Here is a 57,671-nt window from a genome sequence, read left to right as displayed (position 1 = left end):
TCGAATCCGATCGATACCAGGCGGACCGGCAAATTCGGTCTTCAAACACTTCCGCGGGACGGGCAGATCAATGACTGCGTGTTGAGCGTGAAGCCCCGGATCGACATCCCCGATCCTCACCCATCGGCCGGCAACCCGTTCCCTCGCGGGTTGCCGGTCCGCCTTCGCTGACGAAATGATGCGCCTTCCCAAACCGACCAACATCATTCGTCTGGTTTCCCGCTGCCTGTTGCTGCTCGGCCTGTCTGCATCGCTGCCGGTGGCTGCGCAACGGGTTTCCTATGCGTGGCACAACGTACGCATCGGTGGTGGTGGCTACGTCAGCGGACTGGTGTTTCATCCGGCGGAGAAGGGGCTTTATTACGCGCGCACCGACGTGGGCGGCGCCTACCGCTGGGATGCGGTCGCCTCGCACTGGGTGCCGCTGACCGACTGGATCGGGGCGAAAGATCACAACCTGATGGGTATCGACAGCCTGGCGCTTGATCCTGCCGACCCCGACTGGCTGTATCTCGCGGCGGGTACCTACACCGTGCCGCAGGCGGGCAACGCCGCGATCCTGCGTTCGCACGATCGCGGCCACAGTTTCGAGCGGGTGGATCTGCCGTTTCCGCTCGGCGGCAACGAGCTGGGTCGCGGCAATGGCGAGCGGCTGGCGGTGGATCCGAACGATGGCGCGATCCTGTTTCTCGGTTCGCGCACGGCGGGTCTGTGGCGCAGTGCTGATCACGCGGCGCACTGGTCGCGCGTGGACAGCTTTCCGGCGGTAGCGACGTCGCTGGCCGCCACGGCGACGAACAGCTGGCGGCGACAGCCGATCGGTATCGTGTTCGTGGTGTTCGATCCGACCAGCGCCGCGAAGGGCCGTCCGACGCAGGTCGTGTATGCCGGCGTTTCCACGCGCGAGACCAGCCTGTTTCGATCGACCGACGGAGGCGCCCACTGGAGCGCTGTGCCCGGTCAGCCGATCGGCCTGCGCCCGAACCACATGACGCGCGGCGCCGATGGCAACTATTACCTGACCTACGGTGATGAGCCCGGTCCGGATCAGATGCATGATGGCGCCGTATGGAAGTTCAGCCCGACCGATCGGCGCTGGACCGACATCACGCCGATCCCGCGCCACGGCAAGCCGAGCGGCTTCGGCTGGGGCGACATCGCGGTGGACGCGCACGACCCGAACATCCTGCTCGCCACCACCTTCTGCCACTACACCCCGTACGACGAGATCTACCGCAGCATCGATGGCGGCCGGCATTGGGCGGCGGTGTTCCCGCGCTCATCGTTCGATTACTCGAATGCGGCGTGGACGCGCGACCATCACCCTCACTGGATGAGCGATATCGCGATCGACCCGTTCGATCCGGACCACGTGCTGTTCGTCACCGGCTACGGCGTGTGGGCCTCGCGCAACATGCGCGCGTTCGATCACGGCGGCACGGTGAACTGGTGGTTCCAGGACACCGGCCTGGAGGAGACCGTGCCGCTGGGTTTGGCCAGTCCCGCCGAGGGTGCGCACCTGCTCAGCGCGGTGGGCGATCTGGACGGCTTCCGTCATGACGATCTCGATGTCGCGCCGATGCAGTTCGCCGCACCGCCGCGTTACGCCAATGGCTACAGCATCGAGGTAGCCGGGCGCGCGCCGCAGGTGGTCGTGCGCACGGGGCGCATCCGCGATGCATCCGGGGCGGTACGCGCCGCGTATTCGCTGGACGGCGCGAAGAGCTGGCATGCGTTCGCCAGCGAGCCCGGCGGTGAAGGCGAGGGCAGCATCGCGGTCGCCGCCGACGGTCGCGGCGCGCTGTGGTTTCCTCTCGACGCCGGCAATGGCTATGTCACGCACGACTGGGGCCGGCACTGGAGCGCGGCCCATGGCTTGCCGAAAGCGGCGCGCGTGTTCGCCGACCGGGTCGATCCGCAGCGCTTCTATGCCCAGGACCTGCGTGATGGGGCGTTGTTCCTTAGCCGCGACGGCGGGCTCCATTTCGAGGCGCTCGGCGGCAAGCTCGGGGCGATCGCGCAGGCGTTCCACCAGCCCCCACAGCGGCCCACCGACGCGACAGCGTATGCGGTGCCGGGCCGCACTGGCGAGCTGTACCTGATCAGTGCGCGTGCCGGCGTCGTGCGCGGGCGTGCCGACGGCAGCGTGTTGTGGCAGAGCACGACGATCGAGGCGGCTGATTCGCTGGGCTTCGGCAGGGCCGCAGCTGGGCGCGACGAGCCGACCCTGTTTCTGGCCGGCAAAGTGGCTGGCCAGCGCGGTCTGTTCCGCTCGATCGACAGCGGTGCGCACTGGCTGCGCATCAACGACGATGCGCACCAATACGGCGAGCTCGGTCATGTCACCGGCGATCCGCGCCAGTTCGGCCGGGTGTATTTCGCCAGCGGCGGACGCGGGATTTTCTACGGCGACCCGGCGGTGTCCGGGCCGCGCACTGCGGCTGCCTCCCCGAAGACGGAGACACCATGAGTCGCACTCGCACAACTTCATTTGCCGTTCGCTTTCTCATCGCCTTGCTGCTGGCCGCGCCACTGGCCGCGCAGGCACACGTCGAGCTGCCGCTGATCTTCGGCAACGGCGCCGTGCTGCAGCGCGACAAGCCGATCCGCGTATGGGGCTGGAGCGGGCCGCACGCCCGCGTGCAGGTGCAGTTCGATCACAGCAAGGCCGACGTCACCGCCGATGCCAAGGGTCGCTGGCACGCCGTGTTCCCGGCGCATGCCGCCGGTGGCCCGTTCCAACTGAGCGTGCGCAGCGGCAAGGACGAGATCGTGTCGCACGACCTGCTGGTGGGCGATGTGTATCTCGCCTCGGGCCAGTCGAACATGGAGTTCGAGCTGTACAAGGCACGCAACGCCGCCGCGGAAATCGCCCACGCCACCGACGGCGCGATCCGCCAGATCAAGATTCCCGACAGCTGGAGCATCCAGCCGTCCGATCACCTGTCGGCCAGCCACTGGGTCGCCGCCTCGCCCGACACCGCGGCGCAGTTCTCGGCGGTGGCCTATTTCTTCGCCCGCGAGATCCGCGCCGACCAGCACGTTCCGATTGGCATTATCAACGACAACTGGGGCGGCAGCCGGATCGAACCGTGGATGGATGCGCAAACGGCGGGGGTGAAGCCGGATGCGATAAAAGCACGGGTCGAGCGTGATGACGCCGCCGAGGCCAAGGCGATCGCGGCGACCCGTCAGCACCTCGTGCAGCGCTGGCCGGGCGTGATCGGCGCGAACCCCGCTGATGCGGAGCAGGCCCGCTACGCGGCGACGAATCTGGATCAACGCGGCTGGCAGCCGATCAACGTGCCGGGCTACTGGGAGTCGCAGGGCTACTACGGCATGGACGGCGTCGCCTGGTACCGAACCACCTTCGAGCTGAACGCGGCTGACGCGGCGGCTGGCGTCACCCTGGGGCTGGGTATGATCGACGACTCCGATCATGCCTGGCTCGACGACCGCCTGATCGGCACCACCGACAATGGCTGGGACAAACCGCGGCTGTATCGCGTGGCGCCGGGCGCGCTGAAGGCGGGGCGCCACACCCTGGCGATCCGGGTCGATGATCTGGGCGCCGGCGGCGGCATTCACGGCGACGCCGCGTTGCTCTACATCCAGCCCGATCATGCTGCGCGCCGTGCGTTTCCCGGCCCGTGGCGGTTTCGTCCGGAAGCGGTCACCCTAGTCCCGGCGAACAACAACAATCAAATTGCGACCCTGCTCTACAACCAGATGATCCATCCGCTGCTGCCGTTGGCGATCCGCGGGGTGATCTGGTACCAGGGCGAGGCCAATGCCACCGAGCAGGATGCGTTCAAATATCGCGACCAGTTCGCCGCGTTGATCAGGCAATGGCGGCGCGACTTCCGCCAGCCCGCGCTGCCGTTCCTGTGGGTGCAGCTGGCCAACTTCAAGTCGGGCGTCGACACCACCACCAGCAGTCCATGGGCGATGTTGCGCGAGTCGCAATCCACTGCGCTGGCGCTGCCGCACACCGCGCAAGCGGTGACGATCGACGTGGGTAATCCGGACAATATCCACCCCACCGACAAGCAGACCGTGGGCCATCGGCTGGCGCTGGCCGCGCGCCACGTGGTCTACGGCGAGTCGCTGCTGTACAGCGGTCCGGTGTATCGCGCGATGACGATCGAAGGCCACGCGATCCGGCTGCACTTCGCCAGTCCCGGCAGCGCGTTGAAGACGCGCGGCGATGTGCTGGCCGGCTTCACCATCGCCACTTCGGACAGACATTTCCACGCGGCAACGGCACGCATCGACGGCGACGATGTGGTGGTGCGCTCTGCCGACGTGAGCAGGCCGGTCGCGGTGCGCTACGGCTGGAGCGAGAACCCCGCCGCGGCCAACCTCGTCAACGCCGCCGGCCTGCCGGCCTCGCCGTTTCGTACCGATCACTGGTGACCCGCCCATGACTGCACTGCTCCCACGACGACTCCTGTCAGCCTTGTTCGCGGCCGCACTGGCCGGCAGCGGCCTCGTCCATGCTGCCACGCCGCTGCCGCAGATCGTCAGCGCGCACGGCCGCCATGAACTGCTGGTCGACGGTCAGCCTTACCTGATCCTCGGTGCGCAGGTGAACAATTCCAGCAACTGGCCGGCGATGCTGCCGCAGGTGTGGCCGGCGATCGAGGCCATCCACGCCAATACCGTGCAGGTGCCGATCGCGTGGGATCAGATCGAGCCGGTCGAAGGCAAGTTCGACTTCAGCTTCCTCGATACCCTGGTGACGCAAGCGCGCGAACACGACGTGCGGCTGGTGCTGCTGTGGTTTGCCACCTGGAAAAACAACAACCCGAGCTACGCACCGGCGTGGGTGAAACTGGACAACGCGCGCTATCCGCGGGTGCGGAAGAAAGACGGCACGACGCTCGATTCGCTGTCGCCATTCGGTGCGCACACGCTGGCTGCCGACCGCAGCGCCTTCGTGGCGCTGATGACGCACCTGCGCAAGGTCGACGGCGACCGCCATACCGTGATCATGGTGCAGGTGGAGAACGAGTCGGGCACCTACGACACCGACCGCGATTACTCCGCGGCGGGCGACCGGTTGCTGCAATCGCCGGTGCCGGTGGCGGTGCTGCGCAAGGTTGGCAAGTCGGCCGGCACCTGGACACAGGTGTTCGGCCAGCATGCCGCGGAATACTCGTATGCGTGGGCGATTGCGCATTACATCGAGCAGGTCGCTGCCGCCGGCAAGGCAGTCTACGACCTGCCGATGTACGCGAACGCGGCCTTGCGCGATCCACTCAACCCCGGTCCACCCGGCACCTATTCGAGTGGCGGACCCACCGACAACGTGCTCGACATCTGGCGCGCGGCGGCACCCGCGCTGGACCTGCTGGCGCCGGACATCTACATGCGCGAATACGCCAAATACACCACTGTGCTGGATCGTTACCGACGCGCCGACAATCCGCTGTTGGTGGGCGAGACCGGCAACGACACGGCCTATGCGCGCTACGTGTTCGCCGCGTTGGGACATCAGGCGATCGGCTTTTCCCCGTTCGGCATGGATTACACCAAGTACTCGAACTGGCCGCTCGGTGCGAAGGCGATAAACGCCGACACCATCAAGCCTTTTGCCGCCAACTACGCATTGCTCGAGCCGATGCAGAGCCTGATCGCCAAGCTCAGTTTCCAAGGCAAGGTGTGGGGTGTCTCGGAGCCGGAAAAAACTCACGAGCAGACATTGGACCTGGGCGACTGGCGGGTGAAGGTGGGCTATGGCCAACCGCAGTTCGGCATGGATCCGCCCATGGGCAACGAGAAGCCAAGCGGCGGTGTGTTGATCGCGCAGCTGGGCAAGAACCAGTATCTGGTGACGGGCTACCACGCACGCGTCAGCTTCCTGCCACCCAAGGGGCATGCCGGTGAGCACTTCCTGATGGACAAGGTCGAGCAGGGCTATTACGAAAACGGTCAATGGCACTTCGTGCGGGAATGGAACGGCGACCAGACCGATTCGGGCCTGAATTTCACCGGCCAGCCGCAAGTGTTGCACGTCAAGCTGGCCACCTACTGAAGGATTTGATTCGATGCGCTTGAAAACCCTGAGCCTGACCCTGCTGGCCTGCCTCGGCGCGAGCTCCGCCGTGCAGGCTGCCACGTCCGTCTCCACGGGCCCGGTCGCGGATTCGCCGGCCATCGAGCATCGCGTCGACGCGATGCTGGCCAAACTGAGCCTTGCCCGGAAAGTCGAGCTGATCGGTGGCGAGGACAACATGTACATCCGCGCCGAACCGGGTATCGGACTGCCGCGCCTGCGGATGTCGGATGGCCCGTTCGGCGTGCGTTCGGTGGGGACCTCGACCGCCTACATGGCCGGTGTCGGCCTGGCCGCCTCGTGGGATCCGGCGCTGGCGCGGCGGGTGGGTGAGGCGATGGGCCGCGATGCGCGCGCGCGTGGCGTGAACTTCTTCCTCGGCCCCGGCGCAAATATCCATCGCGCACCGCAGAACGGCCGCAACATGGAGTACTACAGCGAGGATCCGTTCCTCGCCGGCAGCATGGCGGTCGGCTTCATCGACGGCATCCAGAGCCAGGGTGTGGTCGCCACGATCAAGCATTTCGTGGCGAACAATTCCGAATACGACCGGCGCCACCTCGACACCATCATCGACGAGCGGACCTTGCACGAAATCTATCTGCCGGCGTTCGAAATGGCGGTGAAGGATGCGCACGTCGGTGCGGTGATGAGCAGTTACAACCTGGTCAACGGCGATTATCTCAGCGAGAACCATGCGATCAGCCATGACATCCTGAAGAAGGACTGGGGCTTCAACGGCATCTTCATGTCCGACTGGGGCGCCACCCATGACGGCATCAAGGCGTTCAACGCCGGGCTCGATCTGGAGATGCCCGCCGCCGAGGCGATGACGCCGCAGCGGCTGCTGCCGCTGTTGAAGGACGGCAAGCTGTCGCAGGATGTCTTGAACGACAAGGTGCGCCGCATTTTGCGCACCGCCGTGCGTTTCGGATTTCTGGATCGACCGCAGCAGGACTTGTCGATCCCGTTGTTCAACCTCGACAACGATGCGGTGGCGCTGCAGTCTGCGCGCGAGGGCCTGGTGCTTCTGAAGAACGCGTATCACGTGCTGCCGCTGGATGCCTCGACGATCAAGACGATCGCGGTGATCGGTCCGAATGCCTTTCCGGCGATCAGCAGTGCCGGCGGTAGTTCGCATGTCGATACGTTCGAGGCGCAAAGCGTGCTCAGCGGCATCACCCATCAGCTCGGTGACAAGGTGCATGTGCTGTACAGCCGCGGCCTGCCCTCGCCGGACGAGGTATTCAAGCAGTCAAGCTTCGTCAGCCCGGATGGCGGCAAGGGACTGCTGCGGCAGACATTTGCCAATGCCGATTTCCAGGGCAAGCCCAGCGCGACCTCCATCGACGAGCACGTCGACCAGTGGAAGCCGGAGCTGTGGACCACGCCGGCCACCGAGCGTCAGAGCATCCGCTGGAGCGGCAGCTTCGTGCCCGGCCACAGCGGCAAGTACCTGTTCCTCACCGCCGCCGCCAGTCAGGATACCTACCGGCTGCTGGTGAATGGCAAGCCGGTGATCAGCCAGCCACAGCGCGAAGGCCAGGCGCCGTTGTACGTCACGCTCGATCTGGTCGCGGGCAAGCCGGTGAGCATCCGTCTCGATTACCAGCCCGACGTCAGCTACAGCCGCATGGGTCTGGGCGTGATCGCGCTGGACGAGCTGATCTCGCCCGATGCGAGAAAAATGGCGGCAATGGCGGACGCGGCGGTGGTCGCGGTCGGCTTTGATCCCACCTCCGAGAGCGAGGCGTTCGATCGCACGTTCCAGTTGCCGTGGGGCCAGGAAGCGCTGATCGAGGCGGTGGCCTCAGTGAACAAGAAGACCATCGTCACCGTGAACTCCGGCGACGCCTATGCGACCGATGGCTGGCTGGACAAGGTACCGGCGCTGCTGCAGAGCTGGTATCCGGGTCAGGAAGGCGGTCGTGCGATCGCCGAGGTCCTGTTCGGTGCGCATACGCCGGAAGGCAAGTTGCCGATCAGTTTCGATCGTGAGTGGAAAGATAATCCCACCCATGATTTCTACGATGCGCCGCCGCATCCCGCCGGCACGAATCCCACCGTGAAATACGGCGAGGGCGTGTTCCTTGGTTATCGCTGGTATACGACGTATCCCGACAAGCCGCAGCCATTGTTCGCGTTCGGCTATGGGCTTTCGTACACGAGCTTCGCCTTCAGCAAGCTCAGCGTGTCGCCGACCTCGACGAAGGTGGGCGATACGGTCACCGTTTCGTTCGACGTGACCAACACCGGCGCGCGTGACGGCGCCGAAGTGGCCCAGGTCTACGTGGGTGATCCTTCGGCGAAGCTGGCCCGGCCCGCGCGCGAGCTGAAGGCGTTCCGCAAGGTGAGGCTGAAGCCGGGTCAGAGCATGCACATCAGCCTGACCCTGGACCGCCGCTCGTTCGCCTACTACGACGTCGCCAAACATGGCTGGCAGGTCGATCCGGGTCGCTTCACCGTTTACGTGGGTGACGCCTCCAACCACACACCGCTGTCAGCCAGCCTGACGCTGGGAGACTGAATCATGCAACGCACTCACATGAAGATGCTGGCCGCTGGGCTGACCGTCGCGCTGATCTCGGGTTGCAGCAGCCATGCCGATCCGGCAAAGGCCGCCGCGCCGGCCAGTGCCACGGCCACGAAGGCCGCCTTCCGGCAGATTGCGGATGGGGTGATTGTCGATGTCGGCGGTACGGCGAAGCAGGTACGCCTGCAGGTGGTCAGCGACACGATCATCCACGTCACCGCGATACCGGCCGGGTCGTTCGATCTGCCCAAAAGCCTGATGGCGGTGAAGACCGGTGGCGACAAGCATTTCAGCGTCAGCACCGAGGCCGGCCACGTGCTACTGAAGACCGCCGAGCTGACCGCCGATGTTGCGATCGATAGCGGGGCGGTGAAATTCCTAGGCAAGGACGGCAAGCTGATACTCGCCGAGCAGCCGAAGGGACGCAGCTTCACCCCGGTGACTGTGCAGAAGCAGTTGTTCTACGCGGTGCGCCAGCAGTTTGCCTCGCCCGATGACGAGGCGTTCTACGGCCTCGGCCAGCACCAGAAAGGCACGATGAACTACAAGGGCAAGGACGTCGAGCTGGCCCAGCACAACATGGACATCGGCATTCCGTTCGTGGTGTCCAGCCGCAATTACGGCCTGCTGTGGGACAACAACTCGATCACCCGCTTTGGCGATCCGCGTCCGTACCAGATGATCGACAAGCAGCTGAAGCTGTTCGACGCCGACGGCAAGCCGGGCGGCTTCACCGCGAACTATTACGTCGACGGCAAGCTCAAGCTCAGCCGCGACGAGTCCGAGGTCAATTACCAATACATCAAGGATCTCAAGCACTGGCCGGCCGAGCTCACCGATGCCAAGGGCATCACCGGTGGCCCGGGTCAGACGGTGGAATGGAAGGGTTCGGTGGCGTCCGATGTCGCCGGCCTGCACAAGTTCCGCCTCTACGCGAGCGGCTATTTCAAGCTGTATGTCGACGGCAAGCTGGTGCTGGATGATTGGCGCCAGAACTGGAATCCCTGGTATCGCAATTTCTTCGTGCAGATGAAGCCCGGCGAGAAGCACGCGATCCGCATCGAGTGGACGCCGCAGTCGGGCTATATCGCACTCGATCACCAGGACCCGCTGCCCGCCGCCGAGCAGAACGAACTGTCGCTGTCCTCCGAACTGGGTCACGCGGTCGACTATTACTTCATCGACGGCAACAACCTGGACGATGTCATCGCCGGCTATCGCGACGTCACCGGCAAGGCGGTGATGCTGCCGCGCTGGGCCTACGGCTTCTGGCAGAGCCGCGACCACTATGAAACGCAGGCGCAGCTGCTTGGCGTGCTCAAGCGCTACCGTGATCTCAAGCTGCCGCTGGACAACATCGTGCAGGACTGGCGCTACTGGAAAGACGACGCCTGGGGTTCGCACCGGTTCGACAAGTCGCGCTACCCCGATCCAAAGGCAATGGTCGACCAAGTGCATGCCGAGCACGCGAACCTGATGATTTCGGTGTGGCCGAAGTTCTACCCGACCACGAAAAATTACCAGGAGCTCGACGCGAAGGGAGCGATGTACCGGCTCAATGTACAGCTAGGCACCAAGGACTGGGTTGGTCCGGGTTACCTCAACTCCTTCTACGATCCCTATTCGGAAGCCGGGCGCCAGATCTACTGGCGACAGATTCGCGAAAACCTGGCTGACCTCGGCATCGATGCGTGGTGGATGGACGCCACCGAGCCGGACATCACCTCCAACACCAGCGTCGCCGAGCGCAAGCTGCTGATGGGACCGACGGCGATGGGACCAGGCGCGGCGTTCTTCAACTCCTATTCGCTGATGACGACCAGCGCGGTCTATCAGGGCAGCCGTGCCAGCTATCCGGACAAGCGCGTGTTCATCCTCACCCGCTCCATGTTCGCCGGCGAGCAGCGCAATGCCGCGGCGGGCTGGAGCGGCGACGTGGTGGCGCGCTGGAGCAACCTGCGCGACCAGATCTCCGCCGGCATCAACTTCTCGCTGTCGGGCATCCCGAACTGGACCACCGACATCGGCGGTTATGCGCTGGAGACGCGCTATGAGAAACCTGACGCGAAAGACCTGAAGGAATGGCGCGAGCTTAACCTGCGCTGGTTCCAGTTCGGCAGCTTCATGCCTTTGTTCCGCTCGCACGGCCAGGGTGTCAACCGCGAGATCTACAACCTCGCCCCGGTCGGTTCGGACGTCTACAACGCACTGGCCTGGTACGACAAGCTGCGCTATCGCCTGCTGCCGTACATCTACACGCTGGCGGCGAACACGTACTTCAAGGACGGCACCATCATGCGCGGCCTGGTGATGGATTTTCCGGACGATGCGAAGGTGCGCGACATCGACGACGAGTACATGTTCGGCCCGGCCTTCCTGGTCGCGCCGGTGACCGTGTACGGCGCGCGCAGCCGTGAGGTCTATCTGCCGGCTGGCAGCGCCTGGTACGACTTCTACACCGGCAAGCGCTACGACGGTGGCAACACGATCCAGGCCGATGCACCGCTGGCGCGGATGCCGCTGTTCGTGCGCGCCGGCGCGATCGTGCCGGTCGGCCCGGCGATCCAGTACAGCAACGAGAAACCGGATGCGCCGATCACGCTCTATGTCTACACCGGCGCGAACGGCCGCTTCTCGCTATACCACGACCAGGGCACCACCTACGACTACGAACACGGCGCGTACGCGCGCATCCCGCTCAGCTACGACGAGGCCAGCGGCACGCTGACCATCGGCCAGCGTGAAGGCAGTTATCCGGGCATGCCGGCGCAGCGCCGGTTCGACATCCGCTGGATCGCCGGACCCACGCCGACCGCCACGGATTTCGATGCCGCGCCCGCGCAAAGCGTCGACTACACCGGTGCGGCGGTCCCCGTACGCAAGGACAAGCAGGTTCAATGAACGACAGTGCAGCACGAGCGGAATTGATCGGCCTGGACTGGGGCACCACCAGCCTGCGCGCCTATCTGCTGGACGAACAGGGCGGCATCCTGGAAACACGCGCACGGGGCTGGGGCATTCGCCGCTTGCCGCCGGGTGGCTTCGATGCCGCACTGGACGACGTGCTGGTCGGCTGGCCCGCGCTCCCGCTGCTGGCCTCGGGCATGGTCGGCAGCCGCGACGGCTGGCGCGAAGTGCCATACGTCGACCTGCCGGCCGGTCTCGATGCGGTGGCGCGCGCGCTGAGTCATGTCGACAGCGCCGGCGGCCGGCGTGTGCATTTGATTCCAGGATTGCGCCATATCGCTACCGCAGACGTGATGCGTGGCGAGGAGACCGAGATTTTCGGCGCGCTCGCGCTGCAGCCGGTGCTGGCGGCGCGCTCGGCGCTGCTACTGCCGGGTACCCACAGCAAGTGGGTCAGCGTGCGCAACGGCCGCGTGGTGGACTTCACCACCAGCATGACCGGCGAGCTGTACGCGGCCGTGCGTCATCACACGATTCTCGGCGCCGGCCTCGGCGCGGACGATCCGCCGGTCGACCACGAGGCGTTCCTGCGCGGCGTGGTGGCCGCGCGCGACAGCGGCGCGGCCGGCGCGCTGAGCCGGCTGTTCTCCGCGCGCGCGCTTGTGCTGGCCGGGCGGCTCGCGCAGCTGGCCGTGCCGGACTACCTGTCCGGCCTGCTGATCGGCGAGGAGTTGCGCGCCGCGCTGGCGGCCGGCAGGATCGATCCCGCCACGCCGCTGCAACTGATCGGCAACGCGCCGCTGTGCCGTCGTTACGCCGCCGCCGCCAGCTGTTTCGAACTGGGCATGGCACTGCCGCCGCCGGGGGCCGCCGCGCTGGGCCTGTGGCAGATCGCACGCAGCGCCGGACTTACCACGGCCGCGCTGCCGCAACCACGCGTGAATGGAGCCAATCCGTGATCGATACATGGCTGAAACCGTTGCCGCTCATCGCGATCCTGCGCGGGCTGATTCCGGGCGAGGCGGTCGCCATCGGTACGGCGATCGCCGACGCCGGCTTCCGCATGCTGGAGGTGCCGCTCAATTCGCCCGACCCGCTGGCCAGCATCCGCCTGTTACAGGAGCACCTGGGCGAGCGCTGCCTGATCGGTGCCGGCACCGTGATGACGCCGTCGCAGGTCGGCGAGGTCGCCGCCGCCGGTGGCCGCCTGATCGTGATGCCGCACGCCGACACGACGGTGATCGCCAGCGCCAAACGTGCCGGGCTGATCTGCGCGCCGGGCGTGGCCACGCCGACCGAGGCGTTCGCCGCGCTGGCGGCCGGCGCCGATGCGCTGAAGATGTTCCCCGCCGAGCAGCTCGGCCCGGCGGTGATCAAGGCCTGGCGCGCCGTGCTGCCGCCCGGGCTGGCGCTGCTGCCGGTGGGCGGCATCACGCCGGACAACATGGGGTCGTATGTGGCGGCCGGGGCCAGTGGCTTCGGCATCGGTTCGGCGCTGTACGCGCCCGGTCGCGAGGTCGCCGAGGTTGCCGATCGCGCGCGCGCTTTCGCGCAGGCGTGGGTGGCGTTGCCGGCGGGAGGCACAGCATGAAGATCACCGCACTGACCACGTTCCTGCTGCCGCCGCGCTGGCTGTTCCTGCGCATCGACACCGATGCCGGCATCAGTGGCTGGGGCGAGCCGGTGGTCGAGGGCCGCGCGCGCACTGTGGCCGCTGCGGTCGACGAACTGTCCGACTACCTGCTCGGCAAGGATCCGCGCCACATCGAAGACCACTGGAACGTGATGTATCGCGGCGGCTTCTATCGTGGCGGTCCGATCCTGATGAGCGCGATTGCCGGCATCGATCAGGCGCTGTGGGACATTAAGGGCAAGGACCTCAACGTGCCAGTGCACGCGCTGCTGGGCGGGCCGGTGCGCGAGCGCATCCGGGTGTACTCGTGGATCGGTGGCGACCGTCCGGCGGATACCGCGCAGGCCGCCCGCGAGGCGGTGGCGCGCGGCTTCACCGCGATCAAGATGAATGCCAGCGAGGAACTGCAATACGTCGACAGCCACGCGAAAGTCGAGCGCATGCTGGAGAACGTGCAGGCGGTGCGCGATGCAGTCGGGCCGCACGTCGGGTTGGGTCTGGATTTCCACGGCCGCGTGCACAAGCCGATGGCCAAGGTGCTGATGCGCGAGCTGGCGCCGTACAAGCTGATGTTCATCGAGGAGCCGGTGCTGTCCGAGCACCTCGAATGCCTGCCCGAGCTGGCCGCGATCTCGCCCGCACCGATCGCATTGGGCGAGCGGCTGTATTCGCGCTACGACTTCAAGCGCGTGTTGCAGATCGGCGGCGTCGACATCATCCAGCCCGATCCCTCGCACGCCGGCGGCATCACCGAGACGCGCAAGATCGCCGCGATGGCCGAGGCGTACGACGTGGCGCTGGCGCTGCATTGCCCGCTCGGCCCGATCGCGCTGGCCGCGAACCTGCAAGTGGACGCGGTCTGCCACAACGCGTTCATCCAGGAGCAGAGCCTGGGCATCCACTACAACGCCGCCAACGACCTGCTCGATTACGTCAGCGATCGCAGCGTGTTCGCCTACGAGCAGGGTTTCGTGCGCATCCCCGACGGCCCCGGCCTGGGCATCACGGTCAACCAGGATTACGTCGACGAGCGCGCCGCCGTCGGTCACCGCTGGCGCAATCCGCTGTGGCGCCATGACGATGGCAGCGTGGCGGAGTGGTGAGCGCGATGTCGATGCAGCAACCGACCTATGCCAGCTACCCCAGTCTGGTCGATCGCACGGTGCTGGTCACCGGCGGTGCCAGCGGCATCGGTGCCAGCTTCGTCGAACATTTCGCGCGACAGGGCGCGCGGGTGGCGTTTCTTGATGTCGATGTCGCGGCCGCGCAGGCGCTGCTCGAGGGCCTCGCGGGCGTGGCCCATCGCCCGATGTTCGTCGCCTGTGACCTGACTGATCTTGAGGCGCTGGGTCAAGCGATTGCGCGGGCGCGGGCAGAGATCGGACCGATCGCGGTGCTGGTCAGCAACGCCGCCAATGATGTGCGGCATGACTTTGTGCAGACCGCGCCGGCCGATTTCGACGCCAACGTGGCGGTCAACCTGCGCCATCACTATTTCGCGATCCAGGCGGTGCTCGACGACATGCAGGCACTCGGTGGCGGTTCGGTGATCTGCCTGGGTTCCATCAGCTGGATGATCAAGAATGGTGGCTACCCGCTGTACACCATGGCCAAGGCCGCGATCCACGGACTGGTCGCCGGGCTGGCGCGCGAGCTGGGTCGGCAGCACATTCGCATCAATTGCCTGGTGCCCGGCTGGGTGATCACCGAGAAGCAGCAGCGATTGTGGCTGGATGCCGAAGGCGAGGCCGCGATCGAACGCTCGCAATGCCTGCCCGGCCACGTGATGGCCGAGGATCTGGCGCGCGCCGCGCTGTTCCTGGGGGCCGATGACAGCCGCATGATCACCGCCAGGGACTTCATCGTCGACGGGGGTTGGGTTTGAGTGGCGCGATGCTGCAGGCGCGGGCCGTGCTCGCGGCGGGCAATCAGCTGGGCGAGGGCGTGTTGTGGTGTGCGCGGGCGCAGGCGTTGTACTGGACCGATATCCCGGCAGCCACGCTGTGGCGCTACACACCGCATGACGGCAGCACCCGTCAGTGGGCGTTGCCCGAACGGCTGGCCTCGTTCGCGCTGTGCGAAGCCGACGGCTGGCTGCTGCTGGGGCTGGCCTCGCAACTGGCGTTCTTCCATATGGAGAGCGGCGAACTGCAACCGATCGTCGCGGTGGAGGCCGGGCTGCCGACCCGACTCAATGACGGCGTCTGCGATCGCCAGGGCCGCTTCGTGTTCGGCACCCTGCACGAACCACTGCAGGGGGAGTCGCAGCGGCCGGTCGGCGGCTTCTACCGGCTGAATGCAGACCTCGCGCTGGAGCGGCTGCCGCTGCCGACGGTGGCGATCAGCAACAGTCTCGCCTTCAGTCCCGACGGCGCGACCTTGTACTACTGCGACTCGCCCACGCGACGGATCCAGTGCTGCGATTACCACGCCGACGGCAGCGTGGGTGCGGCGCGAACCTTCGTGGATCTGGCCGGTATCGAGGGCGAACCCGACGGTTCGACCGTCGATGCCGAGGGCGGCCTGTGGAACGCGCAGTGGGGCATGTCCCGCGTGGTCCGCTATCGCCCCGATGGCAGCGAAGACACCGTCGTCCACGTACCCACCCGGCAGCCTACCCGCGCGGCGTTCGGCGGCCCGGCGCTGGACACGCTCTACATCACCAGTGCCCGCGAAGGCCTGTCCGCCGACCGTCTGCGCGAAGAGCCGCTGGCCGGCGCGCTGTTCGCCGTCACCGCCGGCGTGCGCGGTATCAGTGAGGCACGTTTTGCCGGTGTCCCCGGGCGCGTGCTGCCAACCGCGACGGTGCCGACGAGGTGACCACCTTCGCGCTTCCATCCCATGCAATGACTGCCCGCCTGTGCGGATGGCCGTCCTGCCGAGCCGATTCCGAATCCGGAGAGATCCCATGAACGCCCTTGCCGAAAAGCCGATCGCCGTGCAGCACAAGTCGACAGCCCTGTTTACCTGCGCCGTGGCCGCGCTGGCCGGATTGATGTTCGGCCTGGACATCGGCGTGATTTCCGGCGCCACCCAGTTCATCCAGAAGGAGTTCCAGATCGCCGATCACATGATCGAGTGGATCGTCAGTTCGATGATGCTGGGCGCCGCCATCGGTGCCCTCGGTGCGGGCTGGATGTCCGCCGCGCTGGGCCGCAAGCGCTCGCTGATCCTGGCCGGTGTGCTGTTCGTGATCGGCTCGTTGCTGAGTGCAGCGGCATGGTCGCCGGAAACCCTGATTGCGGCACGACTGATCCTCGGCCTGGCGATCGGCGTGGCCACTTTCACCGCGCCGCTGTACCTGGCCGAGGTGGCACCGGAGCAGACGCGTGGCGCGATGATCTCGCTGTACCAGCTGATGATCACCACCGGCATCCTGGTGGCTTTCCTGTCCGATACCGCGTTCAGCTACAGCGGCAACTGGCGCTGGATGCTGGGCATCATCGCGATTCCAGGCTTCCTGTTCCTGCTGGGTCTGTTCCTGCTGCCGGACAGCCCGCGCTGGCTGATGATGCGCGGGCGCAAGCAGGAGGCGACGGCGGTTCTGCACGGCCTGCGTGGGGATGCCGTGCAGGTGGCTCGCGAGGTGGCCGACATCGAGGAGCAGCTGAAAATGCCGCAGCACGGCTGGCACCTGTTCCTGGAAAACCCCAACTTTCGCCGTTCGGTGGGACTGGGTGTGCTGCTGCAGGTGATGCAGCAGTTCACCGGCATGAACGTGGTGATGTACTACGCACCGCGCATTTTCCAGGACATGGGCTACGCCACGGCGGCACAGATGTGGTTCACGGCCGCGGTCGGCCTGACCAATGTCCTGGCCACCTTCATCGCGATTGGCCTGGTCGATCGCTGGGGCCGCAAGCCGATCCTGTACACCGGCTTCACCATCATGGCGCTGGGTCTGGGTCTGGTGGGCACCATGATGCACCTGGGCATCGCCACGCATGGCGAGCAGATCTTCACGGTGGCGATGCTGCTGTTGTTCATCGTGGGCTTCGCGATGTCCGCCGGGCCGCTGATCTGGACGCTGTGTTCCGAGGTGCAGCCCTTGAAGGGGCGTGATTTCGGTATCGGCTGTTCGACCTTCACCAACTGGATCGCCAACATGATCGTCGGCGCCACCTTCCTGACCCTGCTCAACGGCATCGGCAACGCCGCCACGTTCTGGCTGTATGGCGGATTCAACCTGGTGTTCCTGCTGATTACCTTCGCACTGATCCCGGAAACCCGCAACGTCACTCTGGAACAGATCGAGCGCAACCTGATGGCGGGCAAGCCGCTGCGCGAGATCGGGCGCTAGGGGACCGCCATGCCTGGCACCCGAGAGCGCACTGCTGTTCCTGCTGTCCGGCCTCGCCGGCATCGCGCAAGCGGCGCCAGCCGCCGACGCCAATCTGCAACATGGAGCAAACCCGATGTCCAAACGCATGCGAGCTGTGCTGCTGATGCTCATGCTGGCCACGGCCAGCATGGCGGCGGCCAAAGAAGTCAGCCCCACCCCGCCCATGGGCTGGAACAGCTGGGACTCGTTCGGGCTCACGATCGATGAGCCCGATTTCAAGGCGAACGCCCGCATTCTCGCCGGATTGCACGGTTACGGCTGGTCTTACGTCGTCATCGACGAGGGCTGGTACATGCGCAATCCATTCGCCGACAAGTTGCAGACCCGCGACTACGCCATGGATGCGCACGGCCTGCTGGTTCCCGCACCCAACCGCTTTCCCTCCGCTGCCCATGGGCAAGGCTTCAAGGCGCTGGCCGATTGGGTACATGCGCAAGGATTGAAGTTCGGCATCCATATCGTGCGCGGCATTCCCAAACAGGCGGTGGCGGCGAACCTGCCGGTCGCCGGCTCCGCCTTCCATGCAAAAGAGGTCGCCGACACCGCGGACACCTGCCCCTGGGACGACAGCAACTACGGCGTGCGCGACACGCCTGCCGGTCAGGCCTACTACGACTCCATGCTCGCCATGTATGCGCGCTGGGGCGTGGACTTCCTCAAGGTCGATTGCATTGCCGATCACCCTTACAAGATCAGCGAGATCCGCCAGATTGCCAAGGCGATCCGTAAGACCGGCCGCCCGATCGTGCTCAGCCTGTCGCCCGGCCCGACGCATTTGTCGCATGCCGCGGAGATTCGCCGGTACGGTCAGATGTGGCGCATTACCAACGATGTCTGGGATGGCTGGAAGTTCGTGCATGACCACCCCACCGATACTTTCCCGTCGGGTATCAGCGACCTCTTCGATCGCCTGCCGCCATGGGCGGACCAGGCTCGCGACGGCCACTGGCCGGATGCCGACATGCTGCCGATCGGCACGCTCGCGCCGCACCCCGGCTTCGGCCCGGCGCGCCCTTCGCGCCTGTCCATGGACGAGCAGCGCACGCTGCTGACCTTGCAAGCGATCGCACGCTCGCCGCTTGTCCTCGGCGCCAACCTGACCAGATTGGACAACGCCACGCGCGCGCTGATCACCAACAAGGACGTGATCGCAGTCGACCAGAGCAGCCGGGACAATCATCCAGTCACCCGCCTGCCGCAAGGATTCGATCACGTGCGAGTCTGGGTGGCGTCCGGTCGGCGCGATGGCGAGCGCTACCTGGCGATCTTCAATCTGGACGACAAGCCCGTTTCGCTGGATGCGCCATGGGGCGCGCTCGGCCTGGCTTCCGGCAGCTACGACGCTCGCGACCTTTGGAGCGGCCAGCCGCGGAAGGCGTCCGCACGCCTGTCCCTCGACTTGCCGGCGCACGGATGCGCGCTCCTGTCCATTAGGCTGGCACGGTGAGGCATCGCCAGGCGTCGGTTCGTGCACGTGGCATGTGCCGACCATTCGTTGCGCGCTTGATCCGTTCGACACCGAACGTTTGGGGCCGAAGCTCCCGGCAGCGCGGTGAAGTCGTGCCCCGCCATCACGTCATAGGTGTTCGGGAACGGCAGGTGCACCGGCTCTGGTGCGTTTCCTGCGGGCACAACCTGAGGGCTATGACCGCTCTAACGACGGAACGCGCTGCGCCCGGTGTCTCATGCGTCGCTGGCGATTGCTGATTCGGCTTGCCAGTAAACGGCATAGCGTTCGCCACGAATCTGGTTCAGTGGTGCCATCGGCACTTCGCCGTGGCTAGTCCGGGCGATAAATGTCAATGGCGTGTTTGCGGGCACGACCCAGTCCAGCTTTCCCGGCGCGTTCGTCGCGATTTGCGGTGCCGATTGGGGTTTGGGTTCCGGTTTCGGTGCGGCCCTCATGTCGGCATATTGCATTTCGTGGGTGATGCCTTTGCTGCCGAGCCGCGCAGCCAGCACTAGTGGCCCGTAACGCACTGCGTGCAGAGTCTCATCCCCGGGTAGGGGCTCACTGTGCAGGGCCATCGGGAGCTCCAGCTCGATGCGGTCACCGTCGTGCCATTCACGACGCAATGTCAGGTAGCTGCCAGGTGAGGCAAACACATCAAGGGTCTTGCCATTCAGGCGTAACGCGGCATCTGGCCCAATCCATGCGGGAATGCGCAGATTCAGCGCCATCGTGACCGGCTCGACGAGCCTGAGCAGAAAGCGTGTCTGTTGCTCGCGGGGAAAGGTGGTTTCCTGTAGCAGCGTCAGTTGCTGTTCGGGCCAGCGCAGTTCGGAAGGAATAAACAGGTTGACGTACAGATCCTGTTCCTCGTGAAAATAGATGTTCTCGTTGAAGCGCGCGAATTCCTCCGCACCGGTGCCGGTGCAACACCAGAACGACTTGAACGGCGAGTTGTAAAACTTGTTGGCACCGGCCTGCAGTGGATAGTAATAGAGCTTCATGCCGTCGCCGTCCTGGGTGCCCAGGCGTGCGTTGTAGAGCGTCCGTTCGTAATAGTCGAAGGCCCGCGGATCGCCGTTCCATGTATACACATGACGGGTTAGCTTGAGCAGGTTGTAGGCCACGCAGCACTCGGCGGCATACAGTCCGAGTTGCCCCTTGAGGTCACCCGGGCCGGTCTTCCAGAATTCATCGTTGCTGGAACCGCCGGTGGCATAGGTACGGTTCTCGCTGACCGTTTCCCAGAAGAACTCGGCGATTCGCCGATAGCGTGGCTCGCCGGTCAGCTCGTAACGGCGCGCGGCACCGATGATCTTGGGGATCTGCGTGTTGCTGTGCAGGCCCTTCAGCTCGTCGCGATGGGCGGCCAGCGGATCGTAAAGCGAGGCTTGGTCAAAGCGATGGGCGGCATCGAGATAACGGCCATTGCCGGTAATGGCATACAGCTCGTACATCGAGTCGTTGATACCGCCAAACTCGGTTTCCAGGATGTGCGTCATTTGTGCGTCGGAGAAGCCGTTGAGCCAGTGCACTACCCAGTCGCCGATACCCGTAGCCACCTTCAGAGCTTGCTGATTGCCGGTATGGCGATACATGTCCAGCAGGCCGGCCTGGATCTTGTGGATAGTGTAAAACGGTGCCCACACCTTCTGGCCGTTACTGAGACGGTCAAAGAAACTTTCAGGAAATGCACTGAGGTAGCCGTTCGGTTGCTGACATGCTGCCAGCTCAGTCACCAGTGCATCGGCGCGCCCTTTCAACAGCGCGTCACCATCGCTGGCATAGGCCAAGGCTGCGGCTGATAGATAGTGGCCGCCGCTGAAGTGACCGCGCAGTTCGCAATCGGGACTCTCCCAGCCGCCCAGCGGTTCGGCATGAGACAGACGCCCGGCTTGCAAGCGGAAACTGTGAGCCAGCCGATCTACCGGCAGACTGTGCAGGTAGCGGCGATTGACGGCTGCTGCGGTGGCAAAATCGCTATCGAGCAGACGCACCTGGCTCAGCGCAAAACCCTGCATGCGTTGCACTTGTTTGCCACGTGACGTCATGGTGGTACTCGTTGCAGTCGCCGTTGCTGCATCGGCAACGTCAGGACTGAATGCCCGCGCAGCCGGCATGGCCACAACAGAGGCCAGCGTGGTGGCTACACCTTTGATAAAACGCCTGCGTTGGTCGATATCTGCCGCCATGTTGTTCCCGTGGCACTGGCCTGTGCTTTACCTTAAATGACGATGCACGTTTCCATATTGCAGTTATGCAAGGGTGTCGTCTTGTGTCATTTTCCTGTCTTTCGATGCGGAATGCTGCATAGTCATGAAGTTTTGGAATGGATGTCTATACACACGTATAGTGTGTTACCAAACATGGCAACCTCAGTATCGCGATCATGTTGAGCGGCGGTCTCGGCACACCTATTCAGTGTGAGTCGCGCGGCACATCGCTTCCGCTGTTACCGACAAGGATATCGAGGTCGGCACCGAGGTGAGCTTGCTGCACGTGATCCACATACAGTTTGTACCAGCCCCGCTTGGGAACGTCGGGTGCTTTCCAGAGCTTGCGCCGGCGCGAGAGTTCTTCCTCGGTCACGTCCAGGTGGATTCGCCGTGCAGGCACGTCGAGCTCGATCGTGTCTCCATTCTGCACCAGGGCCAGAGGGCCGCCTGCCGCGGCCTCGGGCGAGGTGTGCAGGATCACGGTTCCGTAGGCGGTGCCGCTCATGCGCCCGTCGGAGATGCGCACCATGTCGGTGATGCCCCGCTTGAGCAGCTTGGGCGGCAATGGCATGTTGCCCACTTCGGCCATGCCGGGATAGCCTCGTGGGCCGCAGTTCTTCAGCACCATCACGCAGTGCTCATCGATATCCAGTGAGTCATCATCGATGAGCGCATGCAGCTCCTCGATGTTCTCGAAGACGACGGCCCGCCCGCGATGCTGGAGCAGATGCGGTGAGGCAGCCGAAGGCTTGATCACCGCGCCGTTCGGCGCCAGGTTGCCGCGCAATACGGCGATGCCGGCCTCGGTTTTGAAAGGTTCGCTGGCGGTCTTGATGACGTCGCGATTCCAGCAGGGTGCCGACTCGATGTTTTCGCCCAGCGTCTTGCCGTTCGCCGTCATCGCGTCGAGGTGCAGGTGCGGGGCAATTTCGCGCAGCACCGCAGGCAGGCCGCCGGCGTAGTAGTAATCCTCCATCAGGTGCTCGCCGGAGGGTTGCAAATTGACGAGGCAGGGAAGTTTCGAACCCAGGTCATCCCAATCCTGCAGGTTCAGCTCCACGCCGATGCGGCCAGCCATAGCCAACAGGTGTATGACGGCATTGGTTGATCCGCCGATGGCCGCATTGGCGACAATGGCATTCTCGAATGCCTCGCGCGTCATGATCTTCGACATGCGCATGTCTTCATGCACCATCTGCACGATGCGTCGCCCACTGAGTTGGGCCAGCCGGTAGCGGCGTGAATCCACGGCTGGTATGGCGGCGTTCTCGGGCAATGACATGCCTAGCGCCTCGACCATATTGGCCATGGTCGAGGCGGTACCCATGGTCATGCAGCTACCGCCTTTCGATCGATGCATGCATGACTCGGCCTCGACGAAATCTTCCTGGCTCATCTCGCCGGCGCGCACCATTTCCGACATTTTCCATACGCCGGTGCCGGAGCCGAGTTTCTGGCCACGCCAGCGACCGGTGAGCATCGGGCCGCCGGACACGCCGATGGTGGGCAGGTTGCAACTGGCCGCGCCCATCATCAGTGATGGCGTTGTCTTGTCGCATCCCATCAGCAGCACGATACCGTCGATCGGATTGGCGCGGATGGATTCTTCCACATCCATGCTGGCCAGGTTGCGGAACAGCATCGCCGTCGGACGCATTTGCGTCTCGCCCAGGGACATGACGGGAAATTCGAGCGGGAACCCGCCGGCTTCGTAGACGCCACGTTTCACGTATTCCGCCAGCTCGCGGAAATGCCCGTTGCAGGGCGTCAGTTCGGACCACGTATTGCATATGCCAATCACCGGACGGCCGTCGAACAGGTCGCTGGGATAGCCCTGGTTCTTCAGCCAGCTTCGATAAAGAAAGCCGCTCTTGCCGGAGTGGCCAAACCAGGATTGGCTACGTCTTTTTATGTCTTTGGGAGCGCTCATGGGTGTCCAACGTCCTTTGCTGAGGATCCGTGAATCCTCAGGAATGCTTGTAAACAAGCGTGCCTCACAGGGCGCAGCCTACAAGGCATATTCATACAAATAAAATAACAATTTATGTAATATCAATACATATATTGATATGCAAATAAGGGGAGATCGACACCCATGCTGGCCTCGTCAGTTCGGCACGATGGCCGTAGTGCGGCCACGTCAGATGCGGTCTATCCAGACCTGCGCGCGCGACGAGTGAGCGCTGTGTACGGTTGCGGGCCATCATTGACGTCGGCGCGATCACCGCCGATGCGGTCATGGCCACGGTCGGCCACGCCTGCGAGTTCAAGCAGGGTCGACAAATGGCCGCCTGGCTCGGTTCGGTGCCTATTCAGCACTCCAGCGGCGGGCATGCGCGACTGGGTGAGATCAGCTGTCGTGGCGATGCGTATCTGCGCACGTTGCTGATCCAGGGCGCCTGCAGCAGCCTGCAGCGGGCCAAGGCCGTGGTCACCGAGAAGGCCACACCAGAGCAACGGTGGATAGGCGCCGGGATTTATTGGGCCGCGCTTGGCAAGGGCATCGTGAGGTAAGGACTCCTTGCGCGCCGCGCAGCCCGGCGTGCCCTATGGTTTCGCAGGGCCGGTCAGGAGCAGCATCAGCACGCTGTGCGGCGCAAGCCGCGCTTGCAGCGTGGTGCTGGTGTCGCCCGTCTTCTTGGTCCACAGGTCGGACCAGCGGTAGACAGTCTGCTTGAAATCGACCGATCGCTTGCTCAGGTCATCGGTCAGGACTTGCGCCTTCCAGTCATGGTGAACATCAATAGCCTGGGTGGAGCGGTTCAGGAACATCAGTGCCCATTGGCCGCCGTCGAGCGGCTTCGCATAGATCTCCAGCGGACCGTCGGCCAAGACGCGCAGCGCCTCCACACCCAGCTTGTCCTGGCTCACCGCAATCACACCGGGGTTGGTCAGGATGCGGCGGGTCGACTCGGACATGGAACGCAGGTCGTTGCCCAGGATGAGGGGCGAGGCCATCATGGCCCAGATCGACATTTGGGCGCGGTCTTCATCCTCGCTCATGCCGTTGCCCACTTCGAGCATGTCCATATCGTTCCAGTGGCCGGGCCCTGCGAACTTGCGCAGGCCTGCCTGCCTGTCAAGGATGCGCAGCACGCCCAGACCAGTCGAGAAACCGGGACTGAATTCGCAGTCGAAGCAATTATAGATATCAGGCGTGGTGCGCCACGAATTGGCAACCTGGCCGGCCCACTCCCACGGCTTGCTCATGCCCCATTCGCACGCGCTGAACAGCATTGGACGGCCCGACTTGGCGATCGCGTCGCGCATCGTGGTGTAGGCCGCTTCGGCGTTTAGGCCTTGGGCGTCGCACCAGTCGTACTTGACGTAATCGATGCCCCAGCGCGCATAGGTCCGCGCATCCTGATACTCGTGGCCGCGGCTACCGGGACGGCCGTCGCAGGTGGTTGCGCCGGCGTCCGAGTAGATGCCCAGCTTGAGTCCCTTGCCATGCACATAGTCCGCCAGCGCCTTCATGCCGGATGGGAAGCGCGTGGGGTCGGGCTGGATGTTGCCGTCGGCGTCGCGCTGGCCTTGCCAGCAATCGTCGATGTTCACGTACTGGTAGCCGGCGTCCTTCAGGCCCGACTTGACCATGGCATCGGCGGTCTCGCGGATCAGGCGCTCGTCGATATTGCAGGCAAATTTGTTCCAGCTGTTCCAGCCCATTTGCGGGGTGCTGGCCAGGCCTTCAGCCTTTTGAGCCCAGCTATTGCCGCAGGCAGCGGCACCCAGCAAGATGCCTAACACGAGCAGTACTATGCGCTTGGTGTTCATCTCAAATCCCTTCAACATGTGGATGATGGCGGTTCTCCCTGATTTGGAAGATTCCGCTGACGCCGCGGTTCTTGCCAGGAAGCTGCAGCACCCTTCATCCGGGCGTGCCGGTGCATCGGTTGACTGCACGGTATTCCGGTGGCTTGGCGCGGATGGATTCTTCCACGTCCATGCTGGCCAGGTTGCGGAACAGCATCGCCGTCGGACGCATTTGGGTCTCGCCCAGGGACATGACGGGAAATTCGAGCGGGAACCCGCCAGCTTCGTAGACGCCACGTTTCACGTATTCCGCCAGCTCGCGGAAATGCCCGTTGCAGGGCGTCAGTTCGGACCACGTATTGCATATGCCAATCACCGGGCGGCCGTCGAACAGGTCGCTGGGATAGCCCTGGTTCTTCAGCCAGCTTCGATAAAGAAAGCCGCGCTTGCCGGAGTGGCCAAACCAGGATTGGCTACGTCTTTTTATGTCTTTGGTAGCGCTCATGGTGCGTCCAAGGCCCTTTGCTGAGGATCCGCAGATCCGCTGACTTGCTGCAAGCAAATCCGCTTTTACAGGGCGCAGACTACAGAGCATTTTGATACAAATAAAATAACAGTTTCATTAAAATTGATATACATATATACATATATTAAAAGAGAGGATGAGCAACCATGGCAGGATCATCAGTTCAAGGCGGTGGACGTCATGCGACCAGTCTCGACGCGGTTTATCCGGACTTGCGCGGACGCAGAGTGTTCTTCGCCGTGGCGGTAGCGGCATCGGTGCCGCGCCGGTAGAGGCATTCACGCGCCAGGGCGCACAAGTGGCATTCGTCGACATCGATGAGAGGGCGAGCCATGCGCCGATCGGGCGTATGCGGGATCTCGGTCCCGCACCGTGGTGGAGATGTTGCGACGTGACCGACGTGCACTCATTGCAGCAGGCCATTACTGATGTGGCGCAGGCGCTGGGAACGTTCGACGTGTTGCTCAACAACGTGGGCAGCGACGATCGTCATGCGCTCGAGGACGTAACGCCGGCCTATTGGGACCAGCGGATTGGCATCAACCAGCGCGCCGCATTTTTCGCGATCCAGGCCGTGGTGCCGGGCATGCGTGGCCAGGGACGCGGTTCCATCATCAATCTGGGCTCGACCGGATGGCAGACCAAGAATGCAAGCTACCCGTGTTATGCGACGGCCAAGTCGTCCATGAACGGCATGATGCGCGGCATGGCCAAATCGCTGGGCGAGCACCGGATCCGCATCAACGTGCTCAGCCCGGGATGGGTCATGACAGAGCGGCAGTTGACGCAGTGGCTGGATGCCGAGAGCGAGAAGGAATGGATGAAGAGCCAGTGTCTGCCGGACAAGATCATGCCCGCAGACATCGCGTCAATGGCCCTGTTCCTCGCCTCCGATGCATCGCAAGCATGCACGGCGCAAGAGTTCGTTGTCGACGCGGGCTGGACTTGATCTCGAATCGGTCGGCCTGGTCAGTCGAGGCGTGGCAGCCCGTAAACTTCGCTGGCCGCCTCCTTGAGCGCGATCAGCATGCATTGGGCCGCCGGTGACAGTAGCCAGTCCTTGCGGGTGATGATGCCGAAGTCGTCCATCTTGAATGACAGCTTCGTCGGCACGACCGACAACATGCCATGAGCGACATAGTAGTCAGCCGCATCGGCGGGAATCGCGCTGATGTAGTCCGTGCGCCGCAGCATGTTGAGCACGAATACCAGTGCTGTTGACTCGATCAGGCGTGCGGGCAAGGCCAGCCCGGCATTGTGGAACATCAACTCGAAACGGTGTCGCAGCACACTGCCCGGTGGTGGCACGATCCATCCGTATGGCGCCATGTCGGTGAGTGAGGGCCGCTTCAGGGAAAGGAGCGGATGGTCGGGGCGCACAATGGCGCAGATCTTTTCCTCGGTCAGGGCCTGGTAGTGAAGTCGACTCTTGTCGTGCTGGGCGAATAGCCGGGCGACCAGGATATCCAGCTTGCTCTGTTCCAGACGCTCCAGCAGCACGTCGCTGCTCTCGACCAGCAACGAGACGCGCAGCAATGGGCGCTCCAGGATCGCGCGGTTGATCGCCTCGGGAATCAATGTGACGGCGGGGCCCTGGATAGCGCCCACACGCACATTGCCGGCATAGCCTTCCCTGAGCGACTCGATCTCGGAGCCGGCTTCTCCGAGGCTGGCCAGGGCAATGCGCGCATGGCGGATCATCACTTCGCCATACAACGTGGCGCGCATGCCGCGTGGCAGGCGTTCGAACAACTGAACATCCATCATGTCCTCGAGGTCCTTGAGCAGTTTCGATGCCGCCGGCTGCGACACGTTGAGCGCCTCCGCGGCGCGGTGAATGTTGCCCTCCTCGTCGATGGCGACAAGCAGCAGCAGTTGCCGCGTCTTGAGGCGCGCACGCAAGAACCAGGGATTTGTGTGCGACATGACGGCTCCTCCTTTGCCAAAGCATACATTTATTCATATCAATTGACCGAAAAACTATATTTGTTGCATATATATGAGCCGGGCAGAATGGGTCACAACCGGGAGAGGCATGGATGACTCGCCCTGCGCGAGTCCCGGCTTTCCCGGGCGCATTCTCCAGCTGTCGGAATGGTCTGTATGCGATTGATCCAGTTCGTCGATGATGCCCGGATGCCCCGCGTGGGTGAGGTCAATGCCAGTGGCGCAACAGTTGAGGCGCTGCGTGGTTCCCAGTCCATCTATACCTTGGCGCAGAAGGCCCTTGCCTCGGGTCAGTCGCTGGCGACGCTGATCAGTGAAAGTCCACGCGATGCGACATTTGACTACGCTCAATTGCTTCTCGATGGGCGTGTGCTGACGCCACTTCAGCATCCTGATCCCGCGCATTGTCTGGTGACCGGTACCGGTCTCACGCACACCGGCAGCGCGGCGGCGCGCGACGCCATGCATCAACAGGAAACGAAGCATCAAGTCGAGGAAGAGGCGATGACCGATTCGATGCGTGTGTTCCGCTGGGGCGTTGAGGGTGGCCGGCCTGAAGGTGGTCGGCCTGGCGCGCAGCCGGAGTGGTTCTACAAGGGCAACGGTCATATGGTGGTGGCGCCCGGAGCGGCTTTGTCGTCGCCGGGTTTTGCGCTGGATGCCGGCGAGGAGCCGGAGCTGGTGGGCCTGTACATGGTCGACAAGGCCGGAACGCCGCGGCGTCTGGGCTTCGCGATCGGCAACGAGTTTTCCGACCACGTCACCGAACGACAAAACTATCTGTATCTCGCCCACTCGAAATTGCGACAGTGCGCGGTGGGGCCAGAGCTGTGGATTGGCGCACTGCCGGATGATCTTCGCGGATCGAGTCGGATACGCCGCCAGGGCAAGGTCATCTGGGAAAAAGCCTTTCTGACCGGCGAGGCGAACATGTGCCACTCGCTGGATAACCTTGAATACCATCATTTCAAATACGCGGCTCATCGTCGTCCCGGTGATGTCCATTTGCATTTCATGGGCACGGCGACCTTGAGTTTTGCCGATGACGTGCGGGTTGAACCCGGTGATGAGTTCGAGATCGACCTGCCTGCCATGGGCGCACCCCTGCGCAACACGCTGCAGGCGGTCGACGACGAATTTTCAATAGGTGGTGTCCAGCCCGCTTAACCCCATTCGTTCAAAAGGCAACGCTATTCATGATCAAGACATTCCAGAGTTATATCGCGGGCGAGTGGGTTGCCGGCTCCAACATTACCGCCGACGAAAATCCGTCTGATCTCGATTCTCCGGTGGGCGAGTTTGGAGTCGTCGACGCTCAGCGCACACTTGATGCGGTCGGTGCTGCGCAAAAGGCGCAACCTGCCTGGGCGGCCACGACCCCACAGCAGCGCGCCGACATACTGGATACCATCGGCAGCGAAATTCTTGCGCGCAAGGCCGAACTCGGTCGCCTGCTGGCGCTGGAGGAGGGCAAGTCATTGCCCGAAGGCATCGGTGAGGCCGCCCGTGCCGGGCAGATCTTCAAGTTTTTTGCGGGTGAGGCCCTGCGCATTCCCGGTGAGTGTATGGCCTCCACGCGCCCCGGAGTCGGCATCGAGATCATGCGTGAACCGGTGGGCGTGGTAGGAATCATCGCGCCCTGGAATTTTCCGCTGGCCATACCGGCCTGGAAGATCGCGCCGGCATTGGCGTATGGCAATACGGTGGTATTCAAGCCGGCCGAGGCCGTGCCGGGCTGTGCGTGGGCGCTGGCGGAGATCATCAGCCGGGCCGGCCTGCCCGAGGGCGCATTCAACCTGCTCATCGGTGGCGGGCCGACCGTGGGTCAGGCGATTGTTGATGCACCCGGAATCGATGCACTGAGCTTCACCGGATCGGTTGCCACCGGCAACCATTTGCTGCGCTCCGCCGCCGCACGCGGGCTGAAGATCCAGCTTGAAATGGGTGGCAAGAATCCGCTGATCGTGTTGGCTGACGCCGACCTGGACAACGCCGTCCAATGTGCGCTCAATGGCGCGTACTTTTCCACGGGGCAGCGCTGCACGGCCTCCAGCCGGTTGATTGTGGAGTCGGCCGTCCATGATGAGTTCGTCGCGCGCCTGCAGCAGAAGCTTGCCGCGCTGAAGGTCGGACCCGCGGTGGGGCCGGATACCGACATCGGTCCGGTGGCCAGTCAGCAACAGCTAGATCAGGACCTGTCCTACCTCCAGATCGGCAAAGACGAAGGCGCCAGCTTGCTATGGGGCGGCGAGCGGCTGGATCCCGGTCCTCGCGGCTACTACCTGCAGCCAGCGCTGTTTGCCGCCGAGCCGGGACACCGCATAGCCACCGAGGAAATTTTCGGACCGGTCGCCTGTGTCATGCCGGCGGATGGTTACGAGCATGCGCTGGCGCTGGCCAACGATACCCAGTTCGGACTGTGTGCCGGCATCTGCACGACATCGCTGAAGCATGCGACCCATTTCAAACGTCACGCCAAGGTTGGCATGGCGATGGTCAATCTGCCGACCGCGGGCGTCGATCCCCATGTGGCGTTTGGCGGCAGCAAGGGATCGAGTTATGGCGCAAGGGAACAGGGGCGCTATGCCGCCGAGTTCTATACGACGGTGAAGACGGCCTATACGGCGGCCTGATGTCGTGGAGGTAACGAGTCGAAATTTGTGCGTGGCATCCTGTGGGAGTTGGGTGTCGCGCATGTGGACAACAGCACAGTGCAATCGGCCGTGAGGGGAAGAACATGTATCAGTCCAGCGATGAAGCGTCAGCGGTGACGCCGCATGAAGTGTCCTTGGGGCGCCGCAAGAAGAGCGTGCCGATTATCTATATCGCCGGTCCGATTGCCGCACTGTCCGGACTGTTGTTCGGTATGGACATCGGCATTATCTCGGGCGCGTTACCGTTGATCGCCAAGGCGTTCAGCGCCTCGGACGTGATCCAGGAGTTCGTGGTCAGCGCGATGATGCTTGGCGCGGCATTGGGAGCGATCAGCGGCGGCTGGCTGTCCCATCGCTACGGACGCAGGGTCACGCTGCTCATCAGTGGCGTGATATTCGTGGCCGGTGCGATCGGCTGCGCTTCGGCTGAATCCGCCTACACGCTGATCGGCATGCGGGCCATTCTCGGCATCGCCGTGGGCATTTCCTCCTACATCACGCCCATCTATCTATCGGAGATCTCACCGGAGCGCAGTCGCGGGGCATTGATCTCCAGCTACCAGCTGGCAATCATGGTGGGCATCCTGGTGGCCTATCTGATCGATGCGGGGCTTAGCTATTCCGGCAATTGGCGGCTGATGCTGGGGTCAATGGCGCCGTTGGCCGCGATCCTCGTGGTAACCATGTTTTTTTTGCCGACCAGCCCGCGTTGGCTGATGTCCAAGGGGCGTGACGATGAAGCGCTCGGGGTGATGCTCAAGCTCAGGCAGAACGATGTCAAAGTCGCCCAGGCGGAACTGGCGGCCATTCGTCTGAGCCTGCAGGTGGACGGCAACGGTTTCACGTTGTTCCGCATGAACAAGAATTTTCGTCGCTCCACCTTTCTGGGCATGCTGCTGCAATTCATGCAGCAGTTCACCGGTGCCAACGTGATTTTGTACTACGCACCGAAGATTCTGGGCCTGGCCGGCATAGCGACCGGGTCGGATCGGATGTGGGGCACGGTTGCTATCGGTGTGCTGATGGCGTTGGCAACTTTCATCGCCGTGAGTCAGGTCGATCGGGTGGGACGCAAGCCGTTGCTGTACATCGGTTATGCCGTCATGGGCGCATGCATGCTCGGCATGGGCGTGCTGTTCACCGTGGGCATGGGGACGGCATTTTCTGCCTGGATCGCCATCGCACTGCTGATCGCGTTTGTGATCAGCTATGCGATGTCCGCCGCGCCGGTGATCTGGATCCTGTGCTCGGAGATCCAGCCTCTGAACGGACGCGACTTTGGTGTGTCCTGCTCGACCGTGACCAACTGGGTGAGCAACTTCATCGTGGGTGCCACGTTCCTCTCGTTGCTGAGCACACTCGGCACCGGGATGACATTCTGCATGTATGCGGCGCTCAACTTCCTGTTCATCATCCTGGTCTACCTGCTCTTGCCGGAGACCAAGGGGGTGACCCTGGAGAACATCGAACGCAAGCTGATGTCAGGCGTACGTTTGCGCAACATCGGCATCTGACCGGGCGCGAGTCGCGTCCGATCGGCTCGCGACGTGCGCAAGATGCGACGTCATTCCACTTGTGAGGAACGTACCCGTGAAGAATTTCCATCGATATCTGATGCCGACCCTGGTCTGCTCTTTGCTGCTTCCTGGTGTCAGTCTGGCCACGTCGGCGACGCGTTCCACTTTTGGCTCGATGCCGGATGGTCGCAAGGTGGAGGCGGTCAAGCTGCAAAACGACCATGGCGTGAGTGTCACGGTGATTGCTTACGGCGCGCGGGTTCAGTCCCTTTTTACGCCCGACCGCAACGGTCACGTGGCGAATGTGGCTCTTGGCTACAACACCATGCAGGGGTACCTGTCCAAGCGCCAGTTCTTCGGCGCCACGGTGGGGCGTTTCGCCAACCGCATCGCCAAGGGGCAATTCACCCTCGACGGCACGCATTATCAGCTGACCATCAACGACGGGCCCAATTCCCTGCACGGAGGCATCAAGGGTTTCGATACGCAGCTGTGGCAGATCGTTTCAGTCAAGCAGGGGCCGACGGCCAGTGTCACCTTGAGTCATGTCAGCCCTGATGGTGACCAAGGCTATCCGGGGCGTATGACGGTCACCGTGACTTATTCCCTGGGCGAGGACAACCAGCTAACCATCGCTGACCAAGCGACCACCGACAAGACAACTATCGTCAATATTTCCAATCACACCTATTGGAATCTCGATGGAGCCGGTTCGGGCACGGTGATGCATCAGCGGTTGATGATTCCAGCCGAACAGATCACTCCTGTAGACAAGACACAGATTCCGACCGGGACATTCCAGTCGGTGGCCGGGACGCCCTTCGATTTTCGCCAGGCCAAGGCCATCGGCCAGGACATCCGTGATGGCCGTTCCAGTCAATTGCTGATCGGCAAGGGTTACGACATGAACTGGGTGATCAGCCGCACCAAGAGTGCCGAGCCACGTCTTGTGGCGCAGGTGGAATCACCCGCCAGCGGGCGCATTCTGCGCCTGTATTCACGCCAGCCGGGCTTGCAGTTCTATTCGGGCAATTTTCTCGACGGCACGACGGTGGGCGGAGCCGGACACACCTATCGCCAAGGTGATGCCTTCGTGCTCGAGCCGCAGATCTTTCCGGACACGCCAAACCATCCGAACTTCGGTTCGGCCGAGTTGCGTCCGGGGCAGGTCTACGACAACCGGATCATCTATCGCTTCTCCACCGACAAGGGCGGCACGAAGCACTGAATGCTGACGTACGAATAGGTCGTCATCTCCGTCGATTGATCTATGTCGGTGTAGGTGGATGACATGCCCCGCCTATTTCCACTCAAGCCAGGAGTCAAAAAATGAAACGAACGCTTGTTGCCGCTGTTGCAGTCATGCTCCTGTCGGCGCCGGCGATCGCGCAGATCGCCCCGGCCCACGTCACGCTGACCGTCGACCTGGCCCACCCCGGCCCGGTGATCGAACCCGCGGTCGAGGGGCAATTCGCCGAAAATCTCGGCCGTGGCATCTACGACGGCATCTGGGTCGGCCCGCATTCGTCGATTCCCAACCGGAATGGTTATCGAACCGACGTGATGAAGGCGCTGAAGGCGCTCCACGTGCCAGTGATCCGCTGGCCCGGCGGCTGCTTCGCCGACACCTACGACTGGCGCGACGGCGTTGGTCCCGCCGCCAGGCGGCCCAAGGGGATCAACACCAACTGGGGCGGTGTCACCGACGACAACAGCTTCGGTACCAACGAGTTCATGGACTACAGCGTAGCGCTGGGCGCGGCAGCCTATGTCTCGCTCAACCTGGGCTCGCTGCCAGCCTATGATGCACGGCAATGGGTGCAGTACATGACCGCCAGCGGCGATTCCGCGCTCGCGCAGGAGCGGCGCGCCAACGGCCGCGACAAGCCATGGAGCAACCTGAAGTATGTCGGCTTCGGCAACGAATTGTGGGGCTGCGGCGGCAGCATGAAAGCCGACTACGCCGCCGACCTGTTCAATCGTTACGCCACGTTTGTCAATCCGGCGCCGGGCGCGCCCGCCTTCGTCAAGGTCGCCTCGGGGCCCAGCGACGCGGACTACGCCTGGACCGACACGATGATGCGCGATGCGGCCAAACAGGCGGGCGCCATCAGCCTGCACTATTACACCCTCCCGGGCTCCTCCTGGGAGCACAAAGGGGCGGCGACCGGTTTCAGCAAGGACGAATGGGCCGCGACGCTCGGCAAGGCGCGTTACATGAACACGCTGATCGTCAAGCATTCGGCGATCATGGACAAATACGATCCCGACAAGAAGGTCGCGCTCTACGTCGACGAATGGGGCACCTGGTACGACCAGCAGCCCGGTAGCCATCCCGGCTTCCTCTACCAGCAGAATACGCTGCGCGACGCCGAAGTGGCGGCGCTGACTCTGGACATCTTCTTCCGCCACACCGACCGGGTGAAGCTCGCGGCGATCGCGCAAATGGTCAATGTGTTGCAGGCCATGGTGCTGACCGATGGCGACAAGATGTTGCTGACGCCCACCTATCACGTCTTCCACATGTACGTGCCGTTCCAGGGCGCAACGCCCTACCCGGCAACGATCAGCGGCCCCCGGTATGTGGAGGGCAAGTACGACCTGCCGATGGTGGATGCCTCGGCCGCGCGCAGCACCGACGGCAAGCTCTACCTCGCGCTGGTCAATCTCGATCCCGATCGCTCCGCGCAGGTCGTGACCGGGCTGACCGGTACGGCGAGCGGCCAGATCCTGACCGGACCGAAGATGGATACGCACAACACTTTCACTGCGCCGGACACGATCCAGCCGGTCGCCTATTCGGGGCGAAGCGAGCGCGGTCGGTTGACTTTCGAACTGCCGCCCAAGTCGGTTGCGGTCGTCGCCATCGATCAGAAATAGCCGTCCGAAGCATCTCTCTCTCACCTCGGTGATGCGGTAGTAAACCGCTTGACCGGGTGTCCGAGGACCAGAGGCAGGATCAGAATCCCTATGCACATCTTTGACGAGACAACCGCGCTGGCGAAAGTTGAAAGCCATCGAGGCTGCATTCCAAGGCGCGACGGAACGACTTGTCTTCGCTCGATCAGCACCCGCCTGAGGCGCGCTGCACTACTGCTGAGTGCGATGGGGCTGATGCTCACGTTCGTCACCACCACGCATGCCCAGGCAAGCCGTTACGCCGATGCGCCACCGCTGCTGCTGGGCGTGGCGTGGTATCCGGAGCAATGGCCCGAGGCGCAATGGGATCATGACCTGACGTTGATGCAAGCAGCGCATGTGCATCTGGTGCGCATCGGCGAGTTTGCATGGAGCCGGATGGAGCCGCGCGAGGGGGTCTACGACTTTGGCTGGATGGATCGCGCGATTGCCGCCGCTGCGCGTCACCATATCGTGGTGGTGCTGGGCACGCCCACGGCGGCACCGCCCGCGTGGCTGACGCAGAAGTACCCCGATACCTTGCGCGTCAGCGAGGATGGCGTGCGCGACGAGCATGGCAATCGCCAGCAGTTCTCCTTCGCCAGCACGCGCTACCGTCGGTTCGCCCACGACATCGCCGAGCAGATGGCGAGGCGCTTTGGTCACAACCAGGACGTGGTCGGCTGGCAGCTGGACAACGAATACGCGGCGGACTCGTTCGATCCCGACGCCAAGGCCCAGTTCCATGCCTGGCTGCAACAAAAGTACGGCAGCATCGACGCACTCAACCGCCGCTGGGCCACCACGTACTGGAGCCAGACTTACGACAATTTCGAGCAGATTCCGGTACGCGCGGACCACGAGAATCCTGCCTTGCTGCTGGACTGGAAGCGCTTCGTCACCGACACCTGGCGCAGCTACTCGGTCAACCAGATCGACGCCATCCGCCCGCACGCCGATCCGCGCCAGTTCATCACCACCAACACCATGGGGTGGTTCGACGGCTTCGATGCGTACACCGTGCATCAAGTGCTCGACATGGCGGCCTGGGATGACTACGTGGACGCCGGCGAGGACTACGACTGGGTCGACAATGCCGCGCGTCACGACCTGGCCCGCGGCTACAAGCGGCGCAATTTCTGGGTGATGGAAACCCAGCCCGGTTTCGTCAACTGGCACGAAACGAACGTGGCACTGCGTAAAGGTGTTGTGCGCGACATGGCGTGGCAGGCCGTCGGCCACGGCGCCGATGCCGTCGAATACTGGCAATGGCGCGCCGCGCCGAATGGCCAGGAGGAATACCACGGCACGTTGCTCGGCGCCGATGGCACGCCGGTGCCGGTGTACCGCGAAATTCAGCAGGTGGGCGCGGAGTTCGCGAAAGCCGGTGCGGTGCTGGCCGGCACCACGCCGCACGCCGAGGTCGCGGTCATCAACGATTTCGACAGCCGCTGGGCGATCAATTTCCAGCGCCATGCGGCCAACTTTGATCCGGTGGCCGAGCTGAAGGCGTTTTATCGTCCGCTGCGCGCGCAGGCACAGGTGGTGGATGTTGTCTCCGTGCATGCGTCGCTGAATGGCTACAAGCTGGTGATCGCACCCGCGCTCAACGTGCTGACCAACGCGGAAGCAGCGCAGTTGAAAGCCTACGTGGAGCAAGGCGGCCATCTCGTGCTGGGCCCGCGCAGCGGCATGAAGAACGCCGACAACGGCCTGCAGCCACAAGGTCAACCCGGCCCGCTGGCGAGTGTGCTGGGTGGGCGCGTCGCGCAGTTTTACGCGCTGGACAAGAGGGTACCCGTCGCTGGCTCAGCGGAGCAGGGCAGCGCCACGATCTGGGCCGAACAGCTGCAGGTCGAGTCGCCGCAGACTCAGGTGGTCCTGCGTTACGGCAAATCCAACGGCTGGCTGGACGATCAGCCGGCGGTACTGACCCGCCAACTGGGCAAGGGCAGCATCACCTATGTGGGTGCGTGGCTGGACGATGGCCTGCTCGATCGCCTCACCGCGTCATGGCTGCAGCAGGCCGACGTCCACCCGCCGCTGCCGGGTGCTCCTCAGGATGTGGAAGTCTGTGTGCGCGGCGATGCCCGACATCAGGTGGTGATCCTGATCAACCATGCTGCCGCAGCGCGCCGAGTGAATCTGCCATCGTCCATGTGGCCCGTGCTCGCCAACGGGGCTGCCAGCAACGAGGTGTCGCTGGAGCCGTATGGCATCGCGGTGCTGGACAGTCGCGATGCCGCCGCGAATCGCTGAAGATCATCGAGGCAGCACCTCGGAGAGACCCTGGTCTCTCCATCCGGATTCCGGTCGCCTTGAAGCCGAGTTCGATGGCGTGCGCGCATTGCTTGACTTGATCGCCTGGACCGATCGCTCCCCTGATGCTGATTCATCGTGACTGGCCGCCGGCGACATCGCCGCAATCATCGGGTTCGACGCCCGCCATCTTTTGAGGTCCCCATCATGTCATTGCGCAAACCACCTACGGCCAACCACAAAGCGAGCGGCTTGTCGTTGCGGGCGAAACTGAGCGCGCTGGGTGCGCTGTTGTTGATCGCTTCGATGGGGCACGCGAACACCACCACCGTGCCTTTGTGGTCGGGGACATCACCGCCTGATGGAGCGCGTCAACAGCAATTGCCGCTGCTCACAGCCTACATTCCTGTCTCCAATCCCACCGGCACCGCCGTCGTGATCTGCCCGGGTGGCGGCTATGCAGGCCTGGCGCTGGATTGGGAGGGCACCCTGGTCGCGCAATGGTTCAATCAGCAGCACGTGGCTGCCTTTGTGCTGCAGTACCGGCATGGTGTGGATCATGGCTATCCGCAGCCGATCGACGACGGACGGCGCGCGATGCGCTGGGTACGGAATCACGCCGATACTTACCATCTGGCCAAGGACCACATCGGCATCATGGGCTTCTCGGCAGGCGGCCACGTGGCCTCGACCGTGTCGACGCATTTTGGGCCGGGTACGGCGCTGGGCAAGGATGCCATCGCCAAAGTCTCGGCGCGACCGGACTTCACCATTCTCGCCTATCCGGTGGTGACGATGAAGAAGGATCTCACCGATATGGGGTCGCGTGAAAATCTGCTCGGGAAGCATCCGACCAGGGCGATGGTCGAGCTTCTCTCGAACGAGACGCAGGTCACTGACCAGACCCCGCCGGCTTTCATCTATACGACCGATGCGGACACTACCGTGCCACCGGAAAACAGTGTCAATTATTACCTGGCGTTGCATCGACATCACGTGCCAGCTGAATTGCATATCTTTCGCGAAGGCGGTCATGGCAGCGGACTTGGCCAACACGATCAGTTGCTGAGCATCTGGCCCACGCTGCTGGCGCGATGGATGGCCGGCATGGGGCTGATGGACTTAAAGCATATCCAGCCCCCACCGGCGATCTCGACCCGGCCGCAGGGATGATGAAACGGATGAGGAGAACGCCTTCCAGCGCCCACGAATCACTCACTGGCAAAAGGAAAGAGGGTGACTTGCTGGCCGGCGCGGTCCTGGTCAAGACCGAAAGGAAGCCTGGGTCGGCCTCGAAGCCAGGGCGAGCAGGGCTGCCGAGTAGTGACGACAAGACCAACAAGGACGGCCCGGAGGAACCATCGCCACGCACGTCGCTTCCGTACCGGACTGATCGAGAAAGCCGGCCAACGACAGACCGGGCTGAAACTGGACACGATTCATGGTCGTGAGCGTGACCATCTGCGATGGAGGCTGCCGCGTCACTCAAACCTGTCGCCCAGGCTGTAATTGCAGCTCAACTTCAGCGCCAATCGAAATATGAATAGCCTACGTACTCAGTTACTCGCAAAGATTGCCTTCACGGACAAAATCATGGCCCAAAACCCTGACAGCCTGAGCGGCCCTTCCGCCGTCTCTCCCGCCTGCCGTATGAACCGCCTGATCCTTTTCCTCCTGATGGCCCTCGTCTTCGCCTCCGCCGCGTCCCAGACCCTTGCGGCGGAACCGATGCATCTTGCCCACAATCCCATGATCTGGGCCGATGTGCCGGACATGTCCATGATTCGCGTTGGCGACACCTACTACATGAGCAGCACGACGATGCACATGAGTCCGGGAGTGCCGATCATGAAATCGAAGGACCTGGTGAATTGGCGTCTGGTCGGCTACGCCTACGACCGGCTGGTCGACAACGATGCCATGAATCTGGATAACGGACAAAACGCCTACGGCAAGGGATCCTGGGCCAGCAGCCTGCGTTTCCACAACGGCGTGTTCTATGCCTCGACGTTCTCCGCCACCACTGGACGCACCCACATCTACGCCACGCGCGATCCGGAGCGCGGCCCGTGGAAAGCGACGAGTTTCAAGCCCCCGCTGGGTGACCACAGCCTGTTTTTCGCCGACGACGGTCGCGTCTACATGGTTCACGGGAGCGGTCGCATCATGCTCACCGAGCTGCAACCCGATCTCTCCGGAATCAAGCCCGGAGGCGTGAACAAGGTCATCGTCGAAAACGTCAACGCCGTCTTCGGCGCCGACCAGGGCGGGCTCAAGGGCGAGGGCTCGCAGTTTTTCAAGATCAACGGCCGCTACTACCTCTTCAACATCGCCTCGCCCGGGAGCCGCTGGGCCCGTACCGTCATCATCAGCCGCGCCGACGCAATCGACGGTCCCTACGAGAGTCGCATCGCGCTCGATGATCGCGGTATCGCCCAGGGTGGCCTCATCGACACCCCGCAAGGCAAATGGTATGCCTATCTTTTCAAGGACAACGGCGCCGTCGGTCGCATCCCCTACCTCGTGCCCGTGACTTGGAAGGACGGCTGGCCCATTCTCGGCAAAAACGGCAAGGTGCCCATGACGCTCGACATCCCCGCCGGCGGACAAGGCGTCTCCGGCGTCTCAGGCATCGTCGCCTCCGACGAATTCAACCGCCGGCCCGGCGCACCGGACCTGCCCCTGGCTTGGCAATGGAATCACAATCCCGACAACAAGCTTTGGTCCGTCACGCAACGGCCCGGCTTTCTGCGTTTGACGACGGCCCGGATTGACGCTGATTTACCTTCGGCTAGGAATACCCTCACCCAGCGCACCTTTGGCCCTCGCAGTTCCGCCACCACCAGCATCGACGTGAGTGGCATGAAAGACGGCGACTATGCCGGCATCGCCGCCTTTCAGAAACGCTATGGTTTTGTTGGCGTAAAGATGAGCGGCGGCGCCAGATCGATCGTCATGGTGAGTGCCGACTCCGATCATCCCGAGGAAATCGCCTCCGTTCCCCTCTCTGGCAAAACCGTTCACCTGAAGGTCGAATGCGAATTTCAGCCTGCGCCGGAGGTCGCGCGCTTCTCCTACAGCCTCGACGGCAAATCCTGGACCCCCATCGGTCGTCCCTCGCGCCTTACCTATTCCTACCCAGCGCACTTCATGGGTTATCGCTTCGGCCTCTTTTTCTATTCGACCAGGACTGCCGGTGGCCGTGTGGACTTTGACTACTTCCGGGTCGGGCAAGGCAGGGATTCCCGTTGACCTTTTCCTTTAATCCGGGCGTGCTGCGGAGCCTGCATCGCGAGCGCCGCGGAGAACCTGCCCGGACGGTCCGCGCCAGAGGTCGCGCACGGTCAGCCAAATCGCCGTCAAGCGCGGCCGGTCCGTCATGTTTCAGACGACCGCGCCGGGTTCAACACCAAGAGCGGCCCGACTTGCAAGGCGTCGGGCCAACACCGAAACCTGCGACAAAAACGGAGGCGTCACGCGGGGTTTCTATTGACTGCGACGGGCTTGCCATACCGGGACACCGATATCGCGGTTTTTTTGCCGCTTGCTCTCCGGCACAGGCATCCAGTTCGCGTCTATCTGGTCGCCGGGATCCACACGGTTGTGCCTGCCGGCAGCGCCAATAATCAATGGGAGAGGACTCATGGTCACGTTTGACAGACGAAAATTTCTGGGGGCATCGATTGCATCGATCGCCGCAGCGCTTTCCACAGGCGCTTTTGCGCGCACTTTTGCGCGCACGTCCGGTCGCCCCAAGCTGGATGATCCGGACAAACCCAAGTCGGTGCTCGGCCGCTTCGAGCCGACGGTTGAGTCGCTGATGACATACCAGACCCCCGAGTGGTTCCGGGATGCCAAGTTCGGCATCTGGGCGCACTGGGGTCCGCAGGCGGTGCCGCGGCAAGGCGACTGGTACGCACGCTTCATGTACGTGCCAGGGCACCCCCACTACGACTATCACGTCAAGAACTACGGCCACCCTTCGGAGTTCGGGTACAAGGACCTCATTCCACTGTGGACTGCCGACAAGTTCGATCCCGATGCGCTGATGAAAAAATATGCCGCCGCCGGGGCGAAGTATTTCGTCTCGATGGGAGTTCATCACGACAATTTCGATCTGTGGAATTCGCGTCATCACCGCTGGAACGCCGCAGCGATGGGACCGAAGCGCGACATCGTCGGGGCATGGAAAAAGGCGGCCAGGCGGCGCGGTCTGCGCTTCGGTGTTTCCGAGCATCTCGGCGCCAGCTATTGCTGGTGGTATCCAAACCATCTCTACGACCAGTTCTGGCCGAAACTCGGGATTGGCTATGACGGTGCCGATCCACACTATCAAGACCTCTATCATGACAATCGTGACCAGCCATTCCGCAACACGCCGGGCAGCTGGTACACCAGCAATCACGACTACCAGCTGAAGTGGTACAAGCGGATTCGCGATCTCGTCGACAACTACCAGCCCGACCTGCTCTATTCCGACGGTGGTCTGCCATTCGGCGTGATCGGCCGCTCGCTGGTCGCCGATCTCTACAACAGCAGTATTGCTCGCAGCGGGAAGCTGGAAGCTGTCTACAATTGCAAGGATTCAGGGTCAGGCGAATTCCACAAGGAATGGGCGGTGCAGGACGTCGAGCGCGGCGTGCTCAAAGGCATCAATCCGTTGCCCTGGCAAACCGACACCTCGAACGCCGATTGGTTCTTCAACGAGAATTATGGCTACAAGACCACCGATGATGTGGTCACGATGCTGGCCGATATCGTCAGCAAGAACGGCAACCTGCTGCTCAACGTCGTGCTCCATGCCGACGGCAGCCTGCCGCCGGAGTCGGAGCAGTTGCTTGCCGACCTGACGGCGTGGATGGCGGTCAACGCGGACGCTATCCATGGCACGCGGCCGTGGAAGATCCACGGCGAAGGGCCGACCGAGGCTGCCGCGGGCATGTTCAAGGAAAAGGTCGCCTACACCGCACGGGACATCCGGTTCACGACCAAGGGCGATCGTCTTTTCGCCACTACGCTCGGCGAGCCGGCGGGTAACGTGGCCATTGCCTCGCTGGCAAAGGGCAATCCCTACGATGGAAGAGCAGTGCAACACGTCAGATTGCTCGGCCATCGCGGCGCGATGGCCTTTCGGCAGACCGGGCAGGCGCTGGTCATCGACGCACCCGCGACGCTGCCCACTCGTCACGCCAGCGTATTCGAAATCAGCTTCGCCTGAGCGTGCGCGCGACCGCACTACATCGACGATCACGCACCTCCGAAAGCGGATAACGACAGATGAATTTCAAAAGGCGTTCGACCGCCAAGCTGGTGAGCATTGCAGTGATGCTTGCACTCTGTGCCGGCTTCACGCCCGTTCGGCAGGCACAGGCGCAGAGTCCCATCGGTCATCCCGACTGGCCGGGCAAGGGGCAGTTGTTCGTTGGCACGTGTTACCAGCCGATCGATCGCAGCCCCGCGCAGATCGAGCACGATATCGCGATCATGAAGAAGGCGGGCTTCACCATGGTGCGCATGGGCGACCTGTCCTGGGATTCGTTCGAGCCGCGCGAAGGGCAGTTCGAATTCAAGTGGTTCGACAAGATACTGGCGCAAATGCACGTGGCAGGAATCAAGGTGATTCTCGACATTCCCGGTTTGCCTGCCCCGGTCTGGCTGCATCAGAACTATCCAGGCGTCGATATCGTCAACCAGGATGGTGTCCGGCTCCATCCGGCAACCCGCTATTGGGACGATATCAGCGATCCGGACTATCGGCGCCTTGTCCGGCAACTCGCCGTAAAAATGCTCGAGCGCTACGCGCACAATCCGGCCGTCGTGGCAGTTGGCTATGACAATGAAGTGGGCAGCTCGCCCATGTCGTATTCGGAAGGCGACCGCGGGCGGTTCGTTGCCTGGCTCAAGACGCGCTACCGGACGATCGCGGCGCTCAACAAGGCGTGGGCGACGCAGCGCTGGTCGCGTCGGATCAACGACTGGAGTCAGGTTTACCTGCCCTACGGAAATGGTCCTGGACCGAACGAACGAAACCTGGACCTGCATCGCTTCTGGTCTGACGTGACCATTGCCGATCTCGATGACCTCGACGACGTGCGCAAGCACTACGCACCCAATCTCCCAGCCGTATCGAACCTGTGGCCCAATGCGCCGGCCAAGGGCTTCAATTATCTGCGGTCATGGAATCACTATTCGACCTACGGCGCCGAAGGCTTCTATCCCGATCCCGACGATCCGTTGAGTGCCGCGTTCGAGGTCATGATGGTCAAGGCCGGGCATCAGACCCCGGTCTGGTTCAACGAATTCACCGCGGGCGGCGGAGGCGATTACGGTACGCCTGGCCGATCACGCATGTGGGCGTATTTCGGACTGGCCTATTATTCCCAGACGTTCCTGGCCTGGACATTCAATTCGCAGATCGGCGGCGAGGAGCAGTCACTGTTCGGCCTGCTCGACCATGATGGTCGACCATCATGGAAGGTCGGCGAGTTCACCCGGATTGCCGGTGAATTCAAGAAGCTCCAGACGATGGGCTTTCCGCGCCATCGCCAGCCCCAGGTCGCTATCGAAGATTCCTATGAGACGGAGTGGTTGACCAATCCGCCGCCTGGGCCGAACACGATCAAGCAATATGTCACCGACAACTACAGCGACCAGCTCAAGGCCGCCTTTGCCCCATTTTTCAGGGACAACATCGACACCGCCGTGATCGATATCGCCCACGATCCCATCGACCATTACAAGCTCGTGCTGCTGCCAGCCACGTACATGATGGACAAGCCAACGGCGGAGGCGATCCGACGCTATGTCGCCGATGGCGGTACCGTGATCATGACCGGCTACTCAGCCAAGGTTGACGAGACCGGCAAGTGGTTCGAAACGCCACTGCCTGGGCGCTTGGCCGACGTTTTCGGGCTGCGTACCGATCAGTTCTATCGTTCGAAGCAACCACTCAGGATCAGCTTCGACGGCCAGGAGGTGACCGGCGCCGGCGGCTATTACGAGGTGCTTGAGCCGAGCACGGCAAAGGTACTGGCAAGCTTTGAAAACACGCCTCGGAAGAGTCCGGCGATCACCCTCAACCATTTCGGCAAGGGCGAGGCGATCTATCTCGCGACGGCGTCTCAAGCGGCGTTCATCGAGCCGCTGGTCCGATCGCTTTATGCCAAGCTTGATATACAGCGCGGACCTGATACGCCAAGGGGCGTCGTTGCCCGCGTGGTCGATGGGCGCACCCTGTACGTGAATACCAGGGACACGCCAGTCACCGTCTCCTTTGCCGGTACCAAGCGTGACGTCCTGACAGACAATTCGCACGACGGCAGGTTGGAAGTGCAAGGCTTTGGCGTCGCCTTGCTTAAGTAAGAAGACGAGAGCCTCTTGCCGCGTGAGTCTGGCCCGAGCCGACTAGGTGTCTGGCACAAGCCGACACCAGAATGTCTGGTGGAACCGACGAGCGGGGCACACACTTCTGCTGGATCCGAGCCATGATCATTTACTGTCTGAAGCAAGCCGACGATGGGTTATGGGCCGTGTGTCGCATGAGAGCAACAATGTTCCAGGGACTTCAGCTCGGTCCAGCGATGAAGTTCGCTCGTGAAGTTGCTCGCGAAGAGCATTTGAGAGTTGGGGAACCGACCTTCGTGGATCTAGAAGAGGCCGTATTGGGAGGCCGATCGATTCAGGCTCAGCTGGTCAGTTGCTTTCGCACACCAAAGATCGGTGCACCCTCGCTAACTGCAGGGAAGACACCATGAACATGATTGCCCAGCCTGAGCGGGTAGACAAACTGCTGACCGGCTTCGATGCGCCGCCATGCACGTATCTCTACATCGACAAGTCGATGCAGGATCATGGGCTGTTTCAGGCGATCTGCCGGACCAATCGGCTTGACGGCGCGGACAAGGACTTCGGCTACATCGTCGACTACAAGGACCTGTTCAAGAAGCTGGTGAACGAGCAGGGTATCGCGAGCATCTGAGGCAGGCTGTGCCGCCGCTGCTTGCCAAGTGGGAGCCACTTTTGGGAGTGCGGGTCGCGCGTTTCTATGTGCAACGCATGAAGACGAAGTGGGGCAGTTGCAATGCTGGTGCACGCCACATCCGGTTGAATACCGAGCTCGCCAAAAAGCCGCCGGAATGTCTCGAATACATCGTTGTCCACGAACTCTTGCACCTGCGCGAACCAACCCATAACGAACGTTTCGTGGCCTTGATGACCCGGCTGATGCCCAATTGGCGTGACTGCCGGGACGCACTGAATCGTTTGCCGGTCAGGAACGAGCATTGGCTCTATTAGTTGTTCTCGCGAAATCAGGAGGGCCTTTGTCGCAATCTGCCCTTTCCTGAAACCTCAAGGACGGTTTTTCCTGTCTTGTGCACGGGTGGGTGATGCGTTCTGTGCCTTCGGCACCCGAAAAGGGCATCAATGAGTAAGGTTCACCCTTTCTCGTGTGGTCGGCTTTGGCGGTCGGCTACAATGAACGGGCGCGATGGAATGCAGGGCATCTCCTCGATGTGCCTCGAACGGAACTTTTTGAGCAACTCGCGTTAGAACTTCAGCAGCCGAAAGGCTCGGCGGCATCGATCAGGATGCAATTTTTCTCTCTCTCTCTCGTTTCCTGCCGCCACCCCATCCATTTGCGCGCAGACATCCGCCATGCACATCTTCAAAGCCTTCACCCTCGAAGCCGCCCATCGCCTTCCCAACGTGCCGCCTGGCCACAAGTGCGCGCGTCTGCACGGCCATTCCTTCCGCGTCGAGATCCACGTGGCCGGCGAACCTGATCCGCAGCTCGGCTGGGTGATGGACTTTGCCGATCTGAAGACGGCGTTTCAGCCGCTTTATGACCAGCTCGACCATCACTACCTCAATGACATCGAGGGGCTGGAGAATCCGACCAGCGAGATGCTGGCGCGGTGGATCTGGCAGCGGCTGGAGCCGCGTCTGGCGGGGCTGGACAAGGTGGTGGTGCATGAGACTTGCACGTCCGGGGCCAGCTGCAGCCGGGCGAATTTGTGACGCGTTGCGTTAGAATCATGATCGATGTAAATATTCGTTTTAACTGAATATTTGTTGACTGGTCTGGCCATCTCTCAAATTTCATGTTGCGTTGCAGCAGAAAGCTTGCTAAGGTAGCACCCACTACCCCAGACCTCGACGAGGGCAATGCCATGAATCAGCAGATCAACAACCAGCTTTTCGCTTTCACCAAGCAGTTCACCGACAGCGCTTTCAAGGCGCACTCGCTGGCCCTGAAGGGTCTGGAGAAGGTCGCCGAGCTGCAGCTCAAGGCGCTCGAGCAGCAGACCAAGGTGTCGGCCGAGTTCGTCGCCGAGGTGATGGAGACCCGTGACGTGAACGGCCTGCGTGGCCTGTGGGAGAAGGGCAGCAGCCTGAGCCGCGAGAATGCCGAGCATGCCGTGGCGGTGTCGCAGGAAGTGCTGGCGATCACCCAGAAGACTGCCGAGTCGCTGAACGCACTGGTGCAGGAGCAGCGCCAGGCGGCCAATGACGCGGTCACCGCGCCGGTTGCCGCTGCCGCCAAGAAGGCGTCCGCCAAGTAATCCAGCCAGTTGCTGGCCGTTTGATGCAAGACGACGGGGCCGAACACGATGTTCGGCCCCGTTCGCATGTGCGGGCGCAAGATCATGCGATGATGTCGGGCTGGGTGCGCCCCGCGAGACGTCGATTTTGCCAACGCGGCGCGAAATGCCGCAGGTGCGGCGGCTTGTCCGCGCAATTGGCGCACTGATATACTTTTACGGATTGGATCGTGGCGGGTGACTGAAACGGTGCCGCCTGCTGCAGGCCGCGCGGAGACGTCACTTGCTCAACAACCTGGCCTCGGGTCGGCGCCTCGCCTTGCGCATCGTGTTGCTGCAGTTCGCTGTAGCCGTGCTGGCGGGTCTCCTCTTCCTTGCGCTGGGGCGTCGTGAAGCGGTGTCGGCCGCGGCGGGCGCGGTGTTGGTGGCGCTGGGTACCGCGGCGATGTCGGCGCGGATGTTCAGCAACATTGGCGGCGCAGGCCTGGCGCTGGGGCGGCTGCTGACGGGCATGTTCCTGAAATGGATCGTGATCGTCGGAGGGCTGGTCATGATCCTGTTCCAATTCAAATTGCCGCCACTGGCCGCCGTCACGGGGTTGGTGGCTGCCTACGCGGTCTATCTGCTGGCGTTCAGATTCAAGGGTTGACACATGGCAAGCGAGCCGGGCGGGCTTACCGAATACATCCAGCACCACCTGACCCATCTCACGCCGCATGTGAGCAAGGGCGGTTTCTGGGCGGTGCACATCGACTCGGTCACCGTGTCGCTCGCGCTCGGCGTGCTGTTCTGCCTGTGGTTCTGGCTGCATGCGCGCAAGGCAACGGCTGGCGTGCCGGGCAAGGGGCAGGCGTTCGTCGAGATCATCCTCGAGTTCGTCGACGGCCAGGTCAAGGACGTGTTCCATGGTGACCGCCGCATCCTGGGTCCGCTGGCGCTGACCGTGTTCATCTGGGTATTCCTGATGAACGCGATGGACCTGCTGCCGGTCGACCTGCTGCCGTATATCACCGAGAAATTCGGCATCGGCCACTTCCGCGCCGTGCCCACCGCCGACATCAACATGACGTTTGCGATGTCGCTGACGGTATTCGTGCTGATCATCTTCTACAGCTTCAAGGCCAAGGGCTTTGGCGGCTACATGCATGAGTTGTTCACCGCGCCGTTCGGCAAGCATCCGGCGCTGTGGATTCCGAACTTCCTGCTCAACGTGGTCGAGCTGCTGTCCAAGCCGGTGAGCCTGGCGATGCGACTGTTCGGCAACATGTACGCGGGCGAGCTGGTGTTCATGCTGATCGCCGGCCTGTTCAGCGCCGGTGCCGGGCTGGCCGGCTGGGCGCTGTACGGCGCCGGCATCATCGGTTACACGGTGTGGGGCATCTTCCACATCCTGATCATTTCGATCCAGGCATTCATCTTCATGGTGCTGACGATCGTGTACATCTCGATGGCGCACGATCACCACTGATTGGCTGCTCTCGAACCCTTCGTTTCAACCGTTTTGCTTTCCCAAGTTTGAATTTCTCAGGAGACCGTCGTGGAACTCATCGCTCACATTGCTCAAGTGCAGTCCTTCACCGCCATCGCGCTTGGCCTGATCATCGGCCTCGGCGCGCTTGGTGCCTGTATCGGTATCGGCGTCATGGGCTCGAAGTTCCTCGAAGCCGCTGCGCGTCAGCCGGAGCTGGTGCCGCTGCTGCAGGGCCGCATGTTCCTGCTCGCCGGCCTGATCGACGCCGCGTTCCTGATCGGCGTGGCGCTGGCGATGTACTTCGCCGTGGCCAACCCGCTGCTGTCCAAGCTGGCCGGCGCGTAAGCCTCGTGGCGGCGCCGCGGCGCCGCCGGTTCGACCCGGGTGTCTTGACGCCCGGGTTCGGTTCAACCCGTATTTGCAGGTAACGCAGCGATGGATTTCAACGCGACCTTGATTGGCGAAATGCTTTCGTTCGCCATCCTGATCTGGTTCTGTGTGCACTTCATCTGGCCGCATCTCAACAAGGCCATCGAAGAGCGCCAGATCAAGATCGCCGAAGGCCTGAATGCGGCCGAGCGCGCGCATGCCGAGCTGAAGGACGCCGACTCCAAGGTGGCGGCCGAGATCAAGCAGGCGCGCTTGCAGGCCTCGGAGATCATCGACAAGGCCCAGCAGCAGGCCAACCAGATCATCGAAAAGGCCCGTGGCGAAGCGGTGCACGAGATCAACCGGCTGAAGGCTTCGGCGCAGGACGACATCGCCTCGATGGCGCAGCGCGCGCGCGACCAGCTGCGCGAGCAGGTCGGTGCGCTGGCGGTGCAGGGTGCCAGCAAGATCGTGCAGCGCGAGGTCGATGCCTCGACGCACAAGGCCTTGCTCGACCAGCTTGCGGCAGGCCTTTGATCGATGGCCCAGGCAATCACCCTCGCCCGTCCCTATGCCCGCGCCGCGTTCGAAGTGGCGCACGCCGCCGGTTCGCTGGATGCGTGGTCGCAGGCGCTGGCGTTTGCCGGCGCGGTCGCGGCCGATCCGCGCGTAGCCGGCCTCGGCAATGATCCGCGGGTGATCCCGGCGCAACTGGTCGCGCTGCACCTGCCCGCGGGTGTCGCGAAGGATGCGCCGTTCGGGCAGTTCCTCGCCGAGATGGCCGAACAGCGTCGGCTGGCTCTGCTGCCGGAAGTGGCCGAGCTGTACGAGACGTTCAAGCGCGAGTCCGAATCGCAACTGCTGGTCAAGGTGACCAGCGCGATGGCGATCGATGCGGCGCAGGCCGAGCAGCTCAAGGCCTCGCTGAAGCGCCGCTTCAAGCGCGAGATCGAACTGGAAACCCGGGTCGACGCCTCGCTGCTGGCTGGCGCGGTGATCGATACCGGCAGCGAAGTGATCGACGGTTCCGCCCGCGGGCGCCTGGCCAAGCTGGCCGGCGCGCTGGGAAATTAAAAGCAGATGAAAAGTGGAGAGAACTGAGAAACGAGTGGGTTGCAACGATCACGCCGCCGCTCTTGCTCACCGCTCACTCCTCGCCAGTAGTTTCACGCGAAGTCCATTTCGCGGAGAGCAAACCCCGGCATCCATGCCGGACTCTCAAAGAAAGCATCGCGTTTACAAAATTTCAGGATAACGACCCATGTCCAGCACCACTTTGAATCCGTCCGAGATCAGCGAACTGATCAAGAGCCGCATCGAGCAGTTCAAGCTCGGCGCCGAGGCACGCAACGAAGGCACGATCATCAGCGTGTCCGATGGCATCGTGCGCATCCACGGCCTGGCCGACGCGATGCAGGGCGAAATGATCGAGCTGCCGGGCAACGCGTTTGCGCTGGCGCTGAACCTGGAGCGTGACTCGGTCGGCGCCGTGGTGCTGGGCGAGTACCAGCACCTGCGCGAAGGCGATACCGCCAAGACCACCGGGCGCATCCTCGAAGTGCCGATCGGTCCGGAGCTGCTCGGCCGCGTGGTCGACGCGCTGGGCAACCCGATCGACGGCAAGGGTCCGCTCAACGCCAAGCTCACCGCGCCGGTCGAGAAGGTTGCGCCGGGCGTGATCTGGCGCAAGTCGGTCGATCAGCCGCTGCAGACCGGCTACAAGTCGGTCGACGCGATGATTCCGGTCGGCCGTGGCCAGCGCGAGCTGATCATCGGCGACCGTCAGACCGGCAAGACCGCGCTGGCGATCGACGCGATCATCGCCCAGCGCGATTCGGGCATCAAATGCATCTACGTGGCGATCGGCCAGAAGCGTTCGTCGATCGCCAACGTGGTGCGCAAGCTGGAAGAGAACGGCGCGCTGGCCAACACCATCGTGGTGGTCGCCTCGGCCTCCGAGTCGGCCGCGCTGCAGTACGTGGCGCCGTACTCTGGCTGCGCGATGGGCGAGTATTTCCGCGATCGCGGCCAGGATGCGCTGATCATTTACGACGATCTGTCCAAGCAGGCCGTGGCGTATCGCCAGATTTCGCTGCTGCTGAAGCGCCCGCCGGGCCGCGAGGCATATCCGGGCGACGTGTTCTATCTCCACTCGCGTCTGCTCGAGCGTGCGTCGCGCGTGTCCGAGGCCTACGTCGAGAAGTTCACCCACGGCGAAGTGAAGGGCAAGACCGGTTCGCTGACCGCGCTGCCGATCATCGAGACCCAGGGCGGCGACGTGTCCGCGTTCGTGCCGACCAACGTCATCTCGATCACCGACGGCCAGATCTTCCTGGAGACCGACCTGTTCAACGCCGGCATCCGCCCGGCCGTGAACGCCGGTATCTCGGTATCGCGCGTAGGTGGTTCGGCGCAGACCAAGATCGTGAAGAAGCTTTCCGGCGGCGTGAAGCTGGCGCTGGCACAGTTCCGTGAACTGGCCGCGTTCGCGCAGTTCGCCTCGGACCTGGACCCGGCCACGCGCGCCCAGCTGGATCGCGGCCAGCGCGTCACCGAGCTGATGAAGCAGTCGCAGTATTCGCCGCTGTCGATCGCCGAGCTGGCGCTGTCGGTGTACGCCGCCGAGAAGGGCTACCTCGACGACCTGCCGGTGAACAAGGTGCTGCCGTTCGAGAAGGGCCTGCATGCCTTCATGCATCAGAACCACGAAGAACTGATGAAGAAGATCGTGGCCACCGGCAACTGGGACAACGACATCGAAGCCACCTTCAAGGCGTCGCTGGACGAGTACAAGAAGACCGGTAGTTGGTAAGGCAGGGAATAGAGATACGGGATTGGGGATTCGGAAGAGCTTGAAGTCGCGGCTTTTACGAATCTCGAATCCCCAATCCCGAATCCCACGAGTGAGCATAGCGAGCGAGTAGCGAATGGCCAGCGGACGCGAAATCAAAACCAAGATCAAGAGCACGCAGAACATGCGCAAGGTCACGCGCGCGCTCGAAATGGTCTCGGCGGCCAAGATCCGCCGCGCGCAGGACCTGATGAAGGCCTCGCGTCCGTATGCCCGCCTGATGCGCAAGGTGATCGCGCACGTGGCGCAGGCCAGCACCGAGTTCAGTCATCCGTTCCTGAGCGAGCGCGAGCAGGTGGCGCGGGTCGGCTACATCGTGGTGTCAACCGACCGCGGCTTGTGCGGCGGCCTCAACTCCAACATGTTCCGTCGCCTGCTGCCGGCGATCGCCGAGTGGCAGAAGCAGGGCGTGCAGGTGGACGTGGTGGCGATCGGCCAGAAGGCGATCTCGTTCTTCCGCCGCATCAAGGGCGTCAACCTGGTCGGTAGCGTCAGCCATCTCGGCGAAAAGCCGAAGCTGGAGCAGCTGGTCGGCGTGATCAAGGTGATGATGGACGCCTATACGGCCAATGCGCTGGATCGCGTGTTCCTGGCTTACAGCGACTTCGTCAACACGATGACGCAGAAGCCGACCATCGACGCGCTGCTGCCGCTGCCGCTGGTAGCGGCCGAGATGGAAGCGCACCAGGCGGCGGGCGAATCGGCCTACGCCGGCGTGAAGCTGGAGGTCGGACACGACTGGGACTACCTCTACGAGCCGGATGCACAGACCGTGATCGAACACGTGCTGGGCCGCTATATCGAATCGGTGGTGTACCAGGCCACGCTGGAGAACCTGGCCAGCGAGCACGCCGCCCGCATGGTCGCGATGAAGGCCGCGTCGGACAACGCGAACAAGGTGATCGACACGCTGACGCTGACCTACAACAAGGCGCGCCAGGCGGCGATCACCCAGGAAATTTCCGAGATCGTGGGAGGAGCGGCCGCGGTGTAACCGCGGCAGCTTTTGAAAAATTCATGGCGACGCGCAGCGGCGCCGCAACACAACCTAAAGAGATTCATCCGGAGCTATCAGCATGAGCCAGGGCAAAGTTGTTCAGATCATCGGTGCGGTCGTCGACGTGGAGTTTGCGCGTGACCAGGTGCCGCAGGTGTACGACGCACTCAAGATCGACGGCACCGACATCACGCTGGAAGTGCAGCAGCAGCTCGGCGACGGCATCGTGCGCGCGATCGCGCTCGGTTCCACCGAAGGCCTGAAGCGCGGCCTCGAGGCGCGCAACACCGGCGAGGGCATCAAGGTGCCGGTGGGCAAGGCCACCTTGGGCCGGATCATGGACGTGCTCGGCAACCCGATCGACGAGGTCGGCCCGATCGACGCCAAGGATCACTGGGTGATCCACCGCGAGGCACCGAGCTACGACGAGCAGGCCGCGTCCAACGACCTGCTGGAAACCGGCATCAAGGTGATCGACCTGGTGTGCCCGTTCGCCAAGGGCGGCAAGGTCGGCCTGTTCGGCGGCGCCGGCGTGGGCAAGACGGTGAACATGCTGGAACTGATCAACAACATCGCCACCCAGCACGCCGGCCTGTCGGTGTTCGCCGGCGTGGGCGAGCGCACCCGCGAAGGCAACGACTTCTATCACGAGATGCAGGACGCGGGCGTGGTGAAGATCGACAACCTGCCCGAGTCCAAGGTGGCGATGGTCTACGGCCAGATGAACGAGCCGCCGGGCAACCGCCTGCGCGTGGCGCTGACCGGCCTGACCATGGCCGAGTACTTCCGCGACGAGAAGGACGAGAGCGGCAAGGGCAAGGACGTGCTGTTCTTCGTCGACAACATCTACCGCTACACGCTGGCCGGCACCGAAGTGTCCGCGCTGCTCGGCCGCATGCCGTCGGCGGTGGGCTACCAGCCGACCCTGGCCGAGGAAATGGGCGTGCTACAGGAGCGCATCACCTCGACCAAGACCGGCTCGATCACCTCGATCCAGGCGGTCTACGTGCCCGCGGATGACTTGACCGATCCGTCGCCGGCGACCACCTTCGCGCATCTGGATTCCACCGTGACGCTGTCGCGCGACATCGCCTCGCGCGGCATCTACCCGGCGGTGGATCCGCTCGATTCGACCAGCCGCCAGCTCGACCCGAACGTGGTCGGCGCCGAGCATTACGACGTGGCCCGTCGCGTGCAGGGCACCTTGCAGCGTTACAAGGAGCTGAAGGACATCATCGCGATCCTGGGCATGGACGAGTTGTCCGAGGAAGACAAGCAGGCGGTGTACCGCGCGCGCAAATGCGAGCGCTTCTTCTCGCAGCCGTTCCACGTGGCCGAGGTGTTCACCGGCGCGCCGGGCAAGTACGTGTCGCTGGCCGAAACCATCCGCGGCTTCAAGATGATCGTCGACGGCGACGTGGACCACCTGCCGGAGCAGGCGTTCTACATGGTCGGCGGCATCGACGAAGCGATCAAGAAAGCCGAAGAGATGGGTGCGAAGAAAGCGGCGTAAGCCGCCACCTTCCGGGATTCGGGAGACGGGATTCGGGATTCGAAAGAATTGCGACCTGCGGCTTTTGCGAATCCCGAATCCCGAATCCCGAATCCCGTCGAGCAAAGCGAGACAAAAGAAATGACCCCAACCATCCGCGTCGACATCGTCAGTGCCGAAGCCGAGATCTTCTCCGGCGACGCGACCATGGTCGTGGCGACCGGCGAGCTGGGCGAGCTGGGCATCACGCCGCGCCATGCGCCATTGATCACGCGCCTGAAGCCCGGTCACGTCGACGTGCTGCTGGAGAACGGTGACCGCCAGCAGTTCTACGTGTCCGGTGGCATCCTCGAAGTGCAGCCGCAGGTGGTCACCGTGCTGGCCGATACCGCGGCGCGTGCGGCCGACCTCGACGAGGCCTCGGCGCAGCGCGCCATGAAGGAGGCGCAGGATGCGCTGGCCAACCGCAGCGATGCGATCGAGATCGCCGAAGCGCAGACCAAGCTGACCGAGGCCATGGCCCAGTTGCAGGCGCTGGAGCGGCTGCGCAAGAACCTCAAGCACTGAGCGGGATCCGGCAACAAGGCCGGATCATCGGCGCCTCGGGACCACGCAGCCGCTTTTGCAGCCCGGAAGATTTCTGCGGCCCACGCTCCTAGAGCTTTTCCGGGCCGCGCCGCAACCAGTCGTCGATCAGCGCCTTGTCGTAACGCAAGGGGTCGGTATCGGTCGGCATCGCCACGCCGCTCTGCAGGTAGCCGAGGTTGCGCAACTTGCGTGACCCCTCGCGCAGCACCTTGCCATTGCCGTCGACGAGCTGGAACGTCAGGTCGATGCGCGGCGGATAGACATCCTTCATGAAACGCACGTACCTGAAGTTCGGCCCGTGCCAGGGCTCGTAGCCGCCGGCGAGCTTGATGTCGGTGATGCTGACTTCAAGCCGGTCGTCCGGTGGCAGCATCCGCATTGCCCGCTTGATCAGGTGGCTCTTCAGCGACTTCAGGTAGTCGGCGTCGTTGTAGCTGTCCTGCTGGCCGAACTCGCGTGCCTCGCTGAATTTCTCCGGATTGACATAGGTCACCGTCACTCTGGCCTCCGCCGCGGGCGTCGCCGCGGCCGGCGACTGTGCGGCGGCCGGCGCTGCGGCCAGGGCTGGTCCAACGCCCACCGCAATCACGGCAAGGGCGACGATGCCGCGCAGGTTCAATCCCGTCATGCGTTTCATGATCCACCTCAGTCTCGTTGCTGCCGCCGACGCACAGCCTGGCACGACTTGCGTTGCGGTTTCGTGTGCGTTTGGTAGCGCCTTGCGCCCGGTGCAGGCCTGCGCCAGCATCAAAGCCTCGATCTGCCGGAGCGACATTGATGGCGGTACGGCATGCCCGTTTGGGGCATCTGTGTTGCGCGCCCCTGCTGCTGGCTGGTTGCGCCGCGGCGGGGCTGCGGACGCCAGCGGCCATCGCGACGAGCGCTGGCGGCCATCCGTCGAAGCCGGTCGCGATGCAACACTACGTGTTGCCGATGGGCGATATTTCCAGCGGTGGAACCGCCATCGTGCGCCATTCGCCGGTGTATCCGGCGGCCCTGCTGGCGGCGTGTCCGGCCCTGGTCCGGGTGCGTGCCCGGGTGAGCGTCGACGGCGCCGGGCGCGTCCGCGAAGTGCGCAGCATGGTCGTCGACGATGCCGCGGCGACGGCACGCTGGCAGCCGTTCTTGCTTGCCGTCCGGGTAGCGGTGATGACATGGCGCTTCAACCCCTTGCAGGTGACTCACTGGGCGGCCGATATCGATGGGAACAGCCATGTGGTGGACAGCGCGGACGAGCCCTTCGACCGGTTCTATGTATTCCGGTTCGCCTGCCACGCCGGCAAGCCGGTGGTGAGCGTGGAGCCGGTCGGCACCGCGCCAGGTTCGTAGCCGGCTCGCCTGGGGCGGCGGCACAACCAGAACCAGGCGAAGAGGATCAGTTCGCCACCCACATCCCGATCAGCGGGCGCATCGACGACAGGCAACCGGGCGTCTTTCAAGGTGATTCTCCGTGAGCGGCGCAATGCCTCGATCAGGGCCTGTGCGTCGCGGCGGCGGCAGTGGAAGTCGACTGCCGGGCGCTGCTGATCCCGGGCGCACGATGTATCCTCGACGGGGTTTGATTGAACGACAAACGGGGTCGAGATGGACGATGCTCAGCTGCATGTGATCGTGCTGGCCGCCGGTGCCGGCACGCGGATGAAATCGAATCGCGCCAAGGTGCTGATGCCGCTGGCCGGCAAGCCCTTGCTGGCGCATGTGATCGCCACCGCGCGGACCTTGCAGCCGGCCGCCATCCACATCGTCTACGGCCACTGCGGCGAGCAGGTGCGGGCGGCGTTTGCGGACCAGGCCGACCCCGGATCAAGTCCGGGGCAGGCTCTGCGCTGGGTGCTGCAGGCCGAGCGGCTGGGCACGGGCCATGCAGTGGAGCAGGCGCTGGCCGAGGTGCCTCGTGTGGCGCGAGTGCTGGTGCTGTATGGCGACGTGCCGTTGACCCGCGTCGACACCCTGCAGCAGCTGCTGGAAGCGGAGGGCAAGTTCAGCCTGCTGACCACGCGGCTGGCCGACCCGCAGGGTTACGGCCGCGTGCTGTGCGACGGCAATGGCCGCGTGCGCGAGGTGGTCGAGGAGAAGGACGCCGACTCCGGCCAGCGCGCGGTGAACCTGGTCAACACCGGCATCCTGGTCGCCGAGGCGCTGGCCTTGCGTAGCTGGATCAAGCAGCTCAATCGGAACAATGCGCAAGGCGAGTATTACCTCACCGACGTGTTCCGGATGGCTGCCGAAGAGGGTCGTGGCGCGCTCAGCGTCGAGTGCGCCGATCCGGTCGAAGCGGCCGGCGCCAACGACCCCGTGCAACTGGCGGAACTGGAGGCCGCGTTCCGTCGTCGCGCTGCGCACGCCCTGCTGCGCGACGGCGTGCGCATGGCCGACCCCGCGCGGGTCGACGTGCGTGGCACGGTCGAGGCCGGCCGCGATGTCGAACTGGACGTCGACGTGATCCTGGAAGGCCATGTGGTACTCGGCGACGACGTGCGCATCGGTGCGTTCACGCGACTGAAAAACGTGCGACTGGCCGCCGGTACCGTGCTGCACTCGCACTGCGATCTCGATGGCGTCGTCACCCACGGGCCCTGCACGATCGGCCCGTTCGCGCGGCTGCGCCCCGGCACCGAACTCGACAGCGGCGTGCACGTGGGCAATTTCGTCGAAACCAAGAAGACCCGCATCGGCGAGAACAGCAAGGCGAACCACCTCAGCTACCTCGGCGACACCGTGATCGGCCGCGGCGTCAACGTCGGCGCCGGCACCATCACCTGCAACTACGACGGCGTGAACAAGTTCGTCACCCGCATCGATGACGGCGCCTTCATCGGCTCGAATACCGCCCTGGTGGCACCGGTGACGATCGGCGCGCAGGCCACCATCGGCGCCGGCTCGGTGATCACCCACGATGCGCCGGAAGGGCAGCTGACGGTCGCGCGCGGCCGGCAGCAGACGTTCGAGGGCTGGAAGCGGCCGGTGAAGAAGCCGCTATAGTCGGGCCGCGTGCCACGGCTTCGCGGCCGTTGGCACCAATCCTTTCCGGGACACGATTTCCAAGCGAAAACACAGGGGGAGTGGCACGGATGCGCATGAAGCCATCGTGGCATGTTTTCGGGGGTCTGCTTGTCGCTGTCGCCTTGCAGGGCTGCGCTGGCACAGCCCAGGTGCTCAGCGCCGCCGACCGGCAGTCACTGCAATCGTTGCCGCTGTTTGCTCGCGATGGCACGCCGCGTCTCAGCCTCGAGCTGTCGTGCCTGGGTGAATTTGTTTCGTGCAACACGATCCGCCACGGCTTCGAGCACTGGGCCGGCGATCGGCATATCCACATGCGGATGGTGGAGTCGCTGGATGCGCCGCCGCCGGATCGACAGGCCACTACGCCGTATCGGCTGGCCGTCAGCATCACGCCGCTGGTGGTGTCCAGTTACAACAAGGTCTACGTGAAAGGGGACAATCTTTCCGGCGGCTACACGCCGCCCAAGGTCAGCTATCGCGCCAGCCTGTACGTGTTCGATGCGGCAACCGGCCAACAGCTGCGCAACCTGTCCCTGCACGACGAGCGCGTGGCTGCTTACAAAGTCGATGCGAATATCTACCTTCGCGCCGAGGTCAAAGCCTTCATCGCTGGCGTGGATCCCTCGTATCGATCGCAGTAAGCGGGATGCGGGTTGGCGCAG

At 63.3% G+C, this 57,671-nt stretch carries 46 protein-coding genes and 1 pseudogene; 40 read left to right on the top strand and 7 right to left on the bottom strand.

From position 1 onward, the window contains the following. The first annotated feature begins 178 nt into the window (after nt 1-178). From B0E47_RS04665 to B0E47_RS04610, 12 genes are all read left to right on the top strand, one after another. Nucleotides 179-2,470, top strand: a complete 2,292-nt coding sequence (locus tag B0E47_RS04665) for a sialidase family protein (protein ID WP_254422812.1) — start codon at nt 179-181, stop codon at nt 2,468-2,470. Further along, nucleotides 2,467-4,416, top strand: coding sequence for a sialate O-acetylesterase (locus B0E47_RS04660; protein ID WP_077512832.1), 1,950 nt, complete (start codon nt 2,467-2,469; stop codon nt 4,414-4,416). Before B0E47_RS04665 ends, B0E47_RS04660 begins: the two co-directional genes overlap by 4 nt. 7 nt (nt 4,417-4,423) lie before the next feature. After that, entirely contained in the window at nt 4,424-6,037 is a 1,614-nt protein-coding gene (locus B0E47_RS04655) for a DUF5597 domain-containing protein (RefSeq protein WP_077512831.1), read from the top strand. Between the two features lie 13 nt (nt 6,038-6,050). Next, a complete protein-coding gene (locus tag B0E47_RS04650; protein ID WP_077512830.1) occupies nt 6,051-8,585 on the top strand; it encodes a glycoside hydrolase family 3 C-terminal domain-containing protein in 2,535 nt (844 codons plus the stop codon). A gap of 3 nt (nt 8,586-8,588) precedes the next feature. After that, nucleotides 8,589-11,492, top strand: a complete 2,904-nt coding sequence (locus tag B0E47_RS04645) for a TIM-barrel domain-containing protein (RefSeq protein WP_077512829.1) — start codon at nt 8,589-8,591, stop codon at nt 11,490-11,492. Beyond that, complete coding sequence (locus tag B0E47_RS04640; protein WP_077512828.1) at nt 11,489-12,457, top strand: 2-dehydro-3-deoxygalactonokinase; 969 nt, start codon at nt 11,489-11,491, stop codon at nt 12,455-12,457. Before B0E47_RS04645 ends, B0E47_RS04640 begins: the two co-directional genes overlap by 4 nt. After that, nucleotides 12,454-13,089 (top strand): 2-dehydro-3-deoxy-6-phosphogalactonate aldolase, encoded by a 636-nt coding sequence (locus B0E47_RS04635; protein WP_077512827.1) that lies wholly within the window; start codon nt 12,454-12,456, stop codon nt 13,087-13,089. The genes B0E47_RS04640 and B0E47_RS04635 overlap by 4 nt, the downstream gene beginning before the upstream one ends. Then, nucleotides 13,086-14,234 carry a galactonate dehydratase gene (gene dgoD, locus B0E47_RS04630; RefSeq protein ID WP_077512826.1) on the top strand — a complete coding sequence of 383 codons (1,149 nt, stop codon included), beginning with the start codon at nt 13,086-13,088 and terminating at the stop codon, nt 14,232-14,234. Before B0E47_RS04635 ends, dgoD begins: the two co-directional genes overlap by 4 nt. A gap of 5 nt (nt 14,235-14,239) precedes the next feature. After that, on the top strand, nt 14,240-15,016 hold the full coding sequence (locus B0E47_RS04625) for an SDR family oxidoreductase (RefSeq protein ID WP_077512825.1): 777 nt from the start codon (nt 14,240-14,242) through the stop codon (nt 15,014-15,016). Nucleotides 15,017-15,024: 8 nt separating this feature from the next. Continuing rightward, complete coding sequence (locus B0E47_RS04620; RefSeq protein WP_077512888.1) at nt 15,025-15,951, top strand: SMP-30/gluconolactonase/LRE family protein; 927 nt, start codon at nt 15,025-15,027, stop codon at nt 15,949-15,951. 88 nt (nt 15,952-16,039) lie between these two features. Beyond that, a complete protein-coding gene (locus tag B0E47_RS04615) occupies nt 16,040-17,431 on the top strand; it encodes a sugar porter family MFS transporter (RefSeq protein WP_077512824.1) in 1,392 nt (463 codons plus the stop codon). A gap of 115 nt (nt 17,432-17,546) precedes the next feature. Beyond that, nucleotides 17,547-18,920, top strand: coding sequence for a glycoside hydrolase family 27 protein (locus B0E47_RS04610; RefSeq protein ID WP_254422811.1), 1,374 nt, complete (start codon nt 17,547-17,549; stop codon nt 18,918-18,920). 236 nt (nt 18,921-19,156) lie between these two features. Here B0E47_RS04610 and B0E47_RS04605 read toward each other — a convergent pair whose 3' ends face one another. Together B0E47_RS04605 and B0E47_RS04600 are read right to left on the bottom strand one after the other, a co-directional pair. After that, complete coding sequence (locus B0E47_RS04605) at nt 19,157-21,115, bottom strand: glycoside hydrolase family 127 protein (RefSeq protein ID WP_077512823.1); 1,959 nt, start codon at nt 21,113-21,115, stop codon at nt 19,157-19,159. Nucleotides 21,116-21,341: 226 nt separating this feature from the next. Beyond that, nucleotides 21,342-23,126, bottom strand: a complete 1,785-nt coding sequence (locus B0E47_RS04600) for an IlvD/Edd family dehydratase (protein ID WP_254422810.1) — start codon at nt 23,124-23,126, stop codon at nt 21,342-21,344. 191 nt (nt 23,127-23,317) lie between these two features. Between B0E47_RS04600 and B0E47_RS04595 the strand changes: the two are divergent. Then, nucleotides 23,318-23,560: pseudogene (locus B0E47_RS04595) on the top strand (transposase); the annotation flags it as partial. A 126-nt stretch (nt 23,561-23,686) separates the two neighbouring features. On the opposite strand, the gene B0E47_RS04590 reads toward B0E47_RS04595, so the two are convergent. The 3 genes from B0E47_RS04590 to B0E47_RS17330 form a co-directional block, all read right to left on the bottom strand. Then, nucleotides 23,687-24,916, bottom strand: a complete 1,230-nt coding sequence (locus B0E47_RS04590; protein WP_077512820.1) for a glycoside hydrolase family 27 protein — start codon at nt 24,914-24,916, stop codon at nt 23,687-23,689. Between the two features lie 94 nt (nt 24,917-25,010). Further along, entirely contained in the window at nt 25,011-25,400 is a 390-nt protein-coding gene (locus B0E47_RS04585) for a dihydroxy-acid dehydratase (RefSeq protein ID WP_254422809.1), read from the bottom strand. 223 nt (nt 25,401-25,623) lie between these two features. Continuing rightward, nucleotides 25,624-25,755 (bottom strand): hypothetical protein, encoded by a 132-nt coding sequence (locus B0E47_RS17330; RefSeq protein ID WP_256363532.1) that lies wholly within the window; start codon nt 25,753-25,755, stop codon nt 25,624-25,626. Here B0E47_RS17330 and B0E47_RS04580 point away from each other — a divergent pair. Then, nucleotides 25,720-26,370, top strand: a complete 651-nt coding sequence (locus tag B0E47_RS04580; protein WP_254422808.1) for an SDR family oxidoreductase — start codon at nt 25,720-25,722, stop codon at nt 26,368-26,370. The genes B0E47_RS17330 and B0E47_RS04580 overlap by 36 nt on opposite strands. A 20-nt stretch (nt 26,371-26,390) precedes the next feature. Here the strand turns inward: B0E47_RS04580 and B0E47_RS04575 are convergent, their stop codons facing one another. Then, complete coding sequence (locus B0E47_RS04575) at nt 26,391-27,347, bottom strand: LysR family transcriptional regulator (RefSeq protein WP_077512819.1); 957 nt, start codon at nt 27,345-27,347, stop codon at nt 26,391-26,393. Nucleotides 27,348-27,524: 177 nt separating this feature from the next. Here B0E47_RS04575 and araD1 point away from each other — a divergent pair, with 177 nt between their 5' ends. The 23 genes from araD1 (at nt 27,525) to B0E47_RS04460 (ending at nt 53,985) form a co-directional block, all read left to right on the top strand. Next, nucleotides 27,525-28,535, top strand: coding sequence for an AraD1 family protein (gene araD1, locus B0E47_RS04570; protein ID WP_077512818.1), 1,011 nt, complete (start codon nt 27,525-27,527; stop codon nt 28,533-28,535). A 29-nt stretch (nt 28,536-28,564) separates the two neighbouring features. Further along, nucleotides 28,565-30,001 carry an aldehyde dehydrogenase family protein gene (locus B0E47_RS04565; protein ID WP_077512817.1) on the top strand — a complete coding sequence of 479 codons (1,437 nt, stop codon included), beginning with the start codon at nt 28,565-28,567 and terminating at the stop codon, nt 29,999-30,001. A gap of 104 nt (nt 30,002-30,105) precedes the next feature. Next, complete coding sequence (locus B0E47_RS04560) at nt 30,106-31,536, top strand: sugar porter family MFS transporter (protein ID WP_077512816.1); 1,431 nt, start codon at nt 30,106-30,108, stop codon at nt 31,534-31,536. Between the two features lie 76 nt (nt 31,537-31,612). Next, nucleotides 31,613-32,767, top strand: a complete 1,155-nt coding sequence (locus B0E47_RS04555) for an aldose epimerase family protein (protein WP_254422807.1) — start codon at nt 31,613-31,615, stop codon at nt 32,765-32,767. Between the two features lie 101 nt (nt 32,768-32,868). Continuing rightward, nucleotides 32,869-34,419: an alpha-L-arabinofuranosidase C-terminal domain-containing protein gene (locus tag B0E47_RS04550; protein ID WP_077512815.1), complete on the top strand. Its 1,551-nt coding sequence runs from the start codon at nt 32,869-32,871 to the stop codon at nt 34,417-34,419. A 234-nt stretch (nt 34,420-34,653) separates the two neighbouring features. Then, complete coding sequence (locus B0E47_RS04545; RefSeq protein ID WP_254422806.1) at nt 34,654-36,696, top strand: beta-galactosidase; 2,043 nt, start codon at nt 34,654-34,656, stop codon at nt 36,694-36,696. A gap of 207 nt (nt 36,697-36,903) precedes the next feature. Further along, a complete protein-coding gene (locus tag B0E47_RS04540) occupies nt 36,904-37,869 on the top strand; it encodes an alpha/beta hydrolase (protein WP_077512813.1) in 966 nt (321 codons plus the stop codon). 336 nt (nt 37,870-38,205) lie between these two features. Further along, nucleotides 38,206-39,948 (top strand): glycoside hydrolase 43 family protein, encoded by a 1,743-nt coding sequence (locus B0E47_RS04535; RefSeq protein WP_217318897.1) that lies wholly within the window; start codon nt 38,206-38,208, stop codon nt 39,946-39,948. 349 nt (nt 39,949-40,297) lie between these two features. Next, on the top strand, nt 40,298-41,914 hold the full coding sequence (locus B0E47_RS04530) for an alpha-L-fucosidase (RefSeq protein ID WP_217318896.1): 1,617 nt from the start codon (nt 40,298-40,300) through the stop codon (nt 41,912-41,914). Between the two features lie 59 nt (nt 41,915-41,973). Then, nucleotides 41,974-44,058 (top strand): beta-galactosidase, encoded by a 2,085-nt coding sequence (locus B0E47_RS04525; protein ID WP_077512810.1) that lies wholly within the window; start codon nt 41,974-41,976, stop codon nt 44,056-44,058. Between the two features lie 388 nt (nt 44,059-44,446). Then, complete coding sequence (locus tag B0E47_RS04520) at nt 44,447-44,674, top strand: hypothetical protein (protein WP_254422805.1); 228 nt, start codon at nt 44,447-44,449, stop codon at nt 44,672-44,674. An 8-nt stretch (nt 44,675-44,682) separates the two neighbouring features. After that, the gene (locus B0E47_RS04515) at nt 44,683-44,991 is read left to right on the top strand and encodes a M48 family metallopeptidase (RefSeq protein ID WP_254422804.1); all 309 of its coding nucleotides are present in this window, start codon (nt 44,683-44,685) and stop codon (nt 44,989-44,991) included. 360 nt (nt 44,992-45,351) lie between these two features. After that, entirely contained in the window at nt 45,352-45,714 is a 363-nt protein-coding gene (queD, locus tag B0E47_RS04510; RefSeq protein WP_077512809.1) for a 6-carboxytetrahydropterin synthase QueD, read from the top strand. A gap of 152 nt (nt 45,715-45,866) precedes the next feature. Then, nucleotides 45,867-46,259: a phasin family protein gene (locus B0E47_RS04505; protein WP_077512808.1), complete on the top strand. Its 393-nt coding sequence runs from the start codon at nt 45,867-45,869 to the stop codon at nt 46,257-46,259. A 262-nt stretch (nt 46,260-46,521) separates the two neighbouring features. Beyond that, nucleotides 46,522-46,887: a hypothetical protein gene (locus B0E47_RS04500; RefSeq protein ID WP_077512807.1), complete on the top strand. Its 366-nt coding sequence runs from the start codon at nt 46,522-46,524 to the stop codon at nt 46,885-46,887. 3 nt (nt 46,888-46,890) lie between these two features. Next, a complete protein-coding gene (gene atpB, locus B0E47_RS04495) occupies nt 46,891-47,706 on the top strand; it encodes a F0F1 ATP synthase subunit A (RefSeq protein ID WP_077512806.1) in 816 nt (271 codons plus the stop codon). A gap of 69 nt (nt 47,707-47,775) precedes the next feature. Further along, nucleotides 47,776-48,054, top strand: a complete 279-nt coding sequence (gene atpE, locus B0E47_RS04490) for a F0F1 ATP synthase subunit C (RefSeq protein WP_077512805.1) — start codon at nt 47,776-47,778, stop codon at nt 48,052-48,054. Between the two features lie 90 nt (nt 48,055-48,144). Then, a complete protein-coding gene (locus tag B0E47_RS04485; protein WP_077512804.1) occupies nt 48,145-48,615 on the top strand; it encodes a F0F1 ATP synthase subunit B in 471 nt (156 codons plus the stop codon). A gap of 3 nt (nt 48,616-48,618) precedes the next feature. Then, nucleotides 48,619-49,152, top strand: coding sequence for a F0F1 ATP synthase subunit delta (locus tag B0E47_RS04480; protein ID WP_077512803.1), 534 nt, complete (start codon nt 48,619-48,621; stop codon nt 49,150-49,152). A 187-nt stretch (nt 49,153-49,339) separates the two neighbouring features. After that, complete coding sequence (gene atpA / locus B0E47_RS04475; RefSeq protein WP_077512802.1) at nt 49,340-50,890, top strand: F0F1 ATP synthase subunit alpha; 1,551 nt, start codon at nt 49,340-49,342, stop codon at nt 50,888-50,890. A 115-nt stretch (nt 50,891-51,005) separates the two neighbouring features. Next, on the top strand, nt 51,006-51,923 hold the full coding sequence (atpG, locus tag B0E47_RS04470) for a F0F1 ATP synthase subunit gamma (RefSeq protein WP_077512801.1): 918 nt from the start codon (nt 51,006-51,008) through the stop codon (nt 51,921-51,923). Nucleotides 51,924-52,005: 82 nt separating this feature from the next. After that, nucleotides 52,006-53,439: a F0F1 ATP synthase subunit beta gene (gene atpD, locus B0E47_RS04465; protein WP_077512800.1), complete on the top strand. Its 1,434-nt coding sequence runs from the start codon at nt 52,006-52,008 to the stop codon at nt 53,437-53,439. Between the two features lie 120 nt (nt 53,440-53,559). Then, nucleotides 53,560-53,985 carry a F0F1 ATP synthase subunit epsilon gene (locus tag B0E47_RS04460; RefSeq protein WP_077512799.1) on the top strand — a complete coding sequence of 142 codons (426 nt, stop codon included), beginning with the start codon at nt 53,560-53,562 and terminating at the stop codon, nt 53,983-53,985. 88 nt (nt 53,986-54,073) lie between these two features. On the opposite strand, the gene B0E47_RS04455 is transcribed toward B0E47_RS04460, so the two are convergent. Continuing rightward, nucleotides 54,074-54,643, bottom strand: coding sequence for a DUF3016 domain-containing protein (locus tag B0E47_RS04455; RefSeq protein ID WP_254422803.1), 570 nt, complete (start codon nt 54,641-54,643; stop codon nt 54,074-54,076). Between the two features lie 140 nt (nt 54,644-54,783). Here B0E47_RS04455 and B0E47_RS04450 point away from each other — a divergent pair, with 140 nt between their 5' ends. The 3 genes from B0E47_RS04450 to B0E47_RS04440 all read left to right on the top strand — a co-directional run bounded on the left by B0E47_RS04450 (nt 54,784) and on the right by B0E47_RS04440 (nt 57,650). Further along, nucleotides 54,784-55,335, top strand: coding sequence for a hypothetical protein (locus tag B0E47_RS04450; protein ID WP_077512798.1), 552 nt, complete (start codon nt 54,784-54,786; stop codon nt 55,333-55,335). Nucleotides 55,336-55,590: 255 nt separating this feature from the next. After that, a complete protein-coding gene (glmU, locus tag B0E47_RS04445) occupies nt 55,591-56,988 on the top strand; it encodes a bifunctional UDP-N-acetylglucosamine diphosphorylase/glucosamine-1-phosphate N-acetyltransferase GlmU (protein WP_077512797.1) in 1,398 nt (465 codons plus the stop codon). A 95-nt stretch (nt 56,989-57,083) separates the two neighbouring features. Next, entirely contained in the window at nt 57,084-57,650 is a 567-nt protein-coding gene (locus B0E47_RS04440) for a hypothetical protein (protein ID WP_139351331.1), read from the top strand. The last annotated feature ends 21 nt before the right edge of the window (nt 57,651-57,671 follow it).

Source organism: Rhodanobacter sp. B05 (assembly GCF_002001085.1).
GTDB lineage: Bacteria > Pseudomonadota > Gammaproteobacteria > Xanthomonadales > Rhodanobacteraceae > Rhodanobacter.
The sequence above is the reverse complement of the archived record's forward strand: the minus strand, read 5'-3'. Positions and strand labels throughout refer to the sequence as shown.

Bases quoted from the DNA above. Each gene is read 5' to 3' on its own strand.
- B0E47_RS04545 (WP_254422806.1), top strand. From the start codon at position 34,654: ATGCTCACGTTCGTCACCACCACGCATGCCCAGGCAAGCCGTTACGCC.
- B0E47_RS04540 (WP_077512813.1), top strand. From the start codon at position 36,904: ATGTCATTGCGCAAACCACCTACGGCCAACCACAAAGCGAGCGGCTTG.
- B0E47_RS04505 (WP_077512808.1), top strand. From the start codon at position 45,867: ATGAATCAGCAGATCAACAACCAGCTTTTCGCTTTCACCAAGCAGTTC.
- B0E47_RS04650 (WP_077512830.1), top strand. From the start codon at position 6,051: ATGCGCTTGAAAACCCTGAGCCTGACCCTGCTGGCCTGCCTCGGCGCG.
- B0E47_RS04645 (WP_077512829.1), top strand. From the start codon at position 8,589: ATGCAACGCACTCACATGAAGATGCTGGCCGCTGGGCTGACCGTCGCG.
- atpG (WP_077512801.1), top strand. From the start codon at position 51,006: ATGGCCAGCGGACGCGAAATCAAAACCAAGATCAAGAGCACGCAGAAC.
- B0E47_RS04550 (WP_077512815.1), top strand. From the start codon at position 32,869: ATGAAACGAACGCTTGTTGCCGCTGTTGCAGTCATGCTCCTGTCGGCG.
- atpB (WP_077512806.1), top strand. From the start codon at position 46,891: ATGGCAAGCGAGCCGGGCGGGCTTACCGAATACATCCAGCACCACCTG.
- B0E47_RS04560 (WP_077512816.1), top strand. From the start codon at position 30,106: ATGTATCAGTCCAGCGATGAAGCGTCAGCGGTGACGCCGCATGAAGTG.
- B0E47_RS04640 (WP_077512828.1), top strand. From the start codon at position 11,489: ATGAACGACAGTGCAGCACGAGCGGAATTGATCGGCCTGGACTGGGGC.
- B0E47_RS04450 (WP_077512798.1), top strand. From the start codon at position 54,784: ATGGCGGTACGGCATGCCCGTTTGGGGCATCTGTGTTGCGCGCCCCTG.
- B0E47_RS04610 (WP_254422811.1), top strand. From the start codon at position 17,547: ATGTCCAAACGCATGCGAGCTGTGCTGCTGATGCTCATGCTGGCCACG.
- B0E47_RS04665 (WP_254422812.1), top strand. From the start codon at position 179: ATGCGCCTTCCCAAACCGACCAACATCATTCGTCTGGTTTCCCGCTGC.
- B0E47_RS04460 (WP_077512799.1), top strand. From the start codon at position 53,560: ATGACCCCAACCATCCGCGTCGACATCGTCAGTGCCGAAGCCGAGATC.
- B0E47_RS04620 (WP_077512888.1), top strand. From the start codon at position 15,025: ATGCTGCAGGCGCGGGCCGTGCTCGCGGCGGGCAATCAGCTGGGCGAG.
- B0E47_RS04605 (WP_077512823.1), bottom strand. From the start codon at position 21,115: ATGGCGGCAGATATCGACCAACGCAGGCGTTTTATCAAAGGTGTAGCC.
- B0E47_RS04590 (WP_077512820.1), bottom strand. From the start codon at position 24,916: ATGAACACCAAGCGCATAGTACTGCTCGTGTTAGGCATCTTGCTGGGT.
- dgoD (WP_077512826.1), top strand. From the start codon at position 13,086: ATGAAGATCACCGCACTGACCACGTTCCTGCTGCCGCCGCGCTGGCTG.
- B0E47_RS04525 (WP_077512810.1), top strand. From the start codon at position 41,974: ATGAATTTCAAAAGGCGTTCGACCGCCAAGCTGGTGAGCATTGCAGTG.
- atpD (WP_077512800.1), top strand. From the start codon at position 52,006: ATGAGCCAGGGCAAAGTTGTTCAGATCATCGGTGCGGTCGTCGACGTG.
- B0E47_RS04565 (WP_077512817.1), top strand. From the start codon at position 28,565: ATGATCAAGACATTCCAGAGTTATATCGCGGGCGAGTGGGTTGCCGGC.
- B0E47_RS04585 (WP_254422809.1), bottom strand. From the start codon at position 25,400: ATGAGCGCTACCAAAGACATAAAAAGACGTAGCCAATCCTGGTTTGGC.
- B0E47_RS17330 (WP_256363532.1), bottom strand. From the start codon at position 25,755: ATGGCTCGCCCTCTCATCGATGTCGACGAATGCCACTTGTGCGCCCTG.
- B0E47_RS04485 (WP_077512804.1), top strand. From the start codon at position 48,145: ATGGATTTCAACGCGACCTTGATTGGCGAAATGCTTTCGTTCGCCATC.
- B0E47_RS04480 (WP_077512803.1), top strand. From the start codon at position 48,619: ATGGCCCAGGCAATCACCCTCGCCCGTCCCTATGCCCGCGCCGCGTTC.
- B0E47_RS04625 (WP_077512825.1), top strand. From the start codon at position 14,240: ATGTCGATGCAGCAACCGACCTATGCCAGCTACCCCAGTCTGGTCGAT.
- B0E47_RS04655 (WP_077512831.1), top strand. From the start codon at position 4,424: ATGACTGCACTGCTCCCACGACGACTCCTGTCAGCCTTGTTCGCGGCC.
- B0E47_RS04520 (WP_254422805.1), top strand. From the start codon at position 44,447: ATGAACATGATTGCCCAGCCTGAGCGGGTAGACAAACTGCTGACCGGC.
- B0E47_RS04575 (WP_077512819.1), bottom strand. From the start codon at position 27,347: ATGTCGCACACAAATCCCTGGTTCTTGCGTGCGCGCCTCAAGACGCGG.
- araD1 (WP_077512818.1), top strand. From the start codon at position 27,525: ATGCGATTGATCCAGTTCGTCGATGATGCCCGGATGCCCCGCGTGGGT.
- B0E47_RS04440 (WP_139351331.1), top strand. From the start codon at position 57,084: ATGAAGCCATCGTGGCATGTTTTCGGGGGTCTGCTTGTCGCTGTCGCC.
- queD (WP_077512809.1), top strand. From the start codon at position 45,352: ATGCACATCTTCAAAGCCTTCACCCTCGAAGCCGCCCATCGCCTTCCC.
- glmU (WP_077512797.1), top strand. From the start codon at position 55,591: ATGGACGATGCTCAGCTGCATGTGATCGTGCTGGCCGCCGGTGCCGGC.
- B0E47_RS04455 (WP_254422803.1), bottom strand. From the start codon at position 54,643: ATGAAACGCATGACGGGATTGAACCTGCGCGGCATCGTCGCCCTTGCC.
- atpA (WP_077512802.1), top strand. From the start codon at position 49,340: ATGTCCAGCACCACTTTGAATCCGTCCGAGATCAGCGAACTGATCAAG.
- B0E47_RS04660 (WP_077512832.1), top strand. From the start codon at position 2,467: ATGAGTCGCACTCGCACAACTTCATTTGCCGTTCGCTTTCTCATCGCC.
- B0E47_RS04615 (WP_077512824.1), top strand. From the start codon at position 16,040: ATGAACGCCCTTGCCGAAAAGCCGATCGCCGTGCAGCACAAGTCGACA.